General features: G+C 40.4%; 45 protein-coding genes (1 of these 45 only partly in view). 23 read left to right on the top strand and 22 right to left on the bottom strand.

Annotated elements, in window-relative coordinates; translation table 11 throughout:
* Both K358_RS0105030 and K358_RS0105025 read right to left on the bottom strand, forming a co-directional pair.
* Positions 1 to 359: the 5' portion of a TRAP transporter small permease gene (locus tag K358_RS0105030; protein WP_027695791.1), read on the bottom strand. Its footprint begins 142 nt before the window's first position; the window shows 359 of its 501 coding nt (coding positions 1–359); its start codon is at positions 357 to 359; its stop codon lies beyond the left edge, outside the window.
* Positions 360 to 686: 327 nt separating this feature from the next.
* The gene (locus K358_RS0105025) at positions 687 to 1457 is read right to left on the bottom strand and encodes a GntR family transcriptional regulator (RefSeq protein ID WP_083962755.1); all 771 of its coding nucleotides are present in this window, start codon (positions 1455 to 1457) and stop codon (positions 687 to 689) included.
* Between the two features lie 177 nt (positions 1458 to 1634).
* Here K358_RS0105025 and uxaC point away from each other — a divergent pair, with 177 nt between their 5' ends.
* From uxaC to K358_RS19200, 3 genes are all read left to right on the top strand, one after another.
* The gene (uxaC, locus tag K358_RS0105020; protein ID WP_027695789.1) at positions 1635 to 3050 is read left to right on the top strand and encodes a glucuronate isomerase; all 1416 of its coding nucleotides are present in this window, start codon (positions 1635 to 1637) and stop codon (positions 3048 to 3050) included.
* Positions 3051 to 3142: 92 nt separating this feature from the next.
* Positions 3143 to 4642, top strand: a complete 1500-nt coding sequence (locus K358_RS0105015; protein WP_027695788.1) for a UxaA family hydrolase — start codon at positions 3143 to 3145, stop codon at positions 4640 to 4642.
* A gap of 133 nt (positions 4643 to 4775) precedes the next feature.
* On the top strand, positions 4776 to 4919 hold the full coding sequence (locus K358_RS19200; protein WP_156888684.1) for a hypothetical protein: 144 nt from the start codon (positions 4776 to 4778) through the stop codon (positions 4917 to 4919).
* 93 nt (positions 4920 to 5012) lie between these two features.
* On the opposite strand, the gene K358_RS0105005 is transcribed toward K358_RS19200, so the two are convergent.
* The 7 genes from K358_RS0105005 to K358_RS0104975 all read right to left on the bottom strand — a co-directional run bounded on the left by K358_RS0105005 (position 5013) and on the right by K358_RS0104975 (position 13300).
* A complete protein-coding gene (locus tag K358_RS0105005; protein ID WP_051241194.1) occupies positions 5013 to 6419 on the bottom strand; it encodes an EmmdR/YeeO family multidrug/toxin efflux MATE transporter in 1407 nt (468 codons plus the stop codon).
* Between the two features lie 4 nt (positions 6420 to 6423).
* Positions 6424 to 8052 carry a pectate lyase gene (locus K358_RS0105000; protein ID WP_244875225.1) on the bottom strand — a complete coding sequence of 543 codons (1629 nt, stop codon included), beginning with the start codon at positions 8050 to 8052 and terminating at the stop codon, positions 6424 to 6426.
* A gap of 9 nt (positions 8053 to 8061) precedes the next feature.
* The gene (locus K358_RS18100; protein WP_051241193.1) at positions 8062 to 9108 is read right to left on the bottom strand and encodes a pectinesterase family protein; all 1047 of its coding nucleotides are present in this window, start codon (positions 9106 to 9108) and stop codon (positions 8062 to 8064) included.
* Positions 9109 to 9240: 132 nt separating this feature from the next.
* A complete protein-coding gene (locus K358_RS0104990) occupies positions 9241 to 10521 on the bottom strand; it encodes an ABC transporter substrate-binding protein (protein ID WP_027695785.1) in 1281 nt (426 codons plus the stop codon).
* A gap of 20 nt (positions 10522 to 10541) precedes the next feature.
* Positions 10542 to 11678: an ABC transporter ATP-binding protein gene (locus tag K358_RS0104985; protein WP_027695784.1), complete on the bottom strand. Its 1137-nt coding sequence runs from the start codon at positions 11676 to 11678 to the stop codon at positions 10542 to 10544.
* A 15-nt stretch (positions 11679 to 11693) separates the two neighbouring features.
* Entirely contained in the window at positions 11694 to 12608 is a 915-nt protein-coding gene (locus K358_RS0104980; RefSeq protein WP_027695783.1) for a carbohydrate ABC transporter permease, read from the bottom strand.
* Positions 12609 to 12610: 2 nt separating this feature from the next.
* Entirely contained in the window at positions 12611 to 13300 is a 690-nt protein-coding gene (locus K358_RS0104975) for a carbohydrate ABC transporter permease (protein WP_226980893.1), read from the bottom strand.
* 670 nt (positions 13301 to 13970) lie between these two features.
* On the opposite strand from K358_RS0104975, the gene K358_RS0104970 reads away from it, so the two are divergent.
* Both K358_RS0104970 and K358_RS18095 read left to right on the top strand, forming a co-directional pair.
* Positions 13971 to 14696, top strand: coding sequence for an oligogalacturonate-specific porin KdgM family protein (locus K358_RS0104970; RefSeq protein ID WP_027695781.1), 726 nt, complete (start codon positions 13971 to 13973; stop codon positions 14694 to 14696).
* A gap of 81 nt (positions 14697 to 14777) precedes the next feature.
* Positions 14778 to 17369, top strand: a complete 2592-nt coding sequence (locus K358_RS18095; protein ID WP_038149709.1) for a pectinesterase family protein — start codon at positions 14778 to 14780, stop codon at positions 17367 to 17369.
* Positions 17370 to 17440: 71 nt separating this feature from the next.
* Here K358_RS18095 and K358_RS0104960 read toward each other — a convergent pair whose 3' ends face one another.
* From K358_RS0104960 to kdgR, 8 genes are all read right to left on the bottom strand, one after another.
* Positions 17441 to 18205, bottom strand: a complete 765-nt coding sequence (locus tag K358_RS0104960; RefSeq protein ID WP_027695780.1) for an IclR family transcriptional regulator — start codon at positions 18203 to 18205, stop codon at positions 17441 to 17443.
* Positions 18206 to 18347: 142 nt separating this feature from the next.
* Complete coding sequence (locus K358_RS0104955; protein WP_027695779.1) at positions 18348 to 19655, bottom strand: TRAP transporter large permease; 1308 nt, start codon at positions 19653 to 19655, stop codon at positions 18348 to 18350.
* A gap of 19 nt (positions 19656 to 19674) precedes the next feature.
* The gene (locus K358_RS0104950; protein WP_051241192.1) at positions 19675 to 20196 is read right to left on the bottom strand and encodes a TRAP transporter small permease; all 522 of its coding nucleotides are present in this window, start codon (positions 20194 to 20196) and stop codon (positions 19675 to 19677) included.
* A 52-nt stretch (positions 20197 to 20248) separates the two neighbouring features.
* Positions 20249 to 21238, bottom strand: a complete 990-nt coding sequence (locus K358_RS0104945; RefSeq protein ID WP_027695777.1) for a TRAP transporter substrate-binding protein — start codon at positions 21236 to 21238, stop codon at positions 20249 to 20251.
* Positions 21239 to 21276: 38 nt separating this feature from the next.
* Positions 21277 to 22116, bottom strand: coding sequence for a 5-dehydro-4-deoxy-D-glucuronate isomerase (gene kduI / locus K358_RS0104940; protein ID WP_027695776.1), 840 nt, complete (start codon positions 22114 to 22116; stop codon positions 21277 to 21279).
* A 348-nt stretch (positions 22117 to 22464) separates the two neighbouring features.
* A complete protein-coding gene (locus tag K358_RS0104935) occupies positions 22465 to 23196 on the bottom strand; it encodes an exonuclease domain-containing protein (protein ID WP_027695775.1) in 732 nt (243 codons plus the stop codon).
* A gap of 3 nt (positions 23197 to 23199) precedes the next feature.
* Positions 23200 to 25062 carry a DUF294 nucleotidyltransferase-like domain-containing protein gene (locus K358_RS0104930; protein WP_027695774.1) on the bottom strand — a complete coding sequence of 621 codons (1863 nt, stop codon included), beginning with the start codon at positions 25060 to 25062 and terminating at the stop codon, positions 23200 to 23202.
* A 134-nt stretch (positions 25063 to 25196) separates the two neighbouring features.
* Positions 25197 to 25991, bottom strand: a complete 795-nt coding sequence (kdgR, locus tag K358_RS0104925) for a DNA-binding transcriptional regulator KdgR (RefSeq protein ID WP_027695773.1) — start codon at positions 25989 to 25991, stop codon at positions 25197 to 25199.
* Positions 25992 to 26251: 260 nt separating this feature from the next.
* On the opposite strand from kdgR, the gene kduD reads away from it, so the two are divergent.
* The 5 genes from kduD to K358_RS0104900 all read left to right on the top strand — a co-directional run bounded on the left by kduD (position 26252) and on the right by K358_RS0104900 (position 29851).
* The gene (gene kduD / locus K358_RS0104920) at positions 26252 to 27013 is read left to right on the top strand and encodes a 2-dehydro-3-deoxy-D-gluconate 5-dehydrogenase KduD (RefSeq protein WP_027695772.1); all 762 of its coding nucleotides are present in this window, start codon (positions 26252 to 26254) and stop codon (positions 27011 to 27013) included.
* 16 nt (positions 27014 to 27029) lie between these two features.
* The gene (locus K358_RS0104915; protein WP_027695771.1) at positions 27030 to 27353 is read left to right on the top strand and encodes a cupin domain-containing protein; all 324 of its coding nucleotides are present in this window, start codon (positions 27030 to 27032) and stop codon (positions 27351 to 27353) included.
* An 81-nt stretch (positions 27354 to 27434) separates the two neighbouring features.
* On the top strand, positions 27435 to 28073 hold the full coding sequence (locus K358_RS0104910) for an RpiB/LacA/LacB family sugar-phosphate isomerase (RefSeq protein WP_027695770.1): 639 nt from the start codon (positions 27435 to 27437) through the stop codon (positions 28071 to 28073).
* A gap of 200 nt (positions 28074 to 28273) precedes the next feature.
* A complete protein-coding gene (gene kdgK, locus K358_RS0104905; protein WP_027695769.1) occupies positions 28274 to 29203 on the top strand; it encodes a 2-dehydro-3-deoxygluconokinase in 930 nt (309 codons plus the stop codon).
* A 24-nt stretch (positions 29204 to 29227) separates the two neighbouring features.
* Entirely contained in the window at positions 29228 to 29851 is a 624-nt protein-coding gene (locus K358_RS0104900; RefSeq protein WP_027695768.1) for a bifunctional 4-hydroxy-2-oxoglutarate aldolase/2-dehydro-3-deoxy-phosphogluconate aldolase, read from the top strand.
* Between the two features lie 104 nt (positions 29852 to 29955).
* Here the strand turns inward: K358_RS0104900 and K358_RS0104895 are convergent, their stop codons facing one another.
* Together K358_RS0104895 and K358_RS0104890 are read right to left on the bottom strand one after the other, a co-directional pair.
* Positions 29956 to 31956: a heparinase II/III domain-containing protein gene (locus K358_RS0104895; protein WP_027695767.1), complete on the bottom strand. Its 2001-nt coding sequence runs from the start codon at positions 31954 to 31956 to the stop codon at positions 29956 to 29958.
* Positions 31957 to 32094: 138 nt separating this feature from the next.
* Positions 32095 to 33273 carry an alginate lyase family protein gene (locus tag K358_RS0104890; RefSeq protein ID WP_083962752.1) on the bottom strand — a complete coding sequence of 393 codons (1179 nt, stop codon included), beginning with the start codon at positions 33271 to 33273 and terminating at the stop codon, positions 32095 to 32097.
* Positions 33274 to 33646: 373 nt separating this feature from the next.
* Here K358_RS0104890 and K358_RS0104880 point away from each other — a divergent pair, with 373 nt between their 5' ends.
* From K358_RS0104880 to K358_RS0104855, 6 genes are all read left to right on the top strand, one after another.
* Positions 33647 to 35419 (top strand): sodium:solute symporter family protein, encoded by a 1773-nt coding sequence (locus K358_RS0104880; RefSeq protein WP_027695765.1) that lies wholly within the window; start codon positions 33647 to 33649, stop codon positions 35417 to 35419.
* Positions 35420 to 35498: 79 nt separating this feature from the next.
* On the top strand, positions 35499 to 37496 hold the full coding sequence (locus K358_RS0104875; protein WP_027695764.1) for a heparinase II/III domain-containing protein: 1998 nt from the start codon (positions 35499 to 35501) through the stop codon (positions 37494 to 37496).
* 402 nt (positions 37497 to 37898) lie between these two features.
* Entirely contained in the window at positions 37899 to 39662 is a 1764-nt protein-coding gene (locus K358_RS0104870) for a sodium:solute symporter family protein (protein ID WP_027695763.1), read from the top strand.
* A gap of 59 nt (positions 39663 to 39721) precedes the next feature.
* Entirely contained in the window at positions 39722 to 40903 is a 1182-nt protein-coding gene (locus tag K358_RS0104865) for an oligogalacturonate lyase family protein (RefSeq protein WP_027695762.1), read from the top strand.
* 252 nt (positions 40904 to 41155) lie between these two features.
* Positions 41156 to 41872, top strand: a complete 717-nt coding sequence (locus K358_RS0104860; protein ID WP_027695761.1) for an oligogalacturonate-specific porin KdgM family protein — start codon at positions 41156 to 41158, stop codon at positions 41870 to 41872.
* A gap of 65 nt (positions 41873 to 41937) precedes the next feature.
* Positions 41938 to 44175: a right-handed parallel beta-helix repeat-containing protein gene (locus tag K358_RS0104855; RefSeq protein WP_027695760.1), complete on the top strand. Its 2238-nt coding sequence runs from the start codon at positions 41938 to 41940 to the stop codon at positions 44173 to 44175.
* A 422-nt stretch (positions 44176 to 44597) separates the two neighbouring features.
* Here K358_RS0104855 and K358_RS0104850 read toward each other — a convergent pair whose 3' ends face one another.
* Genes K358_RS0104850 through K358_RS0104840 form a run of 3 tightly spaced genes read right to left on the bottom strand, consistent with a single transcriptional unit; the run spans position 44598 to position 48844 of the window.
* On the bottom strand, positions 44598 to 46577 hold the full coding sequence (locus tag K358_RS0104850) for a TRAP transporter large permease (protein WP_083962751.1): 1980 nt from the start codon (positions 46575 to 46577) through the stop codon (positions 44598 to 44600).
* Between the two features lie 56 nt (positions 46578 to 46633).
* On the bottom strand, positions 46634 to 47614 hold the full coding sequence (gene dctP / locus K358_RS18090; RefSeq protein WP_051241191.1) for a TRAP transporter substrate-binding protein DctP: 981 nt from the start codon (positions 47612 to 47614) through the stop codon (positions 46634 to 46636).
* Positions 47615 to 47659: 45 nt separating this feature from the next.
* Positions 47660 to 48844, bottom strand: a complete 1185-nt coding sequence (locus tag K358_RS0104840; RefSeq protein WP_051241190.1) for a glycoside hydrolase family 88 protein — start codon at positions 48842 to 48844, stop codon at positions 47660 to 47662.
* A 378-nt stretch (positions 48845 to 49222) separates the two neighbouring features.
* On the opposite strand from K358_RS0104840, the gene K358_RS0104835 reads away from it, so the two are divergent.
* The 7 genes from K358_RS0104835 to K358_RS0104805 all read left to right on the top strand — a co-directional run bounded on the left by K358_RS0104835 (position 49223) and on the right by K358_RS0104805 (position 57431).
* Complete coding sequence (locus tag K358_RS0104835) at positions 49223 to 50278, top strand: LacI family DNA-binding transcriptional regulator (protein WP_027695757.1); 1056 nt, start codon at positions 49223 to 49225, stop codon at positions 50276 to 50278.
* 20 nt (positions 50279 to 50298) lie between these two features.
* Positions 50299 to 52128 (top strand): DUF2264 domain-containing protein, encoded by a 1830-nt coding sequence (locus K358_RS0104830; RefSeq protein WP_051241189.1) that lies wholly within the window; start codon positions 50299 to 50301, stop codon positions 52126 to 52128.
* A gap of 279 nt (positions 52129 to 52407) precedes the next feature.
* Positions 52408 to 53865, top strand: a complete 1458-nt coding sequence (gene rhaB / locus K358_RS0104825) for a rhamnulokinase (protein ID WP_027695755.1) — start codon at positions 52408 to 52410, stop codon at positions 53863 to 53865.
* An 11-nt stretch (positions 53866 to 53876) separates the two neighbouring features.
* Positions 53877 to 55136, top strand: coding sequence for an L-rhamnose isomerase (locus K358_RS0104820; RefSeq protein ID WP_038149706.1), 1260 nt, complete (start codon positions 53877 to 53879; stop codon positions 55134 to 55136).
* Positions 55137 to 55199: 63 nt separating this feature from the next.
* A complete protein-coding gene (rhaM, locus tag K358_RS0104815) occupies positions 55200 to 55526 on the top strand; it encodes an L-rhamnose mutarotase (RefSeq protein ID WP_027695753.1) in 327 nt (108 codons plus the stop codon).
* A 78-nt stretch (positions 55527 to 55604) separates the two neighbouring features.
* Positions 55605 to 56435: a rhamnulose-1-phosphate aldolase gene (rhaD, locus tag K358_RS0104810; protein ID WP_027695752.1), complete on the top strand. Its 831-nt coding sequence runs from the start codon at positions 55605 to 55607 to the stop codon at positions 56433 to 56435.
* A 189-nt stretch (positions 56436 to 56624) separates the two neighbouring features.
* Positions 56625 to 57431: a helix-turn-helix domain-containing protein gene (locus K358_RS0104805; RefSeq protein ID WP_027695751.1), complete on the top strand. Its 807-nt coding sequence runs from the start codon at positions 56625 to 56627 to the stop codon at positions 57429 to 57431.
* Positions 57432 to 57671 lie beyond the last annotated feature (240 nt).

Here is a 57671-nt window from a genome sequence, read left to right as displayed (position 1 = left end):
TTATGATGTAGTGTCGTCATCATGAAGTTCCAGCCGCCGTACACCAAGGCAACAGAAGAAAACAACAAGACAAAACAACTAATAACAATATTAAGAACATGTTGATTTCTAGACTTGAGTCGAGTGACCAACAACTCTAAGGCTAAGTGGCGTTTAATTGAAAACGTATAGGCCCCACCTAAAATACCAATCCAAATTAGCAAATAACGGGAGAGTTCATCGGTAAAGACCGAAGGGTCATTTAAAATAAAACGTGTAAATACCTGCCATACAACCGAAAACACCATCATTGCCATAAAAAATATGAGGGTATATTCTAATATTCGGTTTAATAATTTATTAAATACTTCTAAATTCATTAGCACACTCTTCCACAGCAATAATTATTATATTTTTTAATAAGCAATCGTTTCTTTTGTAAATAAAACACCTTATTGAGTATCTTAATGTGACTATAATCACGACATACTAATTTTTGAACCGTGGTTTTATAATTTCGATTCAAAAATGCTAGCAGACCTAAACTTTTAAGATGTTATACCAATTTTATCGCAATTTTGTGAACTAAATTTGTGCAATATGAGGAAAAATGTTCTAGAGGAGCGCCATTGAGGATAAGAATTTATTGCAAGGAATGTAGAAATAGGTTAGCAAAAAACGACTAACCTATTAATATTTAATTATTTTTATATATCTAACGGTCTAGTTTCGAATAGATACTTATCATAAGGGGTATCTTCGGCTGAAGAGGCATCATATAAAAACTTCTTGGTGCTTTCTAAATGCTGCCACATCTCTGCTTTTGCTTGCTTCGAGTTTTTAACCTGTAAGGCTTTTACAATCGCACCGTGCTCATCTGCCCAGGTATTAATATTTGATGAATCGATATGCTCGTGCAATTGATTCCATAATGGGTTCTGTTTACGGGTAAACCAAATTAGCTCAATGATGAGAGAAAGTACCGAGTTTTTAGTGATCTTACCGAGTTGAATATGAAATTCCTCATCCCATGCTGAATCAGTATCGTCGGCATTTAGGTAACTCTCTTTTTGTATTTTATCTAATAAATCAATATCTTGCTTTGTAACTTGGCTAGCGGCAAAAGAAGCAATGGTACATTCAACCACTTGTCTTGCTTGTAAAAGTTCAAACGGGCCGGCTTTCTTCATTTCTTCAACAAGATAACGAGCGAATTCTTCCTCGCTTTCACTTAGCCCAGAAGATTGCTGCGAAATCGTCGAGACCACATGAATCCCCGATCCTTTTCTCACTTCCACCAACCCTTCCAGTTCGAGCATGATCATCGCTTCACGTACAACCGTTCGACTAATGCCAAGCTCTTCAGCAATAATTCTTTCCGGTGGCATTTTCGTCCCTACCGGATATTGGCCAGATAGTATTTTTTCTTTTAATCTTTCGCCAATAACTTGATACAAACGCTTGTTTTCAAAAGACATCATTCACCTAACTATTAAATTAAACCCAAGAAAACTATCACAAAGGAAACCATATTATGCTGATCAATATCGAATATAGATAAACTTCAATTGTTTAATTTTGTGATCTGTAAACTTGTTATACCAATTCAATCTCATATTATACCAGAAATATCTATTTTATTTAGGTGGAAGATCATGTCAAAATTTTTAACGGAAGATTTCTTACTTACAACTAATATCGCAAAAGAGCTTTATCATAATGTGGCAGCTCACCAACCGATTATCGACTACCACTGCCACCTTCCCCCAACACAAGTTTCTGAAGATTATCGCTTCAAAAACTTAACCGATATCTGGCTAAAAGGTGATCACTACAAATGGCGGGGCATGCGTACTAACGGCATTGAAGAGCGTTTTTGTACAGGTAATGCTTCAGATAAAGAAAAGTTCTTTGCCTGGGCCAAGACAGTTCCTCAAACCATTGGTAACCCGCTCTTCCACTGGACTCATTTAGAATTGCGCCGTCCCTTTGGAATTACCGATACCATTTTAAATGAATCTACCGCTGAAAGTGTGTGGAATCAGTGCAATGAGATGCTAGCTTCACCTGAATTTTCCGCGCGCAACATTATGAAAAAAATGGATGTTCGCATGGTCGGTACCACTGACGACCCGGTTGATGATTTGGTTCCTCATAAAATCGTAATGGATGATAAAGATTTTGACGTTCAAATGCGTCCTAGCTGGCGACCAGATAAAGCTTTTAATGCTAACGCAGAAGACTACTCAGAATACTTAAGCAAACTTGGAAAGCTCACCAACATTGAAATTCAACGCTTCTATCACCTATGCGATGCACTCACTATCCGTTTGGACTATTTTGAAGCTCATGGCTGCTGCATTTCAGATCACGCCCTTGATACTGTCGTCTTTGAAAACGCCAGCGAGCAAGACTTAGACGCAATTTTATCCAAACGCTTATCAGGTGAATTATTAAGTGATAAAGAAGCCGCACAACTGAAAACGGCCATTCTGATTTTCTTAGGCAAACAATACGCACAACGTGGTTGGGTTCAGCAATACCATATTGGCGCATTACGAAATAACAACCAGCGCATGTTCAACCTTATTGGTGCGGATGTCGGTTTTGATTCGATTAATGATGGCCTAGTTGCTGCCCCGCTATCTAAATTACTCAATGCACTCGATATTGAAGACGCATTACCGAAAACCATTTTGTATTGTTTGAATCCACGTGATAACGAAGTCATCGCGACCATGTGTGGCAACTTCCAAGGTGGTGGTATCGCTGGAAAAATTCAGTTTGGTTCGGGATGGTGGTTTAACGATCAAAAAGACGGCATGCTGCGTCAAATGGAACAACTGTCACAACTTGGCCTACTCAGTCGTTTTGTCGGTATGTTGACGGATAGCCGCAGTTTTCTTTCTTACACCCGTCATGAATATTTCCGCCGTTTATTGTGCCGCTTAATTGGCCAATGGGTTGAAGATGGTGAAGTTCCTCAGGATATGCCACTACTATCAAAAATGGTGGAAGATATTTGCTTCAACAACGCTAATCAATATTTCAACTTAGGCATTAAGAAGTAATTGCCTTCAACTAAGGCTATTCGTTTTTCGGATAGCCTTCCCCTATTGCCATGATGCCACCAAGTATTCTCCGGCATCTATTGGAGAGCCAGATGAAAAAATGGATTCGTATTCACCCCAAAGACAATGTTGTGATAGCGCTCGTTGATCTAAATAAAGGGTCGAAGATTAAGATCACCAACAACCTTTTTATTACTCTTCAAGAAGACATTACTAAAGGTCATAAAATTGCGTTAGACGATATGACGGCAGGTGATTTGCTATGGAAATACGGGGAATCTTTTGGTCATGCGACGGCAGATATTCCGAAAGGAAGCTGGATTCATAGCCATAACAGTAAAACTAACTTATCCGATAAGTTAACCTACCAATACCAGCCTAAAACCTTTAAACCTGACGAGATTGCGAACCTTGAGCAAACTGAGGTGAGTATTTATCGCCGCCACAATGGCGAGGTCGGAATTCGCAATGAACTGTGGGTGATCCCAACGGTTGGCTGTGTTAATGGCATCGCACAGACTATGGTGAACCAATTTTTAGCCAGCAACCCTCAACTAGAGATTGATGGTGTCTACGTATTCCCACACCAATTTGGTTGCTCTCAATTGGGTGATGATCACATTACGACTCGTAATTTATTACAAAGTATCGCCAAACATCCTAATGCCGGCGGTGTACTTATTTTAGGTTTGGGCTGTGAAAACAACCAAGTCCCTACCTTTATGCAAGGTTTGGGAGATTACGATCCAAATAGAATTAAATGCCTGATCTCACAATCTGTCGATGATGAAATTCTCGCAGGAAAAAGCTTATTAGAAGATCTCTATGAAACAATACGACACGATAAACGAGAACCGGGTACGTTATCCGAAATTCATTTTGGCCTTGAGTGCGGCGGGAGTGATGGATTATCAGGAATCACCGCCAACCCACTGCTCGGTAAGTTTTCAGATTATGTCATCGCCCAAGGCGGAACGACAGTACTCACCGAAGTGCCCGAAATGTTCGGCGCTGAAACCTTGTTAATGCAACGAGCAACCACGCATGATGTGTTTGATAAAATCGTTAACATGATTAATAACTTTAAAGATTATTACACCAAACACGATTTACCGATTTACGAAAATCCCTCTCCCGGCAATAAAGCTGGCGGCATTACTACTTTAGAAGATAAGTCTCTAGGTTGTACTCAAAAGTCAGGCACGAGTCCGGTCGTTGATGTACTCGATTACACGCAAAAAATCACTATTCCCGGTTTAAACTTATTGAACGCTCCCGGAAATGATGCCATCGCCACCAGCGCACTTGCCGCTTCAGGCTGTCACATGGTGTTATTTTCAACCGGTAGAGGGACACCTTATGGTGGGTTTGTTCCAACAATGAAGATCGCGACCAACTCAGAGCTCGCTGATAAGAAAAAACACTGGATAGATTTTAATGCTGGTAAACTAGTCTCTGAGGATATTTCGATGGATCAATTACTAAAAGAATTCATCAAAACCACTGTTGCTATCGTCAATGGTGAAAAGAGTAAAAATGAAATCAATCAAATCAGAGAAATCGCCATCTGGAAAAGCGGAGTGACATTGTAACTATATAGAGTGGAGTTATATTGCTGCCATTATATTGAATTGGCATTAATATAAAAAAGTGTTTCAAAAAACTTGATCTCAGTCATATTTACTGGTTTAATTGTGACCAGTATCACATAAAACTGAGGTTACAATGAACACTATTACTGCAAATCAAAGCACTTTTAACAACTCAAAATTAAAAGATGCCGCTTCTACAGCATTGAGCCTATTCTTAATCTACGGTTCTGCTCTAGGCTTTATTGCTCTAACAGCACTAACTTGGGTTAAGTTCTAATTTAAAAGTTTATTTGCCAAAGCATTAAAAATTCAAAAAGGAGCCAATAATTGGCTCCTTTTGCTATTTTATTCCAAGTAAACCGCTTACATTTTAACGAGAAACATCTCTAAAATATCGGGCTAGCCATTTCTGATTCAATAATCGCAGAGTGAATAGCGTTCCGCGCACTATCCAATCGCTGAACATCCCTACCCATACCCCATACACACCGAAACCGAGTACCACACCCAATACATATCCGCAGCAAATTCTGAAACCCCACATGCTGAGAATGGCCGTCCACATCGTGAACTTCACATCTTTAGCACCTTTAAATGCAGCAGGAAGAACAAAGGAAGCCGCCCAAACTGGCATCATAATGGCGTTCATATAAAACAGATTCACTACTACATCAATCACCGATTCTTCGGTGGTATAGAGCAAGGCAATGTAATGAATAAATGGTAAAAGTAGTAAGGTGGAACAAACCAATAAAATGGTTGAAGTGATTAGAATCAGTACCAGCTCTTGCTGTGCCATTCTTGGTCTATTTTGTCCTAGGCGTTTACCCACAATAACCGTGGCTGCCATACCTAATGTATTGCCGGGAATATTGATCATCAATATGATAGAGAACGCGATAACATTACCCGCCATCGCTACGGTTCCCATTCCCGCTACCATTAAAATAGTGATCATTTTACCTATGTTAAACATCAATGACTCAACACTAGCAGGAATACCAATCCCTAAAATATCGGCAAGTACTTTGCGGCTAAACTTAGAAAAATACAGCTTAAACGGGATCACAAAACGAGAGTTTTTGGCTAAATACGCCAGAATAATAAAAGCCCCGACCCAACGAGCTAAAGACACACCTAAACCGGCTCCAAGCAAACCCAAACCTTGCCAATCACCGACACCGTAGATCAATGGATAGCTAAACGCGATATTCAGTAAATTGGTTAAGATATTGACTCGCATCGGTAAGCGACTATTACCAACTGCTCTTAATACCCCGCTGCCTGCAAGAGTGATCGCAAGCGCAGGATAACTCAACGCCATTGCGGTAAGGTAAATCTCAGCAAGGTGAATAACCTCAGGCTCTGCGCCATAAGCCACGATCTCAAGTAACGACTTTCCACCGAGTAATACCACAATACAAAAAAGCACACTAATCAGCGCATTTAGAGTAATGGTTTGCCGAGCTTGATCGAGCGCTTGCTCACTATTTCTTCGCCCGTATGATTGAGCAACAATCACTGTTCCGCCCAACTCAATAGCCGCGAGAACCGAATAAATGATGTAAGTGAAACTGTCGCTTATCCCTATCGCGGCGGTTTGAGATTGACCTAAGCGACTGACGAGAATCGTGCTAATGATCCCCATCAAGACCACGCATAATAGCTCAATAAAAATCGGCCACGCTAGAGGGAATACATCACGAATCAATAAGACCTTGTGGCGCTTACGTAGCGTTAATGGCCAATGTTTAAACAACGAAAAGGTCAGGTTCATTTCACTATTCTATGGTTACCCCATAAATGATATCGCGATCATATACAGTTTCAATTCGGTCACCTTGGCTCACTTCGCCATGCAAGTAACCACCGTTTGAAATGTGTGTAGGCATGTCGGCATATTGACCTTGATGCACCGCTTCTAATGCAATAAGTGCGAAAGAAGCTGGATCATCAAAACGAGCAAAACGATGTTGCTCTGATGGTACAAAATACCCACGATGAAATTTCTGCTCTATTATATTCTTACCAATTGAATCTGCTAGTAATAATAATTTTTCTTGCCCAGTAAATTCATAGAGATCGAGCAACGCAAATAATAAATATGGAGAGGCGATGGCGGTATCTATATTCACCTCTGTTAACCACATTGTATCAGGAGCAATTAAACCCAGTTCAAAGCGTGCGAACATCGTTGCGGTGAGTTCTCTGATCTCAACATCATCGCTAACAACACTGGCCCTTATTAGAGGCAATAAATACGCGGGGTCTACCGGCTGGCGTTTTAATTCCGTCCCCTTTTTGCCGTAATAACCATCTCGAGGGAAAACATAACCCGTCATATCGTGGCCATTATTCCACATAGGCACGATGGTATTTCCCATCATATCCCAAGCAAATTTAAAGTAAGCCTTAATACCACTGGTCGCCCAATCGAGCATTTCTTCATCGCCAGTTTGCTTAGCACATCCTAAAATCGCTAGTGGGTTATCTACCACTACCGGCCAACTATCACGAAATAGCACATTAGCTTCTTTTGCTATCTCACCGAATTCAGATCCAAATTGACGCTTGGCTCGGTCTCCGAACCACGAATAGGTCAAACTATCATCATCAGGAATCGGCTCTCTTTGTAGCGGTGATGAAAATTGATAGACCGGCATACCGGTTTCTGGATTACGAGCCAGCACAAATTGCTTATAGAGATGTTTGGCCCACATTTCGGCATGTACATCCGTTTGATAGTGAGAATAAAATGTTGCAGCGTAAATCAAGTCAGTAGAAGCATTAACAAAGGTTAAGCCAACCGTTTCAGGTAGCTGTGGCCAGAGGCTAGGGTCAACCACAGGTTTAGGTTGATGATAGCTGAAAACATTATCTATGGGTTTGACGCCATATTGACCATGGCGACTTAAATCTAACTTCTGCCAATCCAAAACATGAGCCGCCCAAAAGCCGTGTAAAAATTGGGTCGTCTTCTTTGCATCAACCTGATAAAGAAATTCATAAAAAGGGAAATGATGCTTCAATTCATGAACACGTTCTTTACTGGCTGGCCCTTCAATTTCACCGGTTTGTTGGTTAATAAAACGATGCCCTCCCCAATGAAATAGCCCACTTTCTGAATCGGTATAATTATCGAGAAACTGCTTGGCCATTTTCGTCGCGGTGTTTTTCCAATCAGCATTCTCCGTGACGACAGATAAACCAACCAAAGCGCGTAATACATTCTGTTGGCTAGCAAAATTACTCATCACAGATTTCGTACCATCAGGATAAGTCCAATAGACGGGTTTATCGGTGAGACTATCAGCACCATCGGCCAGCAAATACAAATCATGATTTAAGAATTGGTCGAAAATACGCTGGTAATAATCCGTCAATAAAGAAAGGTTAGATTGTCGTGACATAGACAACTCCTAAAATTGAAATGAGAAATGAAGCCAAGAAGATAGGCTATTTTGTACTTGTTGCAGCCGTTGTTGATATTGCTTAGTAGGCAATGAATAAGTCATCGCCCTTTTACGTACGATTTGTTGCTGTTGATTGATGATGAAATTATTGAACTCTTCAAAGCGTGAATCATGTGGATAGAACCACGTTTGATCGCCATTTTTATCTTTTCCCGACATTTTATCCCAGCCATAAACATGATCAGACATTAAGCAGTCAACAAAGGCACAATGACCAATAGCACTGGGATCAGCATAATGACCATCAGAGAATTCAGTCGTAGGGTGCCATGGACGACCTAGTGCATAACTCGATTCAGGTACCCCAGCTTCCTTTAATAATCGACATTGTAAAAACACAAAACCGAGCAATTGGTTGGCATTAGTACTAGGTGCGGTGATATAGCCATAAGGCTGCGCATGTTTTATATCTGGTCGGTTTCTTGCCACCACATCACATTGTGTAAATACCGCTTGTCCTGCGCCAAAAATGAAATCAATCGAACCTAAAATTTGGCATTGATGAAAGTAACTTTTACCGCCATTAATAAATAAGGTGTCATGATAGCTTTCAAGATGAAGGTGCTTACATTCAACACAATCGGCATTGTTACCAATTAATAAAGCGACGGATTGAGTATGTTGTATTCTCAAACGTTCTGGGATTGCTTGGTTTTCTAAAAAATTAAACTCATTCTTTATGGTTAAATGACTGAGTGAACAATGCTTAGCTTCAACCCCTACCGTTCTTGAACCATAAGTGCCAGGAATACTGCCATCCGGTTGAATTTGTTGGTTATAGCAGCTGGCGGTAATAATGGTTTCAGATTGTTCGCAGCCCGTTAAATGAACATTATCACGCGCTAATACAATTCGTTCCCGATAGACTCCAGGATGAATAATAATTTGATAGTGTTGAGCATTGTCCGGCAATGAATCTATCGCTTGCTGAATTGAAGTAAAGTCACCATTGTGTGGCTCTTGCGAAACAACGATTGGTTGATAACTATCCATAAGATGAACCCAAGCCTCCTTGCCATCCCCTTGCGCCATATCACTCACAGGTAGTAATACTTGTATATCAACTAAAAAGCCCTACCTCATGTAGAGGTAGGGAAAGTGGATAACTACTACAATGAAAATCGATTAACGTGTCAGTTTTTTCAGTAAACGGTTACCTTTCCTTAAGAAGCTTTTTGCTGCTTCTTCAGGTGTCGCTTTACCGTAATCAATGTGTTGCATTTCCTCGCTAAACATTTCCATTAACTGAGCATTATCGGTATATGGCGTTGCCACAATTTTCTTCGGTACATCAAGCGCTTGTTGATATCCGCGATATTGCAGGCTGTTTTTGTCCAATTGACCCGTTTCAGTCAATGTATTCAAACCACTTTTACTTAATGGAATACTACGACTAAGCCCTAGCGCTTTCACACCATCTGGATCATTTAATAAGAAGTTAACTAATTTAGCCGCTTCTTCTGGGTGTTCGGTGTTGCGGCCAATAGAGAACATCATTGATGGACGAGATAACAAGCCAGCATCTGTTGCACCATCAACCATCGGGTAGTCGGCTAATTCAAGTTGCATTGGTGGTTTTAGGTTATCTGAATATTTAGCAATGGCAGAATCCCACATGTACACGCCACCAAATTCGCCTTCAATCCAAGGTCTCATTTCATAAAGGTTTGAACGACCATATGAAGCGAATTCTTTACTTGATGGGAAAACATGGTTTTTCACTTGATCGGCATACAACTGGAAGAACTCAGTCATTTCTTTTTGATCAAATTGCAGCATGCCATCGGTACCAATGATGTCTTTATTATACTTTTGAATCATATACGAGCGGTTCATTGCAAAAACATCACGCGCTTCAATCACCAGTGGGTAATACTTCTCACCGAGTTTTTCTTTAAACACTGGCCCTGCATTCATCAACTCATCCCAGTTTTTAGGATAAGACAGGCCCGCTTTTTCCCAAGAGTCTTTATTAAAATAGAAAACACGCGAAGTCATACTCACAGGTAAACCATTAAGTTTGCCTGCATTGGTACTCATTTCTATCGACGCTTCTGGGAAGTTTGATACACCTAGCTCTTTTGACAGCGATGTCATGTCATAGAAACCACTGCCATCTTTAGAGAAAATTGGCATCCAGTTCCAGTTCGTTTGCATCACATCTGGCTCTGTATTACCGGCAATTTGCGTGGTTAAGCGAGAAAGGTGACCATCCCAACCGGTGTATTCACCTTTTACTGAAATATCAGGGTATTTTTCTTGGAATCGCTCTAACGCGGCATTGGTTGCTTGGTGACGTTCATTTCCCCCCCACCAAGACATACGTAACTCAACATCGGCAAAGGCATTAGCAGAAGCGACTGCAAGCGCAAGTGTCGTGACTGTCGTTATTAGATTTTTTTTCATAATAAGTCCCTTATATAGTTTTAGTTATCTAATGAAATGTTCTTTTCTGATACCGCATCGAAAATATGAGTTTTTTCCATTTGTACTTTAAAACGTACATTCTCTTCAGTGCCAAAGCCCACACGGTTTTTGACCACATCAACAGGAACACGAGCGGTTAGTGTTTTTGTTCCAACTTTGAAATAAACAAACATCTCATGCCCCATGTTCTCCATTCGGATGATGTCACCTAAGATCACATTAGAATCATCTTCATCCTCTCTCGCGACAGTGATGTCATCGGGACGAACCCCAAACACCGTTTTGCTATAGCCATTCAAGCGAATATTTCCAGCCTTACTTTTAGGCACTAATAAACGTTGCCCTTCTAGCTCTGCGTAAAGATCATCACCTTCTTCCTTTAAAACCACCTCATTCAAGTTCATCTCTGGTGCACCAATAAAGCCAGCGACAAACATATTTATTGGGTTGTTATAAAGCTCCTCTGGTGTATCCACTTGCATGATTTCACCCAATTTCATCACGCAAATTCTGTCACCCATGGTCATCGCTTCTGTTTGGTCATGGGTAACATAAACTGACGTTGCCGGGTTATTAGTCGCTTTTAAATGCTTATGAATATCAGAAATACGCACTCGCATTGATGCTCGAAGCTTGGCATCTAGATTTGATAGAGGCTCATCAAATAAGAACACTTCTGGCTTTTTGACAATCGCACGACCGACCGCAACACGCTGTGCCTGGCCACCAGAAAGCTGACGAGGCAAGCGATCAAGCAAGTCTTCAATTTCTAAAATACCCGCAGCCTCTTTAACTCGCTGTGCAATTTCTTCTTTTGGTAACTTTTGCAGCTTCAAACCAAATGCGAGGTTCTCTTCTACCGTCATGTGTGGATACAAAGCGTAGTTCTGGAATACCATTGCAATACCACGATCTTTCGGTGCCAAATTATTCACCACGCGTTCACCGATCTGGATCTCACCACCGCTGATATTTTCCAATCCGGCTAGCATTCTCAATGTGGTTGATTTAGCACAGCCTGATGGGCCAACTATCACTAAAAACTCACCATCTTGAATGGTTAGATTGATACTATGAACTGCTTTGAAGCCATTCGAATACACTTTTTCTAATTTTTTAAATTGAACTTGAGCCATAATTTATTACTCCACTTAACCTTTAATGCCGCTGTTTGAGACGCCTTCAACAAAGTATTTTTGAGACATGAAGAACACCACGATGGATGGAATGATTGCGATAGAAGCCATTGCTAAAATCTCATTCCAACGAGCCCCTTCTGTCACATCAATCGACATTTTTAGAGCAAGTGCAATTGGATACTTATCAACACTGGATACATAAATCAGTGGACCTAAGAAGTCATTCACCGACCACATAAACTGGAATAGTGCGACCGAAATAATTGCCGGACGAATAACCGGAACCACCACATGCCAAAGAACCTGGAATGAATTACAACCATCAATCATGGCGGCTTCTTCCATATCCGTTGGAATACCACGTAAGAATTGCACCAACATAAAAACAAAGAAGCCTTGTGTTGCAAACGCCAGTGGTAAGTACAGCGGTAAATAACTGTCTAACATCCCCATTTCACGGAACATTAAATATTGTGGAATAAGTAAAACGGTTTGAGGTAAAAGAATGGTTGCGATTAAAGTAGCAAACCAAAACTTTTTCCATGGAATGTCAAAACGTGCAAACCCATAAGCCACAATGGTAGAAGACACAACGGTAAAAAATACTTTTGGAAGAACATATAAAAAGGTATTAATAATATAATGACCGAAAGTAAATTCTGTTCCTGTTTTCCAACCATTAATAAAACCGTCTAAGCTCCATTCTTTTGGAATAAGGCTCATTGAGGTGAATATTTCGTGATTAGGTTTTAGCGCTGCGGTAAACATCCATAAAAGTGGGTACAACATCATTAACCCAACTAGAATTAATACAACATACCGAATTAACGCATTGATTTTTTCACGACGAATCGTTCTGTTATTTTCTGCGTTAGCATCTAATTCTGATACACTCATATTCTTTTCATTCGTTACTATTGTATTCATAATTATTTCCCACCTTTATCGCCAGAGTAGAAAACCCAATATTTAGATGAACGGAAAGTTATTGCCGTAAATATTGCTACTACAACAAATAGTGACCATGCCAATGCACTGCCATATCCCATATCAAAGAATTTGAATGCCGTTTCATAAATATAAAGCGAGATTAAATAGGTCGATTTCATTGGGCCGCCACCAGTCACAACATAAGGTGCTGTAAATTCTTGGAAGGCTTGGGTTGTTTGCATAATAAAGTTAAAGAAAATAACAGGAGTAATCAGTGGTACCGTCACTTTCATGAACATTTGCCACTTACTTGCACCGTCAATCATCGCTGCTTCATACTGTGATTGTGGAACGTTTTGTAATGCGGCTAAGAAGATAACCATGGCAGAGCCAAACTGCCATGCACGCAGTAAGGTAATTGAAAATAGAGCAAAAGAAGGTTCACCTAACCAGTTAATAGGATCTAAACCAATCACTCCTAACATGCCATTTAACACACCATCAATGGCAAACAAGGCACGCCATAAAACTGCAATAGCGATACTACTACCTAGAATAGATGGGATGTAATAAGCGGTCCTAAAAAAGCCAATACCTCGAAGTTTAAAATTCAAGATAAAGGCAATAAATAACGCAAACGCGAGCTTGACTGGAATGGTCAAGAAAACGTACATAAACGTAACGCTCATTGACTTCCAAAACGTGTCATCTTCAAAAAGCATGTACTGATAATTCTCAAGACCCACGTAGTTTGGTTGGGTCATCAAGTCATAGTCAGTAAAACTCATCAAAAATGACGATACAAAAGGAAAAGCCGTAAATAATATCAACCCTATTATATAAGGGGATAAATAGGCTAATCCTAATCTCCTGTTTTCATACATTTCCTTGTCCTCAGTTTATTATAGTTAAGCTACTAAGTTAGATTTCATCCTTATCAATGCGCCTTAATAGCCAAATTAAAATAGACGAGAAAAAATATAAGCTCCATAGATAAAAAACATAACTGTGATCATTTCGATCATTTACGGAACGATGTTTCACTTATTTGGTGATCTAGTTAAAAAAACCGTAAGGCACTGATTATGTTTTGATAAAAATGAAACAAGACAAAATTGATCTAGCACAATAAACATCAAAAATAAGACTAAAGTCTAATTGATAAACCCACATTTCACTTTTGTTAATATCATATACTTCCCGCCAAAAACAAAATAATTGATCCATTTCAAAATAATCAACCCATATTTTTAAAACATTGTTTTATAGATCACAAAAAATAATAACCAACGATCTAGGTTATGAATTTTGTGTTTATTATTTGACCTGAAATAAAAACAAATAAAGGACTAGAATAATATGAAAAAGGTATTAACCCTCTCTTTGCTTGCTATCGCGGTGACTTCAACGGCAGCTTCAGCAACTTCAATTAATATCCGTCACGAATGGAAACCGGAATATGGCGATAAAAACGATCAGGCACATGCCGACCGTATTGCAGTCAGCCACCGATTTAAAAGCGGCATTGGATTTGAAGTCGAAGCAAAATATAAAACTAATAATACGGATGCTTGGGGCGATCAAAGTGGTAATGGTAACCAAGCTAATATTAGCTACCGTTGGAAAATTAATGACACCTTTAGCCTAACCCCACAATTTAAGCTTGAAGCCAATTCAGACAAAGTTGGCTACCAAGGAAACTTAACCTTAGGCTATAAAGCAACTGACACCATTTCAACGTCTATTCGTTATCGTTACCACTATGAAAACTATAAGAGCTCTCTTGATAAAGCCAATAGCCACTATAACCGAATCACCCTTGCGGCTGGTTATAGCGGTATTGAAGATTGGAAATTTGGTTTAAGTACTGACTATACCATCAAGCAAGAAGGCGAAGAAGTTTGGAATGGAGAGAAGCAAGGCATTTCAGAAATCAACTCTAAAATCTCATATACCGGATTTGGCGGTGGTTGGGCACCGTTCTTTGAATTCGGAGTACAACCAGCGGATAAAAACATGGCAGGTGATGACGATAAAGATGATTGGCGTCCACGCTACCGTGTAGGTATTGTTTATAGCTACTAATAAGCTCGTTAATTTTTCGTTTTAACATTTTGTAAGGCTTATTAGCTTCGTGTTAATAAGCCTTTTAATTTAGGTATGAACATGAATAAATTAATTTCTACACCACTTGGCATTCTTTTCACTCTCACCCTTTCAGCTCCTACCCATGCTTCATTATATAACGCAGTTGTTGCTCAAGATGGATCTGGCGATTACAAGACCATTCAAGAGTCTCTCAAAAATGCGCCACAAAATGACAGCCTCTATACCATATACATTAAAAACGGCACTTATAATGAAAAGTTAGAAATCGAACGACCTAACTTATACCTTATTGGTGAAAGTCAAGCCGGTACCGTCATCACCGCAACGACTGCAAGCGGTACAGTCAAAGATGATGGTTCCACATGGGGGACAACCGGTAGCCGTACCGTTAACATTAATGCGGACAACTTTTCTGCGAGAAATTTGACGATCGCCAATGGTTTCAATTTCCCTGCCAACCAAGAAAAATCCGATGATGACCCAACCAAAATAAAGTCCACTCAGGCCGTTGCACTGCTCATCTCAAAATCAGGCAACCATGCACAATTTAAAAATGTCAGCTTAGAAGGTTATCAAGATACGTTATATATCAAATCGCCAATGAACTACTTTGATCAATCAAAAATAAGTGGTCACGTCGATTTCATTTTTGGTTATGGCGGCGCATTAATTGAAAACAGTCAGATCATTTCTCGTGATCGTAATGATGTATCTGAAGGGAATACTTATGGTTACATCACGGCACCAGCCACCAATATTGAACAACCATACGGCTTCGTATTCAAAAATTGTCAGCTGAATAAAGAATCCCCAGATATTCCTGAAAATTCTTTCGCTTTAGGAAGACCTTGGCACCCAACAACCACCTTTGAAGATGGTCGCTATGCCGATCCTAATGCCATTGGACATACGGCTTTTATTAACTGTCATATCGATAACCATATCTATGGTTGGGATAAGATGAGTGGTAAAGATATCAATCAAAATACCATTTGGTTCTATCCTGAAGATTCACGCTTTTGGGAATATCACAATAAAGGACAAGGCGCGCTCAATGACAACAATGCTTACCGTCCTCAATTAAGTGATCAGCAAACGAAACAATATTCGAATAGCAATATTTTAGATGGTTGGACACCTGATATTTCATTACCTGAAAACAGTAAACTACAAGGTGAAGTACTGAATACTGCCATGCAATTTCCAGCTACCGTTGAAGTGATTGACAGTGTTGGACAAAAAGTTATCTCTCTAACGGATAAAAAGGGACGTTATATCGCAGACATCAGCAAAATGACGTTACCGCTTGTGGCATCGGTAAATGATCACAGCGGTGTCTCTTGTTTGAAAAGTGATGAACGTCGTTCCTTGTGCATGAGCGCTATCATTACCGATGTAAAACCAGGGGAAATCTCCGTAGGAAACATCAACCCATTTACTGATGTTATGGTATCGGGTCTCGCTAACGCTGTGGGTATTGATGGCCCACAACAATTGGTAGCAAAGGGATATGTTCCTGCGCTTCCTTTAGCCGAATTTGAAAAAGCAAGAAGTCACTTTCAGCAAGCTTTTTCCGATCAATTCCAACGTGGCAATCTTGATGAGTTGGATAATTTGAGCCCTGAAAGCTACCCTGCGAAATTCAGTAAAACCATGAAAAACCTTACTGATAAAGTACTGCATAATCGAGGTTATACCACCAGCACCGGTTTGGCATCTTCCACTACCCTGACTGATCTAGCCTTTCATCCAATTCTTAATGTTGAAAGCAATCCGAAGTACCAATTTGAAACGGATCAATTAAAGCAAGTAGCACACCAAGTTAAAGCTGCAAGTACTCGAGTATTTCTTGTTGGTGATTCTACCGTGTCAAATTATGAGCAAGATGTTTACCCTAGAATGGGTTGGGGACAAGCATTCGATCTACAATATTCAAGCCGTCATTTAGCCATAGTCAACGCCGCACGCTCAGGCCGAAGTTCACGTGATTTTATCAATGGTCGCTGGCTGAGTAGCATTGAACCTTATGTCAAACCCGGCGACTACCTTTTCATCGAGTTTAGCCATAATGATGAAAAGTGTAATGGTGCCAATGGTGAGCGAGGCCCTATTGATGTCGCTAATTTATGTACCTACCCAAACTCTGCTGATGGCAAGCCTCAGTACCCAGAGATGAAGCCGCATTACTCTTTCCAGCACTCGCTAGAACGTTACTTAGCATTTGCTAAAAAGCATAAAATGCAGCCTGTCTTGTTGACCGGTACCGCACGAGCCAAAACAGTTGATGGCGAATATGGCGCACCAATTAATCCATTGCAACATATTACTAAACAGAACTCTGGCAATGGCTATGCTTTCTTTGGTAGTTACACACAAACTGTCATCGATACGGCCCAAAAACACAATGTACCTTTGATAGACATGCAAGCGGAATCAATACGATTAGGCGATACAGCAGGCAGTGCTTGGAGTGATATTTGGCTGGTCGTTGATCCAGAACAGTATCCATATTATGAAGGCCGAACCGGCAGTATTGATAAGCCCGATACAACCCACTTCCAAGAATATGGTGCAAACGCATTAACTCAAGTCGTTGTTGAGCATATTAAAACGGAGCCCAAATTAAGAAAATTGGCCAGAGAGCTTTAACGTTAAAGACTCTGAATATCTAAAAACAAAACCCGCTAATTTAAAATTAGCGGTTTTTTTATCCAACACATTTATCTTTGGTGGAGTTTCCCTGCCACTTTCAATAACTCATCGCGAGTCTTTTCAATGTCGGCAATATCATGGCTCACTGTTTTTGAGTTTAACGTCATATAAGGCACCGTAATAACCGCAACAATTTCATCTAGTACGCCAAAGATTGGTACTGAAATATTAGTGACACCGGATATTTGAGGACTCTCTCCAACGTAATAACCCTGCTGCTCTATCATCGCTATTTTGTTAGCAATAACATCCAAATTTTCCGATGTGAAGCCATCTTGCTGAGCTAAAATTTCAGACCTTTTATCTGGCTCCATAAAGCTCAGCAATACCAAACCAGAGCCTGAAGCACCGATATCTAATTCGGCACCAATCCGTAGACTAAAGCCCATTTTATAAGGACTCTCTTGGCCCGCAATGACAACCAAATTACCATTACTGTATCGACTAATATGGCATGACTGATTGACCGAATAACTTAGAGTTTCCATCAGAGGTCGTGCTTTTTTCAGTAATAGCGCGATTGGCGGAGCTTGGTTAGATAAAGCGAACATCTTTAATGTTAATACATAAGTCGCGGTATCAGCATCAAACTCAATATATTGCTTTTCTACCAACACACTCAGCATGCGAAAAATTTCATTCACACTGCGATTCAGTTGCGTAGAAATCTGCTTTTTGGTTAACGGCTCAGCTTGGCATGCAAGTAGTTCAAGTATTTCTAAGCCTTTTTCTAATGCTGGCGCTCTATATTCTGTTTTTTGTATCTGTTCCAAATTCTTATCACCTACTCACTCGTGCATATTCAATCTGATTATACTCATTTCACTTACTAAGAAACCAATTTTAAAGGGCACAAAAATAAAGCTCCACATGGCATGGAGCTTTATCGATTTTAAACCTAAGGCCTGTAGACAATTAACCTATCAGCCCCATCATTTCAGGAATCGCCATTGATATAGCTGGAACATAAGTTACTAACATCAAGACAAGGAATATCGCCAAGAAGAATGGCAATAATGTACGAACCACACTGTCAATACTGATCCCACTCACCTTACAGCCAGTAAAGAGAATCGGCCCTACTGGTGGAGTAATCGTCCCGAGTGATAAGTTAAACACTAGTAAGATACCAAACTGAACCGGATCCATTCCTAATGCCATACAGATTGGCAAGAAGATTGGAGTAAAGATAAGAACTGCTGGGGTCGGGTCCATAAAGGTTCCGACAAACAAAAGGATCACATTGATAATCAATAAAATGATAATTGGATTGTCGGTTACCGATAGCAGGTTATCCGCAATCATGGCTGGAATTTGAGTAAATGCCATTACCCAAGACATGATTGACGACGTTGCTAGCATGAAGATAACAATTGCCGACATTTTCGCCGTACTTAAAAATATCTCAGGCAGTTTTTTAATATCAAGTGAGCGATAGCCCAAACTTAAAATCAGTGAATAAACGACCGCAATGGCAGAAGCTTCTGTTGCAGTAAAAATCCCGCCCAGTATCCCGCCAATCACTACCACAATAAGCGATAAGCTTGGGATCGCATCAATCGTCACTTTACAACAGTCAGCTAATGTCATGCTATGTTTGGCAATATAACCACGGCGTTTGGCCATAAAGCCCGCCATGATCATAACACTTAGGCCCCACAACAGACCCGGCAAGTAGCCCCCCATGAACAATGCAGAAATAGATACACTACCGGCTACCGTTGCATAAACAATCAGTGTATTACTTGGTGGGATCAACATGCCTGTTGGCGCGGAGGCAATATTCACTGCGGTACTAAATGCAGGGTCATAACCCTCTTTTTTCTGAATTGGTGACATGATGCCACCGACTGCTGCCGCAGAAGCGACACCAGAACCACTGATTGAACCAAATAACATGTTTGATACAACGTTGGTTTGGGCTAAAGAGCCAGGGAAAAAGCCACTGATAATCTTAGAGAAATTAATTAACCTTATCGCGATCCCCCCATTATTCATTATGTTGCCAGCCAGTATGAAAAATGGAATTGCGAGTAAAGCAAATGAGTCTAACCCAACAAACATTCGCTGAGCAGAAGTCAGCATTGCACCTTTCATTGGTAGAATAACCAACATCGCCGCAAAAGATGAAATACCTACCGCGATACTAATAGGCGTACCTATTACAAGAAAAAAGACCACACCACCGAACATGATCAGTGCGGCAAGAAGTGCCATATCCATTGCTATTTCCTTCTATTTATTATTTTTGTTTTAATGCTTTAAGGCGAGAAATAAAACCGATCTCATGGCACAAGAAATAAAATAAAATGATTGCACCACTGATTGGGATAACCGAGTAAATCGTCCCCATTGGGATTTGCAATGCCGAATCTTGCTGCCACATTTGTCTTACTGCCGTGTTGTAGCCACCAAAAACCATAATAGAAAAGCCAAAGACTACGATGACAAGCTCAATAAACATATCGAGATAGATTTTGGTTTTTTCCGAAAATTTATCTTTAACAAAAGTAATGCTCATGTGTTCACGCAAACCAAAAACATAAGCGCTACCTAAAAAGATCAACCAAATAAATAAGTACCTAGACAACACCTCACTCACACCACTAGGACTATCAAATAAATACCGTGAAATAACTTGGTATGTCACCAATGCCGTCATAGCGCCAACAATCGCGATGCATGTCCAAGAAATCAGTTTATCAACGAGGAATTTAACCTTATTCATCGCCAATAATAATTTAGATTCATTACCACTTAACATGTCTCTTTACCTTAAAAAAGGCTGGATAAATTCTATCCAGCCATATTGGTTTTTATTTCAGCTCTGTAATTTGCTTAAAGAGTTCTTTTTGCGCTGGCGTTTCAATTAAGCTGTCCTGCAGGCTCTTACAGCTTTCTTGGAATGGTTTAATATCCACATCATTAAATTTCGCGCCTTTAGCTTGAGCAATCGCTTTCGCTTCTGAAATTTGCTTATTCCAAAGTTCAAACTCAATTTGGGTACTTTCTTTGACTAGGTTAACCAAAATATCGCGATCTGCTTTTGGCATCGAAGCAAGGAAATCCGTACTGATCACCACCAAATCTGGCACCATTAAGTGACGAGTTGAAGAGAAGTAAGGCGCGACTTCATATTGCTTCAAGTCTGCATAAGTAATTTCATTATTTTCTGCACCATCAAGAACCCCTTGTTGAATGGCGCTGTACACTTCACCTTGCCCCATTGCTACACCAGTGCCGCCCATGCAAGACAACATTTTGATCATAGTGTCAGACTGCATAACACGGATTTTTTCACCTTTCATGTCTTCGATGGTATTAATCGGACCTTTCTTGGTGTACATGCTACGAGCGCCTGCGGTATAAGCGGTTAATACTTCAAAACCAAACTTATTCGTTGAAGCAAAAAGCTCATCAAGCATGCCAGAGGTAAAAACTTTCTCTTGGTGATCAGGGCCGGTATAAATATATGGCATACCGATCACACGGAACGTTTTATCGTAGTTTTCAACCAATGGGTTTGCTACAACCGCCATTTGAACGGAGCCCATTTGTACTAGCTCTAGCGCTGCACGTTGGTCACCTAGTAGTTCGTTCGGAAAAATCGAAAGTTTGTAGCGACCCTCGGTTTTTCTTTCTAATTTTTCAGCTACACCTTGCAGTGCAACATATTGGGGATGTTGGTTTGACTGGTTAAATGCTGCTTTAATTTCTGTCGCCGCATTAACGAGTGAAGACATTCCCAGCGCGCTACCAATAACCGCTGCCAATGTTGCTTTTTTCAATGAGGTACGAGTAAACATGTCATTCTCTCCGTATAATTTTTATTATTTACTATTCATTATTTAATTGAATTCATATCGACAAAATCCATATCATCAAAGGTTTGGTTTTCTCCAACCATTCCCCAGACGAAGCTGTAATTTTGTGTTCCGCAACCAGAGTGAATCGACCAGCTTGGTGACAGCACTAGCTGCTTATCACGAACAATAATGTGGCGCGTTTCTTGTGGTTCACCCATAAAATGGAAGACCACTTGTGAAGGCTTCACATTGAAGTAAAGATACGCTTCCATTCGGCGCTCATGGGTGTGCGCTGGCATGGTATTCCAAACACTGCCCGGCTTAAGATGCGTTACACCCATGCATAATTGACACGTAGGTAATACGTCTGGGTGAAGGTATTGGGTAATAATGCGGTCGTTGGCATTGTCTTGTGAACCTAGCTCAACTCGTTTGGCATCTTCACGACGAATAATGCGAGATGGATAAGTATGATGCGCAGGTGCACTTAGGCAGTAGAATGACGTAGGTTCAGCTGAGTCACATGATTCAAATTCAATATTTTCTTCGCCTTTACCTAGGTATAAAACATCAAGGTATTCCAACGTGTAGGTTTCACCTTTACAGCGAACCGCACCTTTTGGCCCTAAGTTTAAGACCCCTAGTTCACGACGCTCTAAAAAGAAATCGGTGCCGAAGGCTTTCTTGTCCATTACATCATCAAGCTTTAACACTTGCTCAGTTGGACAAACCCCCATCGCAACGATTCGATCAATGTGGCTATACACAACCTTAACTTGGTTATCTTGAAATAAATCTTCCGTAAGAAACTCTTCTCTTAGTCGAGAAGTGTCATAACTTTTGGCATCCGTTGGGTTACTGTTGTAATTAATAAACATCGATTTCTCCTTAGTGATGACTAGAGATTAACGATCATTCATATATGATCAATAGCATTTATATATGAGAAATTACATTTGTGAACTAGAGCTACAATTTTATTGAAACAACGTTTCTTTAGTTGATATAGATCATATTCAGGATTTTCCGAAAACATTGACTTAGGTGAGAATGACAAATAGTTTTTGAAATAGTGGGAAGGTGTTTAGGTATAAAAAAGAAGTTAAGAACTAAAGTGCGCTGAACGTCAGCAGAGGAATAGGTACTTTATGCAAACCACTCTGAGCCGACGTGGTTTGCATAGTAATATTTTTGTATAAAAAGAGTGCTAGGTGTAAGTAGCTAAGTTAGTTAGAACAAGTCGCACGGTTACACATATCACCTAAGGTGGCCGTTTTTGCATTCTGACCAAAGATTTTACTCTTTTGCGCTAAGTATAACTCTGCAGTAGAAATCGCATCGACTAAGGCATTATGTGCATTGTATTTAGGTAAGCCATAGCGATTACGTACATCATTAAGTTGAAGCTCTAATGCGGTCGTTTTCTGATGAAACGTTAAGTGCTTTTCTACTTTCAATGTATCGAGCCAAATAACGGGAAAGGTTTCTAAGCCATATTTTTTTTGTAAGTAACTTTGGATAAACCCTCTTTCAATGACCGCACCATGCGCCATCACAACTTTACCGACCATTTTACTAAATAAGCGATTCATAGCTTCATCAAGCCTATCCCCTTCGATAAGCATTTGTGGCGTGATGTGATTGATGATGGCACTTTCTGCTTTTATCGCCTGATTATCATCCACATAACAATGTGCCGCGGTCCCCATATCAATTTGGTTTTGCTTCATTTGAATATTACCAATACTCAATAAGCTATCTTGCTGAAAGTTAAGCCCAGTAGTTTCAAAATCCAATACCAGGAACTCCACCTCTTTCAACAGCGTCTCGGGTGGCAATAATGGTGTCGTTAATAATTGCTTTAATTCGGGAGAAGCTGTCTCTGGAACCTGAATGTTTTGTCTTTGCTTTTCAATCTTAGTTAGAGGGTGAAAATGCGTTTTTATCGCTTTTAACATGACCTATCCTTTGGTAAAGCGAAGTTTTGCGCCATCTTGTAGCTCATTGATGATCTTGAAGGCATCTTTTAAATGCTTACGTTCAAAACTACTGAATGTTTGTGGATCAATATGGTTATCCGGCTTGTTACCCAATTTCAACGATTCATTTTGGTGAGTAAAACGAACTTGAGTGATAAAGCGATAAGCACCAATGATATTTTTATAGCTTTGCTCGGTCATCACGCCTTGTTGATATGCCCACTCAAAGCGCTCTTCCGTTCCAGTGAGCGTCCCCTTCGCCGAGAGACTATAAATACGTGCTAAATCAATAATCAGGTTTAAAGCGTATTTTTTAATATTTAGTGTACGGCTGTTATCTCCGGTTTTTTCGAGTACTAGATTATTGAAAATGCCAAGTGGTGGTTGGGTATCAATCGCATCACGTACCAATGACGGAATAAAACGGTGACTTTGTTCAATACAATCATGTAAATGCTGTTGTAATTCAGTGGCCAATTCAGCATTACCATACAAAGATCGCACTTCTAAAAACACGCTGATATTTAGCAGCTTGTTATATTCTGGTGTACCTACCCATTTACGATAATATTCTTTCCAGCGAGATAAAGGTTGGCACCATTTCGGCGTTGCAGCCATATACTTACCATCGCACAACGGATAACCACAGGCATCCAACCCATTACAGACGATCATGGCTAGATGGGTAAAATATGCCATATCAGCTGAGGTTGCGGAGTCATCCAGAATAAGAGCGCTATCTTGATCGGATAACAAATGCACTTCATTACGTGCATGTGAGCCAGCAACAATCCACGCATAATCGCACGGTGCAGGGCCTAATGTTTCCTCTGCTAGTTGAATAATACGTCGATTAAAGGCATCCATTATCATCGACATTACCGAAGAAACGATATGTGAACCTACCTGGCTTTCCACTAAAGAAGAGAAAATGGTTTGACGCTCTTCTTTTAGTGCTTTAAGTGATTCGATGGAATTGGAGTATTTAATTTTTTCAATGAGGAATAACGCTTGGGTTCTGTGGTTATGAACAAGATGAGTCGTGGTGATCAAGCCAATCACTTTTTGACCTTGAACCACCGGCAAGCAACGAATATTAAATTGCATCATTAATGAGATGGCTTCTAAAACCGTCGCATCGGAATGGATCAACTGCGGATTCGTCGTCATCACCATCGAAATAGGTTGCTCGGTGTCGATACCTTGTGACACGACTCTCGTGGTCATGTCTCTATCAGTAATCACACCAACAATATCATTGCCATCTTTCACCACAGCACAAGATGAACGCATTTCGCCACACATATAAGCAGCGACTTGTTTAATGCTGGTGTTTTTATCTACTATTGCGATGTTTTCACTCGCGATTTCGGAAACCTTACGGTAATAAGGCCCTTTATTATCAGGAGTAACCCGATAAAGCGCTGAGTTCAACCTTGCCCGAGCTCGAGTGTCAAAATATTCAGAAAACTGAGGGTTCTCTTTAAGAAGATTTTGTAAGGTCGAATGAGGGATAAGGTAGAGTAAACTATCTGTCAACGCGACGGCTGTGTAACCATCTTCACTGTCGGCCAGAGGTTCTAAGAAAGTAAACCCGAACTGATCATCTTCCCCTAGCCTTGCTCGTAACGAGCCATCTTTCATCCGCTGCTCAACGGCACCGGTACGAATAATGTAAAGAAAGCGCTCTTCACAATTCGAGCTAAAATGAATTTCTTCACCTTTTGATAAATAGGTGATCTTAACTTTACTAACGACTTCCTTAACCACTGATTCTGGTAACTTATCGAAAGGATCAATACGTACCACAAAATCATAAATGTTAGGTAATAAAGCATTACTCATCGAATGAACCCTCAAAAAACTTTTAAACACAATATCAAAACGTTATTTCAAATATAATAAAAAGAATGAAAACTTTGCTTTCGGGCACAAAAAAAGCAGCACAACGCTGCTTTTTTATCTCTTCTTTATTCTTATTACGATGCTTTAGACACTGGATATTCGTGATATCCCAAATGCTCTGAGATATTTTTGCAAGCCGTTTGGAGTAAATCGACATAATAAGACATTCTGTTTTCATCAAAACGAATCGTCGGGAAAGAAATCGATAACCCTGCGATCACATGACCAAAACGGTCATACACTGGTGCGCCAATACAACGCAAACCAGGCTCTTGTTCTTCATTATCTTCCGCATACCCTTGTTGTTTTACTATTTTTAATTCAGCCAATAGTTGATCAACATTTTCATGGGTTTTTTCGGTGTGCTTAATAAATTCAACATCTTTCAATGTTTCACGCACAAACTCCTCAGTGCGATCAGCCAACAGAACCTTACCAATTGCCGTACTATAAAGAGGATTACGACGACCAATACGAGATTGCATACGCAGATTATAGTTAGAGTCTATTTTATGCGTATAAATAATATGGTCCATGTCTAGGGCACCTAAGTGCAACGCTTCGTTTGTTTGATCAGAAATGTATCTCATCTCTTTGTCAGCAAGTGAAATAATATCCACATACTCTAAAGACTTAGCGCCTACTTCAAAAAGCTTCAAGGTTAATGAATACTTATCTGCTTCACCTTCTTGATCCACAAAACCCAACATTTTCATTGTCTGTAAAAAACGATATGTCGTACTTTTTGACATCATTAGACGCTGGGATAACTCAGTGATGCCGATATCTTTTTGCTCACCCAAGGCTTGCAAAATACCAAATACTTTCATCACTGATGAAACGGCATCGGGTTGCTTTCCTTTATCCATAGCTGTTTATACCTTCAAATTCATAAAATAAGATTTCAATTAACAGCCTCATTCTATACGTATGCCATTTTTTTTAAAACGACCAGTTCAAAAAAATGAAATAGAACTCAAGTATTTTGAATAAATTAGATTTCCGTCACTTTTAATGAAACGGCTTTTTAAAAATTATTGAAAACACGTTTCACTATTGCTACTGTGACAACACTGAAGCAAAACACTGTATTTATTAATTGCCAAGCTAGGCACTAAGGGAAATAACTATGATTCTGAATGCATTTAATCTTGAAGGTAAAGTAGCAATTGTTACTGGTTGTGATACTGGTCTTGGTCAAGGCATGGCTCTAGGGCTAGCACAAGCAGGCTGTAAAGTGGTTGGTGTTAACTACACCGCACCAGAAGAAACCATCGAGCTAATGAACGCAGGTGGTCACACTTTCCTTGATGTTCGTGCAAACCTTCTAAAGCAAGACGACATCCCAACAATTATTGAGAAAGCACTGGCTGAATTTGGCCAAATTGACATCTTAGTCAACAACGCCGGTATCATTCGCCGTGAAGATGCTATCGAGTTCTCTGAGCAGAACTGGGATGATGTCATGAACATCAACTCTAAAACCGTATTCTTCATGTCTCAAGCGGTTGCTAAGCAATTCATCGCTCAAGGCAATGGCGGTAAGATCATCAACATCGCATCAATGCTTTCTTTCCAAGGTGGTATCCGCGTACCTTCTTACACTGCATCTAAGAGTGCAGTAATGGGCATCACTCGCGCAATGGCTAATGAATGGGCGAAGCACAACATCAATGTAAACGCGATTGCCCCAGGTTACATGGCAACGAACAACACTGCCGCACTACGTGCAGATGAAGACCGTAATGCCGCTATTCTTGAGCGTATTCCTGCTGACCGTTGGGGTAAACCAGAAGACGTAGCTGGCCCTTGTGTATTCTTAGCATCTGATGCAGCAAGCTACATTAATGGCTACACTGTTGCTGTTGATGGCGGCTGGTTAGCACGTTAATAGAGGAAGAATTACTATGTTTGTACACGGTAAAGACGTTGAACTTGAAGATCTAGGTGATGGTGTTAAGCGTAAAATTTTAGCTTATAGCGATAACATCATGTCAGTGGAAGTTCATTTTGAAGATAACGCTGTTGGTTACCTTCATAATCATCCACATGAACAATTAACCTACGTATTATCAGGTGAATTTGAATTTACTATCGGTGATGAGACTAAAATTGTTAAAGCCGGTGACGCGCTTTATAAAGAACCTAACATTATGCATGGCTGTAAATGTTTAAAAGCTGGCGTATTGCTAGATAACTTTACCCCAATGCGTAAAGACTTCATCGAATAATCAATTATTGGCTTGCCTAGTTTCAATCTGACCTAGGCAAGCAAAACTAAAAATTTATCAGTTTCCTATTGGAGAATATCAATGAAAATCGCACTAATGATGGAAAACAGCCAAGCTGGCAAAAACGCAACGATTCTTAACGAACTAACAAGCGTTGTTGAGCCTATGGGTCACACGGTTGCTAACGTAGGTATGAGCGATGAAAACGATCATCATCTAACGTATATCCACCTTGGTATTCAAGCGAGCATCCTACTTAACTCTAAAGCGGTTGATTTTGTTATTGCTGGTTGTGGTACGGGCCAAGGTGCAATGATGTCACTTAACCTACACCCAGGTGTGGCTTGTGGTTACTGCCTAGATCCATCAGATGCATTCCTATTCAACCAAATCAACAACGGTAACGCACTTGCTCTAGCATTTGCGAAAGGCTTTGGTTGGGCTGCTGAGCTTAATGCTCGTTACATCTTCGAAAAAGCATTCACTGGCCCACGTGGCGAAGGTTACCCAGTTGAGCGTAAAGAACCTCAAGTTCGCAACGCAGGTATCCTAGGTGAAGTTAAAGCTGCTGTTTGCAAAGAAAACTACCTAGATACGCTACGTGCTATCGATACAGAACTAGTGAAAACAGCCGTAACCGGTGAACGTTTCCAACAATGTTTCTTCGACAACTGCCAAGATGATGAAATCAAAGCATTTGTAAAAGAAATTTTAGCTTAATCGCTAAAACCTAACTGTAAAACCGTAACACTTCATATGATGTACCTACTTTTTGCCGATCTCCCCAGATCGGCTTTTTTTTTGCCTAACATTTCTAAAAACACACACAAATCACAAAAAACGAAACAACGTTCCATTTTAATTGACCACAACAATTCAATTACAGATAATAGGTTCATTACGTTTTTAGGAGAAATATTATGCAAGTCAGTCGCGTTGCGGTTATCGGTGAATGTATGGTGGAACTACAAAAAGCCGGTGATGAACTCTATAAACAAAGTTTTGGTGGTGACACACTCAACACCGCCCTTTATCTTTCTCGTCTTACCCATAAAGAGATCACTACTTCTTATGTGACTGGCTTAGGCAAAGATCCATTTAGCCAAGCCATGCTAGAGGCGTGGAACAAAGAAGCCATCGACACTTCTCATGTGCATATCTCAGAGAAAAAATTACCCGGCCTTTACTCCATCTCAACCACAGATGATGGCGAGCGCAGCTTCCAATATTGGCGTAGTGATGCAGCCGCTCGTTACTGGCTACTTGAACAATCTGAAAGCGCCGTTATTGACACACTCAGCCAATATGACCTTATCTATTTAAGCGGCGTAAGCTTGGCAATTTTACCCAAAGAAGCACTAGATAAATTAGTGACGGTTCTGACTACCTGCAAAGCGCAAGGCTGTAAAATTGCTTTTGATAACAACTACCGCCCTGCTCTATGGGAAACCCCACAACAAGCTCAGCAAGCCTATCAAGCGATTTTAAAGCTAACCGATATTGCTTTCTTAACTTATGATGACGAAGAAATGCTATACGGTGATACGAGCGAACAACAAGCGATTGACCGTACTCAAGCGTTTGGCGTCAATGAGATTGTGATTAAACGTGGCGGAGAAGCGTGTTTTGTTATTACCCAAGATGAACGCATTGAAGTGGCGCCACAAAAAGTCGGCAACATTGTAGATACCACCGCAGCTGGCGATTCATTCAGTGCCGGTTACTTAGCCAAGCGCCTGACTGGGGGCAGCTTACTAGAATCTGCACAAATGGGACATAAACTTGCCGGCACTGTGATTTGTTTCCGTGGCGCGATTATACCAGCGCAAGAAATGCCTGAATTAAACTAATATCCGTATTATTAAGGACAAACCATGACAACTGTTAAACAACGTTTAAGTGAAATAAAAGTCGTTCCTGTTATTGCAATTAAAGACGCTGATAAAGCCGCAAAGCTTGCACAAGTTTTAGTCGAAAATGGCCTACCTTGCGCAGAAATTACGTTCCGTACTCCAGCAGCCGCACAAGCAATTAAAAACATGCGTGAAGCTTACCCTGATATGCTTATCGGCTCTGGAACAGTATTAACCACTAAGCAAGTGGATGAGTCTATTGAAGCGGGCGTCGATTTTGTAGTAAGCCCGGGCCTTAACCCAACGACCGTTAAATACTGTCAGCAACGCGGCGTACAAATCGTACCGGGTGTTAACAACCCAAGCCTAGTTGAGCAAGCCATGGAACTCGGCCTAGACACACTAAAATTCTTCCCTGCTGAACCTTCAGGCGGCGTAAACATGCTAAAAGCACTTACTGCGGTTTACCCAGTAAGCTTTATGCCAACCGGTGGTGTTAGCCCTAAAAACGTCAACGACTACCTCGCTATTCCGGCAGTATTTGCTTGTGGTGGTACTTGGATGATCCCAACCGATCTAATTGACGATGAAAAATGGGATGAGCTGGCTACCCTAGTAGCTGATGTAGCGAAAATTCTCGACTAAACTACGTTACCAGTCACCTATAAAACAAAACCGAGCTATCAAATTAGCTCGGTTTTTTTATTGGTTGGAATGTCGTAGCGTCTTTTAAAATCAGTAATAATTGCTCAACTAAAGAAAACCTTAGAGTTCTCTAAGTCTATTTCCACTTTCTTTTTTACCGTATCTTGAGTTAATTCCAACTGAATAACTTCATTTTTCCATTCGACACAATCAACAGTAATACTCTGTGAAAGTGTTAGGTCATAAATTGCTAAAGCTTTAAAAGACGTGTCTTTATTTCTAAGCAATAAATAGGATAGATCTTGGGTTGCTGGGTTATCTGGTGCTCGACCAGTTAAAACCGCCGAATGTTGTGGTGAATACAAATGAAAATGAAATTTAGGCTGGTCTTGAATATCAAAATGGTAACTATGTAAACCTTGAATAGAATGCTGACGACAGCTATGCATACGACTTAAAGGACCATTCAGAGGATTACTCAACTCTTGGTAAGATTGTTGCTCACATAACTCTCCACGCACATGCCAAATTAAATCTAGCTGTTTATTATGCGGATTGAGCACCTGATTAATATCAATCGCAATATCAGCTAACCATAAAATACTTCGTCGATAGCTAACATTTAAATATGCTTCATCATCCCACTGCTTAATAGTATGGCTATCAAGTTCTATCGCGGTTTCTGACCAATCCACCAGCGTATCAACAAAAGTGAAGGCGCTCGTTTGCTGATAATCCAAACATCTTGGAGTGGCAGGTGGCTGATTTTTTTGTTCCACTGCTAATGTGTTGTGAGTCGCTGTATTCTTGTAATAACCGTAATGAAGCTCTGCCCCATAACCTGTAGTTCCGATATCCGGCAGAATTTCTCGCCCATTACGACAAATAATTAAACCTAATCGATCATAGTGATCGTGTTCACCACCATAAGGAGTATGTTTTAGCAGCAGCATATTACCACTTTGCTCATCGTACATTTTCGTCAAGCCAGAGGTAGGTGCATGTTGTGGCTGACACAATAAAGGTGACAAGGTGGGTAAATCAGACACACCATATAACAACGCATCTAAATTATCACGCGATGAATATTGATAAATATTGATAAGCGCTTGTGCAAATAAAGGATCGTCAAACTGACGATAAGCAAACTCAAAAAGATGGCTATGTGAAAGTTTCTCTTGTCCAGCGATACAATCATTCAATCGCGGAAAATCCCCAGTGACACTAAGCAAAGAAAGAGGGAAAGCCAACATTTTGTAATAATTAGGATCGGCATGAACACTATATTGAGTACGGTGAGCTACCTTCTCAAAAGCCAGCAAAGCCTGTAAAGCATAATAATGGTAATGTATGGAGCCTTCGAACCACATACCGTCTGAATTTACCCCTTCTGCAAGCTGATACTTCAGCCCATATTTAGAGTTAAGAGCAAAATCAATATATTCTGGCTCGTCAATAATCAGCCCAATCAGGCCAATAGTCGCACTGGTTTTCATTTCATGATTATGTAATTGATCGGCTCTATGATCTATTAAAAACTCCGCACCTTCACGTAGTAGTCGCTTTTCGATGTAGGCTCTGTCTTTCACTGAGAGTTGGTCACGAATAAAATCGTATCCACGAGCAAAATCTAAATTGCAGTTGGCTTCACAAAGAGTTTGAGCATTCGCTTTACCTGGACCGTTATATGGGATACCACCATGAGGTTCGTAATCTGGGTAATGTTTTGCGTAACCAAGTAAAATCTCTCTTACTTTTTCAAAATAACTTATCTGTTGGGTGAGTTGCCATAATAAACCTAACTCATAACAGGCTTTGGAATTTAATCCATTAAGCCCACGCCACCAAGCACCATCGTAAGGCTCCCCATAAAAAGCTTTTCCATCGATAGGACAACAATGCTCGGTTGGTTTATCCCATTTCCAATCTAAACGGACTGCATGTTCAGGGCAGAAATAATACAAATTCCAAGTTGCTCGGTTATCGGGTGTAATTAATGTCTGGTTAGAAATAACCATTTTATTATCTTCAATTAACCTATTTAACATGCTACTCGTCACTTTGTTACGAATAGCAAGCATTTCTTCTTGAGTAAACTGCAACATCTTAACTTCACTCACCTATAATGGGTTAAAAATTAGAGGAATAACGACTCTATAAAGGAAAAATAATCATCTAAAATTAAATATAGATAATAAAAATCTGGCATCATTATGTACCACCGTTAACAATGCCAAATAAAATTAAAATAATAAGTTATCAATTAAGTTCTGATGATCTTTTTGTAGTGCTGATACAGCCTTATCAAAGTCACTATCTTTATACACATCTTTCGCAGTTAACATATTGATATAAGCCGTTTTCATGTCTTTTTTCTCTTGATCATTATAAGTCCATGATTCAGGATTAATAATGGCACTAGAAACGTACTTATAACCATTTTTCAGTGAATGCTTATCGACACTATAATTCCAAACATCCACATCAACTAGCTCACCATAATGTCCCAATAAGTTATAAGCTTCTAGATTAAAGTTAGAATAGTGCCAGGGTTTGGTTCTTTCTAATTCAGCGTGTTGCTTGCCTTCGATATCAAACTGATTACCAATTCGGCGCATTTGAGTAATTCTCAAACGCTGCTTGGCTTGATCCATTTGATTAGTGAAAATTGAAAAAGCAACCACTTGTGCATCGAACCAAGTACCATGGTTATTATGCCAATTATCTTCTTCAAACCCATTATCACTAGTCACTAACCAATGGGTAAAATCGGTGTACCACTTTACAATCGCCTTATACTCGTCTTCATTTAATTCCGGCTTAATCAATTCAACCGAGTCCATAACTCCAATTAAAAGTCGGCTATCGATAATCCCGATGCCACGGCCATCAACAATACCGGGTATCGCTTGGGCATATTGTAAGTTTGGATTCATACGAGTATCAGGATCGACAAACCACGCAACTAACTGTTCTCTTGCCTTCTCTGAGTAACTTTCATTACCGGTGAAGTAGTATGCTAAACCTAAGCTCTTCACGTCTTTAGCAAAAGTGATCATACGTTGCTTATCAGTTGCGGATGTTTTTGTATCCATGTTATAGACACCATCTTTCCTAATATAAGGGAGGCCATCTTTAGTGTCTGGATTCGGCCACCAATAAGGGCCAAAGCTGTAATAGTCATGCTTGTTACCGCTAGCCGGTAGCAATGTCTTATTGACTACAGGATCAATTTTTCGTTTCAACGCTTTATCTGCAGATGAAATAAGCGTATCCATTGCTAATGAGTATTTATCGAGTTGCTGCTTATTTTCAGCTAATTTTTCTCCATCATAGCTAATAAAGCGTACATCCGAATTAGCCGTAGCATTGAATGCTAAGCAAGGTATTAATAAAGATAACGGTAGCATTACTTTCTTCATGTGAACTCCATTTGAGTTTTGCCTGTGTTTTCCCTTTTTAATCGCTCTGATTTTTTTAATATTCTCATACAGATACAAACCGTGACCGTCATCACTCTCCTTGAAAAAACTTGTGATCTTTATCACTTCAAAAATAACAAGAAAATAATAAATCAATCATTTACAGGTAAATTAACCTTAATTACTCATCACCACCGTCTAAAAGGAGCGAATCTCTAAATAGCCCAAAATAAAGAGATATTGTGATCACAAAATGAAATTAGCAGCGTGATCTTTGTCACGCGTAATAAAAACCTAAGTACGTCAAATCTCCTAGTTCCATAAAGATTTCGATTGAAGGTAGGAATCAAAAAATAATAATTAGGAGAATATAATGAACATCGACATCTTAGTGGTCGCCGTATATTTCGTCTTTATGGTGATAATAGGTTTTTTATTTAAGCGATTAGCTGGTAGCTCAACCAGTGATTACTTTCGCGGGGGCGGTAAGATGCTCTGGTGGATGGTAGGCTCTACCGCCTTTATGACACAATTTAGCGCCTGGACTTTCACTGGGGCGGCGGGAAAAGCGTATACAGATGGTTTCCCTATCCTCGTCATTTTTATGGCGAATGCTTTTGGTTTCTTATTATCTTGGTGGTTCTTTTCATACCGCTTTCGCCAAATGCGCACCGTCACTCCTATTGAGGGGGTAAGACGTCGCTTTGGGGCAACCAATGAGCAAGTATTTACTTGGGCAACCATGCCAACAAGTATTGTTTACACTGGTATTTGGTTAAATGGATTAGCCCTTTTTGTCAGCGCAGTTTTTAAAATCGATATCTCCACAACCATTATCGCTACTGGCTTAATCGTTCTTTTCATATCCCTGATTGGTGGCTCATGGGGAGTCGTTGCTTCTGACTTTGTTCAAATGGTCGTGATCATGGCTGTTACCGTCGTGTGTGCAGTTGCCGCGATTGTCAAAGTAGGCGGTCCATCTAACTTAATTGAACAATTTCCTGCTGATACCATTATGGGCAATAGTATGAACTATCCCCTACTGTTTATTAGTTGGTTTATTTTCATGTTTGTTAAGCAGCTACAAAATATTAATAACATGAATGACTCTTATCGATTCTTAACGGCTAAAGATTCAACCAATGCTCGTAAAGCAGCGCTGCTTGCGTTTATTTTAATGCTAATTGGTCCCATCATTTGGTTCCTACCTCCTTGGGCAACGGCAGTATTATATCCTGATGCCGCTCTTGCTCACTCGGCAGAACTCGGTAAGAAAGCAGCAGATGCGGTTTATCTTGTTTTCGTAGAACGTGTAATGCCAGCAGGCATGGTTGGACTACTAATGGCAGCGGTATTTGCCGCGACCATGTCATCAATGGATTCAGGGCTAAACCGAAACGCTGGCGTATTCGTACGTAACTTCTATTCAATATTCATCGATAATAAAGCAACTGACCGAAAATTAATGCGTGTTAGCCAAATTGTGACCCTCGTGTTTGGTGTACTCATTATTATGGTTGCGTTATTCATCAACTCACTAAAAGGATTAAGCTTATTTGATGCCATGATGTATGTAAGTACCTTATTGCAAATGCCAATTTTAGTACCTTTATTCTTCGGTATTTTCATTCGAAAAACACCAGACTGGGCAGCATGGGCAACACTTATAGTCGGTATCGGGGTATCTTATGTCGTGAGTTTTGTGATAACTCCAGAAGTTATTGCGCAGTGGCTCAACCTAGAAAATGGTTTTACAGGCCGAGAAGCTTCGGATCTTAAAGTAATGAATGGTGTTATTGGTCACTTATTTATTACGGGTGGTTTCTTCTGCCTAACCACTAAATTCTACAAGGCACCAGAAGTTAAACGTCAAAAAGAAATCGAAGAATTCTGGCAAGATGTGGATACACCAGTGGTTGAAAGCGAAGGACAAGATATTGTTGACCGTCAGCAACGCAACATGCTGGGTAAATTGATTCTAATCTTTGGGGCATTGGTCACGGCAATGATATTAATTCCGAATCCATTTTGGGGAAGAATTGCTTTCCTATTCTGTGGAGCAGTAATATTCACCGTAGGTTGGTTACTACTAAAAAGTGCCAAAATTGGGTTAGAAACCCAAGCACCAAAAGTGACGAGTTCTTAAGCATTTAAAACGCTAAACCTAAGATAATAAGGGCGGCCATTGTAGGTCGCCCATTATTCGTTTTCTATCAGAGGTCTATATGTTGCAGTTTAATGATGAAGAAATCTTGAACATTCGAGCTCACGTCACTTCATCAATTATTAAGAAGCTAAAACAAGATAATGACATCATTCTAACCAGCGATACCTTGGTTCCGCCCGATGCTCGTTCTAGTTGGAATTTATACTATTACTGCCCACACCACGGCGTTAGACTTACATGGAATAGATACAACTCCACTCAACACGCTTGCCCGATAGATGGCGAAGTATTCACTGGCGAACCTTATAACAGTGCATGGTGGCGCTGGTTAAATGATCTCAATTCGAAGGCTTGCTATGAGTTGGGCTTATTATGGCAACTGACCCAAGAACCTATTTATTTAGAGAAAGTAAAATCCATCCTACTTGAATACGCCATTCGTTATCCCCACTATGAAGTTCATGGGGATATTCCTTATAACGGTCCAGGAAAAATCAACGCACAAACCTTGTGTGAAGCTAATTGCATGATTAATTTTGCCCGTGGTTATGATTTTATCTGTCAGGATATTTATGAGTTTGAACGTGAAAAAATTGAAACGAGCTTATTAAGAGAAGGGGCAGAATTTTTAATCCAAAACCGTACTCCTCAGCTACATAACCACGAGATCAAAATTAACGCCGCCGTTGGAATTATTGGCCTAATCTTAAATGATTCTCGCTATATCAGTTTTGCCTTAATTTCAGACTATGGTTTACATTATCAGCTTAACCATGGCTGTATTGGTGAAGGTATGTGGTTTGAAGGTTCTATTCATTATCACTATTACGCCCTACAATCACTGCTCGCCTACGAAAAAATCGCCTATAAAACACAGCACTCACTATCGATTAATCCTAACTTACTTAAAATGTTAAAGTTCCCGCTTAATTTAATTATGAGCAACGGAAATTTACCTCGACTTAATGACTGCATTGCGGGGCAAGAACAAGTCATCCATTCTGAAGTATTTGAGTTTGGGTTCAGAGAATACCCATTTGAAATCTTGCACAAAGCGTTGCAATACATTTATAGCCAAGAAGAGCGAAATAATTTAGAAGCACTACTTTATGGTGTAGAGACACTAAAGCAGATAAAGAACCTCTCATGCCAATCGTCTCATCATCCAGATTGTGGCTATACCACCGAATATTCTTCTCTGAGTCGACATTTCATGTTGGTAAAACATGCTCCTTTTGGTGGCGAGCATGATCATTATGATCGACTTAATTTGATTTTATGCCGCCACGGGTATGAAATTCTTCCTGATTTAGGCACAACAGGTTATGGGGCAAATTTGCATTATGCCTACTATAAAAATAGCGCAACCCACAATACACTAGTGGTCAATGAATCTAATCAGCCGCCCAATAACCCAAAGGTATTGAAATACGACAAAACTGAAGATTTTACTATTATTGATACCTTAGCTGACTGGACAACTAGCGCCGAGAACGTGGATAGTCATACCATTGTTCAATGGAATAATGACGCGTATCGCTCCATTTCATATCGACGCACCATTCTATGGATTCATGGGTGTGTTATTGATATTAGCTCGGTTCAAAATCACGAAAAAAATGACATTGCCTTACACTACTTAATAAGAGGTAAGCATACCCTAAATACAGATTGGCAAACGATCTCATCCCCTTTTAAGCATGCCCTACATCGCCTGACTGATTGTCACAAACTCGATCAGGTTATTGAGCGTGAGCTTAGTTACAAGATTCCACAGCAACCTAATTTTCATCAGCAAATTCACACTAATAGCCCTTGCCAACTAGTAACCGGTTACGGGCCTGACAATCCGGCCACCAGCGACATTGCCTATCTAACAATACGTAGTAAGCAAACTTTTTTCTCAAGTCTGGTATTGCATGATTTATCAGGCGACGCCAACATTTGCAATGTGAAGTGGCAAACGAATGAAGCGATTTACTTCACGTTACGAACTGACGATGATCAAAATAACTATTACTTCGATTTTACTACTTCAACCCTCCAAATTTTATAGACGACTTCCTTAAAACTCTCATCAGCTATCAGGGGTATCCTCAAGTGTATCTCTGATAGCAAGCTGTCAACTCCCTTAAAAATAACCTATTGCCATATCAGTTAAAACAATCTACACGCTAGAAAAAACTTCGTTACGTCCCAATCATGATCAGGAAAAAGTATTGCCCTCATCTCATAAATTGAGCAGAAAACGCTCTTAGTAGCTCATATAGAAATAAGCAACACAAAAAAATCAAAAGTGTTGCCCACCACCTATGTCAAAGCAAAATAGAGTGACTAACCTCACATTTGCAACCCAGATTATAAATAATGAACCCTTGTTTTGATTTTGCGCACAGTTTAATTTCCATTTCGCCATTATTATTTATAAAAATTAAAACAACGTTTCAGGATGATGACTATGAACTATGATTACCTCGTAATAGCCGGGTATTTCGCATTGATGATTCTTATCAGTGTGTTATTCAAAAAAATGGCAAGTAATAGTACCAGTGACTATTTTCGTGGGGGCGGTAAAATGCTCTGGTGGATGGTAGGTGCTACTGCCTTTATGACTCAATTCTCAGCATGGACCTTCACAGGTGCTGCGGGTAAAGCATTTACAGATGGCTTCGCTATCTTATTTGTTTTCTTCGGCAACATGTTGGCTTATGTCTTTGCTTACTTCTACTTTGCTCGCCGCTTCCGCCAAATGCGTGTCGATACTCCGACTGAAGGTGTTCGTCGCCGCTTTGGTTCTGTGAATGAGCAATTCTTCACTTGGGTAATCATCCCACTAAGCGTAATCAACGCAGGTGTATGGTTAAACGGCCTAGGTGTATTTGCTTCTGCAGTATTTAATGCAGACATCATCACTACTATCTACGTAACTGGTGCAGCCGTATTAGCTATCTCGTTAATCAGTGGTGCTTGGGGTGTGGTTGCCTCTGACTTTATTCAAACCTTAGTGGTTGCAGTTATCTCTATTGCTTGTGCGGTTGTTGCACTAGTGGTTGTTGGTGGCCCAGGTGAAATCGTTACTGAATTCCCTGGTGGCTTCTTCATTGGCCCTGACATGAACTACCCTATGCTACTTGTTGGTTCTTGCTTATTCTTCCTAGTTAAGCAATTACAAAGTATCAACAACATGCAAGAGTCTTACCGTTTCCTTAACGCGAAAGATTCAAAGAATGCTAGCAAAGCGGCACTAATGGCGCTTGGCATGATGTTCTTCGGTGCGATTGTTTGGTTTATCCCACCTTGGGCAACTGCAATTCTTTACCCAGATGCAGCAGCAGCCTACCCAGAATTAGGTGCAAAAGCTTCTGATGCGGTTTACCTAGTATTTGCTCGTGAAGTTATGCCTATTGGTACTGTTGGCCTATTGATGGCGGGTCTGTTCGCGGCAACCATGTCTTCTATGGATTCAGCACTTAACCGTAACTCTGGTATCTTTGTACGTAGCTTCTACGCAACTGTAGTTCGTAAAGGTCAAGCATCTGATAAAGAACTATTACGTGCTGGTCAATTAGCATGTCTTATTAACGGTATCTTAGTAATTCTAATGGCTCAGTTCTTCAACTCATTGAAGCACCTAAGCTTGTTCGACCTAATGATGCAAGTTGCGACACTACTACAATCGCCAATCCTAGTTCCACTGTTCTTGGGTATCATTATCCGTAAGACACCAAAATGGGCTCCTTGGGCAACAGTAGTAGTGGGTATGTTCGTTTCTTACCTAGTAGTAACAGTATTCACTCCAAGCTTCGTTGCAGGCTGGTTCGGTATTGATTCACTAACAGGTCGCGAAACTTCAGACTTTAAGACTATGATTACCATCGCCGCTCACTTGTTCATTACTGCTGGTTTCTTCTGTGCAACAACCTTGTTCTACAAAGAAGAAAAAGACCCATACGTACAACAAACGAAAGAATTCTTCGAAGATGTTGATACTGAGTGTGTTGCAGAAGAAGGCCAAGATGAAGTTGACCGTATGCAACGTCACAAACTAGGTACTCTTGTGAGCTACATGGGTTACGGTTTAACCGCTATGGTACTGATTCCAAACCCAATGTGGGGCCGCGCTCTGTTCCTTGGCTGTGCTATCGCCATCTTAGTATTCGGTTACTTACTGAAGAAAAGTGCCAAAACAGATGATTCAGATTTAGTACGCGCTTCTAACTAAACACAACAAAATAAATAACAGCCAGTAGCGATTACTGGCTGTCCTTTTAGGAGAATATTATGGCTAAAGGTCAAATTATCGATCTACAATTTGAAACTTTTGTAGATAGCGACACCAATAATAAAGTGACACGTTTAACGCCAACTAACGTCATTTGTCATCGTAACTACTTCTACCAAAAATGCTTTACCACTGATGGCAGCAAACTGCTTTTCGCTGGCGATTTTGATGTAGTAAACGGCGAAGCAAACCGCAACTACTACCTACTTGATTTAAAAACTCAAAAAGCGACTCAGTTAACTGAAGGTAAAGGTGACAATACTTTTGGCGGCTTTATTTCTACCGATGATAAGTCTTTCTTCTACGTGAAAAACGAGCTTAACTTAATGAAAGTTGACCTTGAAACATTAGAAGAAAAAGTGGTGTATACGGTTGATGAAGAATGGAAAGGCTACGGCACTTGGGTGGCAAATTCTGACTGTACTAAACTGGTCGGTATTGAAATCAAGAAAAGCTGCTGGAAACCTCTTACTTCTTGGGAGAAATTCGCAGAGTTCTACCACACCAACCCAACGTGTCGCTTAATTAAAGTCGACATCGAAACCGGTGCGCTTGATGTCGTCCACCAAGATGACGCATGGCTTGGCCACCCTATTTACCGTCCATTTGACGATAATACTATTGGTTTTTGTCACGAAGGCCCACACGATTTAGTCGATGCTCGTATGTGGCTCGTCAATGAAGATGGTTCTAACGTTCGTAAGATCAAAGAGCATGCAGAAGGCGAATCTTGTACTCACGAATTCTGGATCCCAGATGGCAGCGCAATGGCTTATGTGTCTTACTTCAAAGGTCAAACTGAGCGCGTGATCTACAAAGCGAACCCTGACACACTAGAAAATGAAGAAGTCATGGTCATGCCACAATGTTCTCACTTAATGAGTAACCATACCGGCTCTCTCATGGTTGGTGATGGAAGTGATGCACCTGTCGATGTTGCTGACAGTGAAGGTTATGACATTGAAAATGACCCATTCTTATACATTTTAAACACCCAGAAGAAGAGCTATGCGCGTCTTGCTAAGCACAGCACATCATGGGAAGTATTAGATGGTGATCGTCAAATTACCCATCCTCACCCATCCTTCACACCGGGTGATACTGGGGTATTATTTACCAGTGATTTTGAAGGCGTTCCTGCGGTTTATATTGCCGAAATCCCGCAAGAATTACAGGCCTAACCCTGACTTAATAACAACTATTTAACATTGCATTAAATCCCAGCTAACACACTGTTAGTTGGGATTTTTTTACCTCCAAGCACTCCTTATCTAAAATCCATTTCCAAGCCGAATTAACGTGAATTTGTTCACATATCCACCCATACAAAGTTAGCAAGATCACAAATCAAACTGATCTTTCTTTTAAATGGGAACGATGTTTCATTATAGTAATTACAGACAAAAAAAATAACAATATAAAGGACTTTGATTATGAAAAAATTACTACTCGTACCTATGGTTGCCATCGCTCTTACTTCCATAGGTGCTTCTGCTGCCAGCATCAACTTACGACATGAATTTATCCCTGAAGAAGGTGATATGGCCTCTCGACACCGTGATCGCATGACTTTAGCGCACACTTTTGAAAACGGTATCGGGATAAGTGGTGAAATGAAATGGGGCTACGCGGGCGACGATGTCAACTTTGGCGAAATCGAAAGCGTCGGTCATGAAGCAAAAGTTAGCTATACCTACAAAGCTACCGACTCTTTCACTTTACAACCAGCCTACGCTCTTGATTCAAACGATAGTGCCGTTACACACAAACTGGACTTAAAAGGCACACAAAAACTAACGGATGATTGGAATGTCGCGTTACGTTACCGCTATGGTTACAAAAACGTATCTGCGCCAAGTACTGATAACAGCCACTACAACCAGCTGAACTTAACCAGTGGCTACAACATTGGTGACTTCGGATTAGGCATCGATTTCGAATATAAGTTTGAGCAATCAGATAGCTCGGGTTACGACGGTGATAATAATTACTTAAACCTTGTTAACTTAACGGCTGAATACAAAGGCTTTGAAAGTGGTTGGAGACCATTCATTGAATTTGGCATGGTTTCTCAAAATACCGACCTTGCTGCTGACGGTAAAGATGAATATGTTCCTCGCTACCGTGCTGGCTTGAAATATAACTTCTAATAACCTCCCCCCCCCTAAAAGAGTTTCCTACAAATGGAAACTCTTTTTGCTATAAGGATATAACAATGAAACAGAAAACCCTCACTGCATTAATTGCCTTAACCTTAAGCCCTTTTGCTTCTGCTGCTCTACCTGATGTGAATTCCCTAGAATGGCATGCGGTTACTTTTGGCCAATCAACCGATCTGAACTTCGGATCCACTATTTTGCCGGATAAAGTCGGCACCAACCAAGTCACGGTAGATGGTAAAAAAATCACTTCTGGCGCGCTTGAAAAACACTTCACGATTGAAAGTCGTGGCGGCAAACTTGCCAACTCTCACGAAGGGGTGACTTACTACTACACCGCACTCCCGACTGATGTGAATTTTACTATTTCAGCTACGGTAACGCTCGATCAACTTGGCCCTGAAACTGACGCCACACCAAACCGTCAAGAAGGTGCGGGCATCATGGTAAGAGATGTCGTCGGTAAACCAAGAATGGACCCTCAACCACAAGGTATGGAAGAATTTCCAGCGGCTTCTAACATGGTTATGAACGTATTTCGTGCCAATAAAAAAGGCGAAGCAAACGGGCTAACCAATATCAATGGTAACTATCGTGAAGGGATTTACCACCCATGGGGAACCGGTGGCAATAAAATGTCACGAGATGAATACCTTAAAGGCGTAAAGTTTGGTGAATCTATCGCTTATAAAATGTCAGTCACTCGTACCGACGATACTTTTGAAGTGAGCTTTAATGATGGCAAGACAACTAAAACCGTTCCGCTTGAAGGCGCACCGGCTAACCTAGTTGAAATACAAGATCCAGACACCCAATATGTCGGTTTTTTTGCCTCACGTAATGCCAAAATATCAGTATCCGATGTGGATTTAAAACTATCGGAAGCGAACACTAAAGATGCAGAAAAATATCAAGCGCCACAAAACCCACTGGTGTTTGAAAATGCATCATCTGAGCACACCGCCGATTCTGATTACTACATTCAAGCTCGCGCCAACTACGCCGGTACTTTTGCCGTCACGCAAGATGGCAAGGAATTAGTATCAGGCAAAGAAATTAAAGCTGGCGAACTGTTTAGCTACGAAGCGGATATCGATAAAGCTTCAGCGAACTTTGAAATCACTTTTACGGCTACTGAAGGCCCAGATCTCAAGCCTCAAGTTCACAAACTCACTGTGACTAAATCTATCATTGATAACCCAATGAAGATCTACGTGAGCCCTAAAGCGACGGCTGCGGGTGATGGTAGTGAAGGCAAGCCGGTTAACCTAGAAACAGCATTGCAACTACTGGCTCCAGGCGGCACTATCTACCTAGAAGATGGTGATTACCCTGCCACAACCATTCCAGCTGAGGCGAGCGGTGTTGACGGTAAAGAAAAGTCGTTAGTCGCACTTGGCGAAAACGTACGCTTTAAAGGTGCAGTCAACCACGAAGCGCATTACTGGCATTATAAAAACATTGAAATAACCGAAGGCCAATTCACGGTTTACGGCAGCCACAATACTTTTGAAAAAATGGAGACGCATGGCGCGCCAGACACCGGCTTCCAAATTACCTCTCCAGAAGGGATTGGTCGTGCGTTATGGGCAAGCTATAACACCGTAATTGATAGTGAAAGCTACAACAACATGGATAAATCACGCATCAATGCCGATGGTTTTGCCGCTAAAATGCGTGTTGGTGATGGTAACACCTTTATCCGCTGTATCTCTCACCACAATGCCGATGACGGCTGGGATCTCTTCAACAAAGTAGAAGATGGCCCGAATGGTGTTGTCACTATTTTAGATTCTATTGCCTTTAAAAATGGTCAAACCCTCGATTATCCAAATGAAGGTGGCACTATTGGTAATGGCTTTAAGCTAGGTGGCGAAGGGCTTCCTGTTGCCCACGTAATCAAAAATAGCCTAGCTTTTGCCAATAACATGGATGGCTTTACAGATAACTTCAACCCTGGTTCGTTAACGGTAGAAAACAACGTATCGATTGATAACAAGCGCTTTAATTACCTATTTCGTTTAAGCCCATACTCGGATGAGATTAAGCAAGGTGCGTTTAGTGATAATACCTCGCTACGCTTCTACCAAACTAGCAAATACGATGATTCAGTTAGCTTTGATACCTCAGTAGATAACGCTTTCTACAAAGACGGTAAAACACAATTTACTGACGATAACAGCATCAAACCTGAACTGCTTGAAAAGATTAAACAAGCAGCCAAAATTGATGACTCAAAACCTATGCCTGGCCGTGATGAAGCATTGGCATTGAAGGCACTACTAAAACCTTAATAGAGCCTTAATCCATTTTAATGTTTCACTAACCCCCATAGCTAAATATAAGCTTTGGGGGTTACTCTTATCTTTTCAATAGTAAAGTCATTCTAGATCCATTTCCCCGCCATATTCATGCTCACTACCCTCGATACAAAGATAATGAGATCACTCCGCCTTTCGTTCTAAGCAGCTATCGACAAACTCAGCAGTATCAATACCCACCATCTGATTAAAATGAACATCACCAATAAGCACTCATATTCCCAACTAGATTTAGTCACATCGTACAACACGCTTATTCAAAACAGAAAACCACCATAGGAAGTGAAAGACTTCACCCACCTTATAAAAAAACAAGCCTGACTTGGAGAGTGTTCCAAATCAGGCCTGCTTGTATGTTGCCACTTATACTATGGCAACTTATTTAACCTTAGGTATTATTTAATAATGCCAAACAACTTAGGTAAATATAAACTCAGTTCAGGAATAAAGACGATAAAGAAAGCACCTATAATTTGTAGCGCAAATATCGGTAATATTGGTTTTATCACCTCAGAGATGCTGGTTTCGTTAATACTACAAGAAACAAACAATACTGGGCCAACAGGCGGTGTCACAAGGCCAATTGAAAGTGTATAAACAATAATGATACCGAAATGAATAGGGTCGATACCCATTGAATAAGCAATTGGATAAAATATCGGTGTAAAAATCAATATAGCGGGTGTCATATCCATAAACACCCCTACAATAATCAAAATCACCACCATCATTGCTAGCACAACATTAGTGTTATCACTAAAGCCAATCAAAAAGTCCGCAATGGTTTCAGGAATACTGGCAAACGTCATACTCCAACTCATCAAGCCTGAACAGGCAATCAAGAAGAAAATAATCGCGGCCGTCATTGATGTGTTAAATAGAATATCAAAGCACTTTTTAAGGGTTAAACTCTTATAAAAGAGAGCTAAAATAAAGCTGTATAGTACCGCAATACCAGAAGCTTCAACTGCAGTGAAAACACCGCCAATAATACCCACCATAATAATGATAACCAATGACAACGCAGGTAAAGCATCTGCTAATGTCTTCAAATATACCGATACCGCAACAGGCTCTTTATCTCCTTTATAGTTTAAGCGTTTGGCATAGACATAAGCCATGATCATTGCGCTACCGGCAAGCATTAACCCTGGTATATAACCGGCAACAAACAAGCCTGCAATCGAGGCACTGCCACCAATTAATAAAGAATAAAGGATAAAAATACCTGTTGGCGGGATCATCATGCCGGAGGTAGAAGACGTCGCATTTAGTGCTGCCGTTATACCTCGGTCATACTTTTGCTCTTTTGCCATTGGAGAAACAATACCACCAATCGCTGTTGATGCAGCAAGCGCTGAACCAGAAATCGAACCAAATAAAATATTACCGAGTATATTAGCTTGCCACAAAGTACCTGGAATACGTTTACCAAGTAGCATTGCTAAGTTAATTAACCGATGAGCAATGCCCCCTTGATTCATAATATTACCGGCAAGGATAAAAAATGGCAGAGCAAGAAAACCAAAGTTATCCAGTGAACCAAATACCTTTTCACCAACCGTAGCAACTAAATCTGGAGTTTCAATAAACAAAGATAATGTAATCATGCCAGAAAAAGCCAAACCTAAAGCGATGGGAGTTCCGACAATCAAGAAAAAGAAAAAACTCGTGAATAATACAATAGTTGAAAACAACTCTAAATAATCAAATGTCCAGTCTTCATAAGTCGACGTCGAACGAAACCACATCCAACAAGCAGAAACGATGACAATAAAAACTGTCGATTGGATAACGGCAATTAGAGTGTTTTTATTAATGCCTTGCTCATTTAAGAAATGCATTAGCGAGTTCACTACGATCAGAAAACCAGCAATACAAATGACAGACTGAAACAGGCCAATAGAAATCCCTAGCATCGGAGTTTCAAAGTTAACATTTTTGCTCACTGCAACCGTGCCACCTATCAACATAATCAAGCCATAAATGATGGTCACTATGGTATTAAATGCACTTAAAGCTCTTTGATTAGAGGCTGATAAATAATCATTAATTAAAGGCAGGTTTAAGTGACGTCCGTGTAAACAAGCCACTCCCGCCCCTAAAATACCCAACCAGATCAATGAATAACGAAGAATTTCCTCACTAATAGAACTAGGAGACCCCAGTACATACCTTGATAATACTTGGTAAACAATCATTACACTCATTAGCACCAGCAATAGTACTAATAAACTACTCGTGACTTTAAATAAGCCATTTACAACGTGATTTGCTGTTGAAAACCATTTAGGAACATCGTGTTCACTAGGTTGGACAACTGTAGATTCAACAGAGGATGTTTTATTAGATTTAGAATCAATAATGACAGACATGGGGAACTCTCTCTTAGCATAAGAGGAGCACTAAAGCCCCTCTTATTCCAACTCTATTATTTTAAGATGGCCATAATTTCGCTATAAGCTTCAGCAGTATCTGGGTTTTGTTCAAAAGTTTTATAGAAATCTGCAAATTTTTTCTTTAATTCATGTTTATCAACATCCAAAATTTTCACATCAAACTTTTCTTCCGCTAATTTGACCGATTTAGTCTGATCTTCTTTTACTAGATCGATCGACTTATCACTGATGTCTTTCATGATATTTCGAATGATTACTAGGTCTTCTGGTGAAACTTTTTTCTTCATGCGCTCACTCATCACAATTAAATCTGTTAAGCGTACATGTTCCGTGCGAATACCGTAGGTCGCAATTTCACCATAATTAGAATCCCAAAATGCTGATAGATTCATATCTGCGCCATCAACGATGCCTTGTTGCATCGCAGGATAAACATCACCAAAGTTCATAGGGATAGGGTTTACACCAATAATTTTTAAAGACTGAATAAAGGTTTTGCTATCCATTGAACGGATCTTCAACTTACCGATCTCATCCAAAGAGTTCACCGGCTTGGTGGAAATGATGCTACGAAAACCATTACTAATATAACCAAATGATTCAAAACCACTTTCTTCAGTAGAGCTATACAATTTATTTTGAACATAATCACTGTTCATGACTTTCCGATAATCTTCTACCGTTTCAAATAGGTATGGCATATTCAGAACACTATAAGCCGGTTCGATATTTTCTAATGTCGCACTACCCACCAAGCCAAAATCAATAATGCCGGTTTGGATCTGTTGCAAATACTCTTGCTGGCTACCTAGTGAACCACTCCAGAAAACACGAACGCGTACACGTTTATCTGTTTCTTTACCAACTCGGTCCGCAAACTCTTTAATTAACTGACCAGAGATAGTGCCATCTGGTGGGGTATTGGTAGCAAAACGCAAGGTTGCAGCACTCGCAAATGTCGATGTTGCCGTTAAAATAGATAATGTTGTTGTTAGTAATATTTTTTTAAACATGATTCTCATCCCTTATTATTGATCTAGTGTTTTTATTGGATTTTACTAATTCCAATACGAGTTCCATTCTTTATTTAGACGAGTTAATGCTTCCATGTAGAAATAATCTCCCCATGAAACACATTCATCAACGCCCTCTTCAGTACACGTATTAAATGGTGTTTTTTTAGAATAAGTGCCGTGCAGAACCAAACCATTCGATTGATTGATATCTTTAACGGCATAATTGGTATATACGCTATAAATAAGTTTTCGTGCTATTGAACGATATAACTGAGCTTGTTCTTTATCGACAAGAGATGCCATTTCCAATAAGCCACAAGCCGCAATCGATGCCGATGAGGTATCTCGTGGTTCATCAGTGCCTGAAGTGAAAGAAAGATCCCAATATGGAACAAGATCCTCAGGTAAATGCTGAAAGAAATACTGCGTAACCGTCTCAAACGCCTGTAAATATCGTTCATCTTTTTCATTTTTATAAGCTAAAGCAAAACCATATATTCCCCACGCTTGCCCCCTAGCCCAGGCGGATTCATCACTATACCCCTGGCAAGCAGAACCTCGAACTGGCCCACCCGTTACTGGATCCATAAAGAATGTATGATAGGTCGAGCCATCTTCACGAATGATATTCTCTAGCGTGGTTTTAGTATGGGTTGAGGCAATTTGGCGATACTTCTCTTGTTTAGTTTCCTCAGCGGCCCAATGAAGTAGTGGCACATTCATCAAACAATCGATAATAAAACGGTAATTATCCCTTTCATCCATTGCTCCCCAAGCCTGAATAAATCCGCCTTTGGGTTGATAACGGTCAATCAAGGCATCTGCTCCTAAAATAGCAGACTCACGCGCCAAATCGCTCCCTGTCAGCTTCCAGGCGGAAACACAAGCTGGTGTGAATAAAAAGCCTAAGTCATGGTGCTCAATTTCAACTTTATTGAGGATTCGTTGATTGAAGCTTTCAACTTGAACCAACCCCGATTCTTTAAACACTTCATCTTGAGTATTTTCATAAGCGAGCCAAATGGTTCCTGGCCAAAAACCAGAGGTCCAATGATCATTCTCACACGCTTGGTAAAAGTTATTAATGCTCGAATGCATTTGGCTTGAATGGGTAAAAGTAGATAGGTTGTGCTTGATTATTTCACAAGCATTGGATAAAGCTTCTGCTACACCTTGCTGATCAATTGTTGGATGTTGTTGGAAATCGATTGAAAACTGGATAGCCATTATCATTCTCTCTTAAATAGTACAGAGCTTTATTCTTTCGCCACTCTGTTTTGCATTTCATTTACCTACATTTTTATTAAAACCCCATTTTAATTCTGAGATGAAAGTCTCATTCGAGTTGCCAATTTCACTCAATGAAAAACTTACAATAAGAATAATTACCAACAAACAATAAAAAAGTCAGGATTAACCACATAACCTATTGTTTAATAGTTTCTTTTAATTTAATGACTTTTGTATAAAAACAAACGCTACGATGAAAAACATTTCATTTTGTGATTCCTTTATCAGATTAACTAATTGGTCATAAATTTAATTGAAATATTATGACTTGTGTTTATAAAGTAAGCACATCTGCATTTACTAGAGAATGTATTCATGGGAAAAAAAGTGACACTACAAGAGCTAGCCAAACAATCTGGAACCTCTATCGCAACAGTGTCTAGAGTGCTAAATAACTCAGAATTAGTGAGTGATGAAACCAGAAGCATTATTAATCAAGCTATTGAAAAAACAGGGTATAAAAAACAGAAACGGTTAGCTGTACTTTCTCAGCTAGGTAAAATAGCCATTATTGCTAACGATGATGTGGAAACACCATCAAGCTTTTATAACTCCATACTTTCTGGATTAAAATTCGAAGCTAATCGCCTATCCATTGAATTCGAGCTTTTACTCACGAGTCAAATAGCTAACTTTGATAAATACCATCAATACCTATCCTCTTTCGATGGTATCTTGCTCATTGGTCTAGAAAATCCTCTGACCTTAGAGTACTTAAGAAAGCATAACCTTCCTGTGCAAATCATTAATGGCGTCGATAGCCTCATGCAATTTTCGAGTATCTCTCCAGATTATGAACAAGGTGGTTACTTAGCCGGCCAGTACTTTTTAAACCGATCGCTCACTAAACCTAAGTTACTTACGGCGAACTTAAGGCAATCGATCTATCAAAGACAGCAAGGTTTCATGCGTGCTTATCATGAGGCTGGTAATGAATTAGATTTAACTCATCAAATTATTGATTTATTAGAAGTATCAAAAACCATTTCTCCTGAGCTCCATCATAAAATAATGAACAATAATGCTGGAGCGGATTTTGGTGCAGGCAAGCTACTGCCGACTCTCATTGAAAATGGTTATTTCGATGATTGTGACTCTGTTTTTTGCATCTGTGACATGATGGCAATCTCATTAATACAATCATTGAAAAGTCATGGCGTACGAGTCCCAGAAGATATTTCCGTTATAGGTTTTGATGATCTTGAAGTGTCTAAAATTATCACCCCCAATCTCACCACGATTCAAATTAACTACATCGATTTAGCGAAACAAGGGTTAGCCATGTTAATCCATAAAATTAATCATGGAACAGTCTGTTCTGTACGCTCAAACCTATCCGTTGAACTCATCGAACGTAACTCGGTAAAATAACTATAACTCGGTAAAAAGCTATGACTTACGCACAACCTCTCTCTTCACAACAGATACAAGCGCTACTAGATGAGCCAACCAAATCAAACCTTAGCTTGGTTCTTAATAGCCTGCTCTTGCCTGCAGCTCAATTTTCCACGCCAGATTCAAGCGGCTTAAAATTAGGTAGTACATCAGCGCTTTGTCCTGAACCCGTCGCTCAAATGGAAGGTTTAAGCCGTTTATTCTGGGGAATATTTCCAAGTCTTGCAGGTTCAAACAACAACATAGACCTCTCTGCCCTTATTCAAGCAGTAAAGCAGGGAACAAACCCTGATAACTCCGAGTATTGGGGAGATATCGGCGTGATAGATCAAAGAGCGGTAGAAGCTGCAGTCTATGGTTTCGGGTTCTGTCTTGCCCCAGACCAAATAAAATCCATGTTTGATCAGCAATCTTTAGACAACTTAGTCAATTGGTTAGCTCAAACCGCCGATTGTGAAGTTGCAGATAGTAATTGGCGATTCTTCCCAATTTTAATCCAAATCGGCTTTATGAGAATGGGGCTAGAGTACGATCAAGCCTGTATTGAACGACATTTTGCTGAAATTGAAAAAATGTACTTAGGAAACGGTTGGTATAGTGATGGCCCTGGCCGACCTAAAGACTATTACATTTCGATGGGCTTTCATTTTTATAGTTTATTGTATGTGAAATTCATGGCTGAACGTGATCCTGAACGCTGTAAAGTATTACTGCAACGCGCTGAAAAATTTTCACACGACTACATAACACTATTTTCCCCTCTAGGAGATAGTGTTCCATTTGGCCGTAGCTTAACTTACCGCTTTGCCCATGTTGCTTACTGGAGTGCGATGATTTATGTCGGCAGCACCGCGCAAACACTAGGAGTGATGAAAGGGATCATATTGCGCAATCTACGTTGGTGGTTCAATCAAGAGTTTCTTAATAACCAAGGTATTATGACTATCGGCTACTCCTACTCCAATCTTATTATGGCCGAAGATTATAACGGCCCAGGTTCACCTTACTGGTCATTGAAAACTTTCTTATTTCTGGCCTTCGATGATCAACACCCATTTTGGCAATGTGACGAAGAAACCCTGCCTTTCATCGATAAGCCTACAGTCATTCCCGAAGCAGGAAAAATTGTCTTTCAACAACCCCAACATAATCACAATTGGTTTTTAACTTCTGGGCAATTAGAGCTTAATAACTACGTCAATACAGAGAGTAAATACACCAAATTTGCTTATTCCAATAAATATGGTTTCTGTCTTGATCGTGGTCGATTCGGCCTGAGACACACCCCTATTGATTCCATGCTCTATTTATCAGAAAAAGACGAATATTTTCGAGGTCGACGAGATTGCCAGAAATTATCAATCACTAATGATTATATTTATAGCCGCTGGCTACCGTGGCATGACGTGACAATTGATACCTGGTTACTTGGAGAAGCCGACTTTCAAATTCGTGTACATAAGATCACCAGTAACCGAGAATTAGATGCAGTAGAAGGAGGATGGGCTATACCGGCCAGTCAGGTGATAAACCCTAAAACAACAGACAATCTTGCCTACTGCCAATATCAAGAATATGACCACTTTATTGAATCCATTGCCAGCAGCAATAGTTCTGGTTTTTTTCAACAAACGCCGCCAAATAGCCATTTACTTTTCTCTGAACAAGCGGCTATCCCTGCATTAAAATCTGCCATTCCGAAAGGCACAACCTGGCTAGTCTCTGTGATAGGCAGCGATTGTGAATACTCGAAACAACCAGACATTATCTTTAACCAAGATTCAAAAACCATTTCATGGCGAGACAAATTGATTACACTCATTTAAACGCATCGAACTCATTTCTACCTTCATCACGATTTAACCTATCGACCACCTTTGATTATTTTAAGGTGGTCGTTTTACATAGGAACTTGAAGCTAACCAATCTGCCTAGATTAATTTTGCACAGTCATCATTTACCTTCTATAGCATCGTCAATTTGTGATGCAGTTTAACCACCACTCTAAAAAACAGACAACATCCCTTTCCTCTTGTCTTTTTCGTTAAGTTTTTCTTAAGCCAAATATCCGAAGATATCAGCATCAAAGAAAGAAGGTGATTCTGATGTCTAAAAAAGTAATTGCTGTCGATTTAGGTGCGTCAAGTGGCCGTGTGATCTTAGGTTGCACAGACCAACACCAAATTGAATTATCTGAAATACATCGTTTTGAAAATAAGCTCGTTCAGCGTAATGGACACGACTGCTGGGACTTAAACTTTTTACTCGACAATATTAAACAAGGTATCGATAAAGTCTTAAAGCAAGGAATTAAACCCGATTCTATTGGCATCGATACTTGGGGTGTTGATTTTGTGTTACTCGACAAAGATGGCCAAGAACTGGGTGATTTTGTTGCCTATCGTGATGCTCGCACCCAAGGTGTAATGGAGAGTTTCCTGAGCAATACCGTGAGCAAGCAAGACGTTTACGTGGAAACTGGCATTCAATTTTTACCTTTTAATACTCTTTATCAATTGATTGCTTTAAAACAACAAAATCCAAATTGGCTGACACAAGTTAATCGCCTGCTATTTATTCCAGACTACCTCAATTATCGTTTAACCGGTGTGCAAAACTGCGAATACACCAATGCTTCCACCAGCCAGTTGCTTCATTGCCATAATAAAAGTTGGAGTGAACATCTACTGGAATGCATTGATATTCCTCGCTCGTGGTTACTTGAGCCGAAATTACCGAATCATGTGATTGGTCACTACTCGGTAAGCAATCAGAACATTCCGGTTGTTTCGGTTGCCAGTCACGATACAGCATCGGCGGTCGCAGGCGCACCGTTAGCCTCACCAAGCACTGCTTTTTTAAGCTCTGGCACTTGGTCATTAATGGGCATTGAACGCCCAGAGCCCATTATTAATGCGACCTCAACAGCACTCGAACTCACCCATGAAGGTGGTGCTGATGGTCGTTACCGTATTCTTAAAAACATCATGGGCTTATGGCTTGTTCAACGCTTACAAGCCGAGTTTTCAGAATTCACCTTTCCACAGTTAGTTGAAATGGCCAAACTCGTTCCTGCCTTTCGCTCTGTGATTAATCCAGATGAACAACGTTTTCTCAATCCAGGCTCAATGCGCGCTGAGATCCAAAACTACTGCCGTGAAACCAATCAACCTATTCCTGAAACGATAGCTGAGTTATCACGCTGTGTTTACGACAGCTTAGCCCTCAAGTATCGCAGTGTATTCTGTGACCTACAACGAGTGAGTCGTGTTGAGCTTGACTCCATTCATATTATTGGCGGTGGTGCTAATAATACGTTTTTAAACCAGTTGTGTGCAGATGTCTGCCAAGTACCCGTACAGGCGAACCCAACGGAAGCGTCATCGCTTGGCAATATTATCGGCCAATTAGTCGCGCTCGATGAAATTGCCAATATCGATGAAGGTCGCGAATTAATTCGTCAATCGTTCCCCATTGAACACTACACACCACACACCATTCCTGAATTAAATAAGGCTGTGACAATTTTCACACAGCTATTAACGCTTACTGCAAGTAAATAAGGCTTACTCACATGAATAGAACTGATATTGAAACAGCTTACCAAATTGCGAAAAAACAATTCGCTGAACTGGGCATTGATACCGATAAAGCTATTGAAAAAGTGAATGACATTCCAATTTCGATTCACTGCTGGCAAGGCGATGATGTGCGTGGCTTTGAAAGCCCAGAAAAAGAATTAAGTGGCGGCATTCAAGCAACCGGTAACTATGTTGGCCGTGCAACCAACGCCACTCAACTACGTCAAGATCTAGATAAAGCCTTTAGCTTAATTCCAGGCGCAAAACGCTTGAATTTACATGCGATTTATCTTGAATCCGATACGCCGGTTGACCGAGATAAGATCGAGCCTAAACACTTTGCAAATTGGGTAGAGTGGGCGAAGAAAGGCCAAATCGGTCTAGACTTTAACCCTTCTTGTTTCTCACATGCATTAAGTGAAAATGGCATGACGCTCTCTCACCCAGATGAAAAAGTACGCCAATTCTGGATTGATCACTGTAAAGCGAGCCGCCGCGTGTCTGAATACTTCGGTAAAGAACTCGGCACGCCATCTGTGATGAACATTTGGGTACCGGATGGCATGAAAGATATGCCAGCGGATCGCCTAGCGCCACGTCAACGTCTAATGGAATCTCTTGATGAAATCATCTCTGACAAGATTGACACCAAGTACCACAAAGATGCAGTAGAAAGTAAGTTATTCGGTATAGGCGCAGAAGCTTACACCGTTGGCAGCAACGAGTTCTACATGGGCTACGCCACTTCTCGTGACATTCTACTATGTCTCGATGCCGGTCACTTCCACCCAACAGAAGTGATTTCAGACAAGATCAGTGCATGCTCACTTTACGTCAATGAATTCATCCTACACGTGACTCGCCCAATGCGTTGGGACAGTGACCATATCGTGTCATTCGATACTGAAACTCAAGAAATCGCCAAAGAAATTGTACGCCATAACTTATTTGACCGCGTCAATGTTGGTTTGGATTTCTTTGATGCTTCCATCAACCGCATTGCAGCGTGGGTGATTGGTACTCGCAATATGCGCAAAGCCCTATTAAAAGCACTACTAGAGCCAAGCGATCACCTTAAACAACTTGAACTTGATGGTGATTACACTTCGCGCTTAGCGTTATTAGAAGAAGGTCATTCTATGCCTTGGGCTGCGGTATGGGACTACTACTGCATGCGTAATGAAGTGCCTGTCGGAACGCAATGGCTACAAGATGTAAAAGCCTACGAAGAAGAAACGCTGCTCAATCGTTAATAGCAATAATAAACACTATTGGGTTAGTCAGCGGCTAACCCAATCAGCATTTGTGAGGACACAATGTCAAAACCACTCATCCGTAAAGCGTTTGTCATGCAGGTCAACCCAGACAGTCATGCTGAATATAAAAAACGCCACGATGAAATTTGGCCAGAGTTGGTTGAAGTATTAAAGGCCCATGGTGGACATAATTATTCCATCTTTCTTGAGCCGAACACCCATCAACTTTTTGGCTATGTCGAAATTGAATCAGAACAAGCTTGGAATGAGGTTGCCAATACTGACACCTGCCAAAAATGGTGGGCTTATATGGCCGACATCATGAAAACCAATGATGACAAGTCTCCTTGCTCAACGGAGATTACAGAAGTCTTCCATTTAGATTAATCAACAAATAACCAAAGTGGTCTCTTATCAAGTGATCACTTTTCTCAATTTAAACCCTGTTTATAAAAGGTTTAGGATATGACAACCACACAAGTTTTTTTAAACGACGCCGTTAAGAATGAAATCGCCAAAGTATCAGAAACCGCACAATACCTATGGCAACGCGAATGGGCAGAACGGAACGGCGGGAATATTTCCGTCGACATTACTGACATTTTTGGCGAGCTTCCGGCTAGCCTAGATAGCTTCCCACACTGCACGCTTTCTATGGTTGGTGATGATTGCTTCCCAAGAGACAGTGCTGGACATATCTTCTTTGTAAAAGGCACTGGTGAGCGCATTCGTGAATTAGATCAGCCAGAGCTTGCTGGTTGTATTTTACGTATTGATGATGACGCTTACGGATACCACATTTTGTGGGGTGGCCGTGACCTACCGGATTATGCGCCAACCAGTGAGTTCATTTCTCACGTTGAAATCATCATGCAAAAACAACAAGCAGGTTTACCCGATCGTTGCGTGGTACACACTCATCCTATTGAACTGATTGCCCTATCACATCATCCTAAATACGCTCATGATGAAGAGCTATATACGCATGTATGCTGGCAAATGATCCCAGAAGTTCGCGCGTTTGTTCCTCGCGGTATCGGTATTGTTCCTTACTGCATGCCTGGCAGCAAAGTGATGGCAGATGGCACGAAAGAAAAGCTCGCCAAACATGATGTGGCAATTTGGGAAAAACATGGCGCAGTGGCAACCGGTGTTGACGCGCTTACCGCCTTTGATTTTATTGATGTAGCCAACAAAGGTGCAAAGTTATTCCTAATGTGTCTAGCAAGCGGCTATGAACCAGAAGGTGTCACTAAACAAGCCATGCAAGATTTAAAAGAAACATTTGGATTATAACCGCTACAAACGAAGTGAACTTATCAGGCAGTGTTTGATCCGCACTGCCTAACTTTATTGTTAAAACTCCTTACCTTGATCACAAAATAAAAAATTAATGAAAAGGCATTTCATTTAATAGAATCTCATCAAAGTAATTTCCTATTAGGTTCAATAGTCTTGTCCATCGCTTGATAGGAGGGGATCAATATGTATCAACTAACCAGTGACGAGTTTTTTACTAATTCAAACAAAGCCATTGCGACCGAAATCAGAACACCACAGGAAAACTTTCCTGAACACTCTCATGATTTTCAAGAGCTAATCATTGTGTCAAAAGGCACTGGTACACATGTAATAAATGATACGCCTAACAATATTTCCAAAAACCAGGTGTGTTTTGTCGATCCTCAAGACCGCCACCTATTTGAAAACGTCGATAGTCTTTATCTGTCCAATATCTTATTTCGTAAAGATTCCATCTATATGCCAGCAGGCCTCAAAGACTACATTCCAGGTAGTGATAGCGAACAAAAAAGCTGGCACATTAATACTAGTTCGATGGAAAAAATCGACCCATTAATCAAAATGCTAGACCGTGAACTTCACTCCCAGACCACTGGTTCTGAACTGATGGCTCAAGCTCTTTTTCAACAGCTCATTGTTGAACTACACAGAGGCAAACTCAACCCAATAGAAACCGCAGGCATGGATGATAAGGTCATGCAGGTAATGGAATGGTTAAAACATAATTACAGCGAAGAATTCAACATTGATGAAATTTCAGATAGGTTTCAGCTTTCAACTAGAACACTCAGCAGAAAAATAAAACAAATTACCAATTTGTCCTTCAATAACTACTTACACCAAGTACGCATTAACAATGCCATCCAAATGCTGCAGTATTCCGATTTATCCATCACTGATATCGCGTTTAAAGTGGGCTATTCCGACAGTAACTACTTCAGTACCAAATTCAAAAAAGTCACTCAAAAGTCACCATCTGATTATCGATAAGAATCGTGATTCATTCTAAAAATATCTTCACAAAAGAAGACAATATATCACCATTTTATTTTCTCTTCTTTTGTGAATCCAACCTGACAATCTCGCCAAAAAAGACAAAGCAAAGTTAAGGTTGGCATTTTTGCAAAGGTTGCTTCCCTCCCCCTATGACAAGATAACACTACTTTAGTAAAGGTTATGCCAAACCGTAAAGTGGCATAGTAGTCAGGTGTATCAATGTCGCCTGTATGC

The sequence above is a fragment of the Vibrio litoralis DSM 17657 genome (assembly GCF_000426765.1).
Lineage (GTDB): Bacteria > Pseudomonadota > Gammaproteobacteria > Enterobacterales > Vibrionaceae > Vibrio > Vibrio litoralis.
This window is presented reverse-complemented; position numbering and strand designations above follow the sequence as displayed.

What these genes read in the sequence shown, in the direction of transcription:
- K358_RS0105025 (WP_083962755.1), bottom strand. Translation starts at nt 1,457, where the DNA reads ATGTCTTTTGAAAACAAGCGTTTGTATCAAGTTATTGGCGAAAGATTA.
- uxaC (WP_027695789.1), top strand. Translation starts at nt 1,635, where the DNA reads ATGTCAAAATTTTTAACGGAAGATTTCTTACTTACAACTAATATCGCA.
- K358_RS0105015 (WP_027695788.1), top strand. Translation starts at nt 3,143, where the DNA reads ATGAAAAAATGGATTCGTATTCACCCCAAAGACAATGTTGTGATAGCG.
- K358_RS19200 (WP_156888684.1), top strand. Translation starts at nt 4,776, where the DNA reads ATGAACACTATTACTGCAAATCAAAGCACTTTTAACAACTCAAAATTA.
- K358_RS0105005 (WP_051241194.1), bottom strand. Translation starts at nt 6,419, where the DNA reads ATGAACCTGACCTTTTCGTTGTTTAAACATTGGCCATTAACGCTACGT.
- K358_RS0105000 (WP_244875225.1), bottom strand. Translation starts at nt 8,052, where the DNA reads ATGTCACGACAATCTAACCTTTCTTTATTGACGGATTATTACCAGCGT.
- K358_RS18100 (WP_051241193.1), bottom strand. Translation starts at nt 9,108, where the DNA reads ATGGATAGTTATCAACCAATCGTTGTTTCGCAAGAGCCACACAATGGT.
- K358_RS0104990 (WP_027695785.1), bottom strand. Translation starts at nt 10,521, where the DNA reads ATGAAAAAAAATCTAATAACGACAGTCACGACACTTGCGCTTGCAGTC.
- K358_RS0104985 (WP_027695784.1), bottom strand. Translation starts at nt 11,678, where the DNA reads ATGGCTCAAGTTCAATTTAAAAAATTAGAAAAAGTGTATTCGAATGGC.
- K358_RS0104980 (WP_027695783.1), bottom strand. Translation starts at nt 12,608, where the DNA reads ATGAATACAATAGTAACGAATGAAAAGAATATGAGTGTATCAGAATTA.
- K358_RS0104975 (WP_226980893.1), bottom strand. Translation starts at nt 13,300, where the DNA reads ATGAGCGTTACGTTTATGTACGTTTTCTTGACCATTCCAGTCAAGCTC.
- K358_RS0104970 (WP_027695781.1), top strand. Translation starts at nt 13,971, where the DNA reads ATGAAAAAGGTATTAACCCTCTCTTTGCTTGCTATCGCGGTGACTTCA.
- K358_RS18095 (WP_038149709.1), top strand. Translation starts at nt 14,778, where the DNA reads ATGAATAAATTAATTTCTACACCACTTGGCATTCTTTTCACTCTCACC.
- K358_RS0104955 (WP_027695779.1), bottom strand. Translation starts at nt 19,655, where the DNA reads ATGGATATGGCACTTCTTGCCGCACTGATCATGTTCGGTGGTGTGGTC.
- K358_RS0104950 (WP_051241192.1), bottom strand. Translation starts at nt 20,196, where the DNA reads ATGTTAAGTGGTAATGAATCTAAATTATTATTGGCGATGAATAAGGTT.
- K358_RS0104945 (WP_027695777.1), bottom strand. Translation starts at nt 21,238, where the DNA reads ATGTTTACTCGTACCTCATTGAAAAAAGCAACATTGGCAGCGGTTATT.
- kduI (WP_027695776.1), bottom strand. Translation starts at nt 22,116, where the DNA reads ATGTTTATTAATTACAACAGTAACCCAACGGATGCCAAAAGTTATGAC.
- K358_RS0104935 (WP_027695775.1), bottom strand. Translation starts at nt 23,196, where the DNA reads ATGTTAAAAGCGATAAAAACGCATTTTCACCCTCTAACTAAGATTGAA.
- K358_RS0104930 (WP_027695774.1), bottom strand. Translation starts at nt 25,062, where the DNA reads ATGAGTAATGCTTTATTACCTAACATTTATGATTTTGTGGTACGTATT.
- kdgR (WP_027695773.1), bottom strand. Translation starts at nt 25,991, where the DNA reads ATGGATAAAGGAAAGCAACCCGATGCCGTTTCATCAGTGATGAAAGTA.
- kduD (WP_027695772.1), top strand. Translation starts at nt 26,252, where the DNA reads ATGATTCTGAATGCATTTAATCTTGAAGGTAAAGTAGCAATTGTTACT.
- K358_RS0104915 (WP_027695771.1), top strand. Translation starts at nt 27,030, where the DNA reads ATGTTTGTACACGGTAAAGACGTTGAACTTGAAGATCTAGGTGATGGT.
- K358_RS0104910 (WP_027695770.1), top strand. Translation starts at nt 27,435, where the DNA reads ATGAAAATCGCACTAATGATGGAAAACAGCCAAGCTGGCAAAAACGCA.
- kdgK (WP_027695769.1), top strand. Translation starts at nt 28,274, where the DNA reads ATGCAAGTCAGTCGCGTTGCGGTTATCGGTGAATGTATGGTGGAACTA.
- K358_RS0104900 (WP_027695768.1), top strand. Translation starts at nt 29,228, where the DNA reads ATGACAACTGTTAAACAACGTTTAAGTGAAATAAAAGTCGTTCCTGTT.
- K358_RS0104895 (WP_027695767.1), bottom strand. Translation starts at nt 31,956, where the DNA reads ATGTTGCAGTTTACTCAAGAAGAAATGCTTGCTATTCGTAACAAAGTG.
- K358_RS0104890 (WP_083962752.1), bottom strand. Translation starts at nt 33,273, where the DNA reads ATGAAGAAAGTAATGCTACCGTTATCTTTATTAATACCTTGCTTAGCA.
- K358_RS0104880 (WP_027695765.1), top strand. Translation starts at nt 33,647, where the DNA reads ATGAACATCGACATCTTAGTGGTCGCCGTATATTTCGTCTTTATGGTG.
- K358_RS0104875 (WP_027695764.1), top strand. Translation starts at nt 35,499, where the DNA reads ATGTTGCAGTTTAATGATGAAGAAATCTTGAACATTCGAGCTCACGTC.
- K358_RS0104870 (WP_027695763.1), top strand. Translation starts at nt 37,899, where the DNA reads ATGAACTATGATTACCTCGTAATAGCCGGGTATTTCGCATTGATGATT.
- K358_RS0104865 (WP_027695762.1), top strand. Translation starts at nt 39,722, where the DNA reads ATGGCTAAAGGTCAAATTATCGATCTACAATTTGAAACTTTTGTAGAT.
- K358_RS0104860 (WP_027695761.1), top strand. Translation starts at nt 41,156, where the DNA reads ATGAAAAAATTACTACTCGTACCTATGGTTGCCATCGCTCTTACTTCC.
- K358_RS0104855 (WP_027695760.1), top strand. Translation starts at nt 41,938, where the DNA reads ATGAAACAGAAAACCCTCACTGCATTAATTGCCTTAACCTTAAGCCCT.
- K358_RS0104850 (WP_083962751.1), bottom strand. Translation starts at nt 46,577, where the DNA reads ATGTCTGTCATTATTGATTCTAAATCTAATAAAACATCCTCTGTTGAA.
- dctP (WP_051241191.1), bottom strand. Translation starts at nt 47,614, where the DNA reads ATGTTTAAAAAAATATTACTAACAACAACATTATCTATTTTAACGGCA.
- K358_RS0104840 (WP_051241190.1), bottom strand. Translation starts at nt 48,844, where the DNA reads ATGGCTATCCAGTTTTCAATCGATTTCCAACAACATCCAACAATTGAT.
- K358_RS0104835 (WP_027695757.1), top strand. Translation starts at nt 49,223, where the DNA reads ATGGGAAAAAAAGTGACACTACAAGAGCTAGCCAAACAATCTGGAACC.
- K358_RS0104830 (WP_051241189.1), top strand. Translation starts at nt 50,299, where the DNA reads ATGACTTACGCACAACCTCTCTCTTCACAACAGATACAAGCGCTACTA.
- rhaB (WP_027695755.1), top strand. Translation starts at nt 52,408, where the DNA reads ATGTCTAAAAAAGTAATTGCTGTCGATTTAGGTGCGTCAAGTGGCCGT.
- K358_RS0104820 (WP_038149706.1), top strand. Translation starts at nt 53,877, where the DNA reads ATGAATAGAACTGATATTGAAACAGCTTACCAAATTGCGAAAAAACAA.
- rhaM (WP_027695753.1), top strand. Translation starts at nt 55,200, where the DNA reads ATGTCAAAACCACTCATCCGTAAAGCGTTTGTCATGCAGGTCAACCCA.
- rhaD (WP_027695752.1), top strand. Translation starts at nt 55,605, where the DNA reads ATGACAACCACACAAGTTTTTTTAAACGACGCCGTTAAGAATGAAATC.
- K358_RS0104805 (WP_027695751.1), top strand. Translation starts at nt 56,625, where the DNA reads ATGTATCAACTAACCAGTGACGAGTTTTTTACTAATTCAAACAAAGCC.